This is a genomic window from Pacificimonas sp. ICDLI1SI03, from assembly GCF_054740865.1.
Genome location: NZ_JBSQAU010000001.1, coordinates 1 through 57,671 on the forward strand (window position 1 = coordinate 1; position 57,671 = coordinate 57,671).

46 protein-coding genes, 1 tRNA gene, 2 pseudogenes and 1 other annotated feature (1 of these 50 running past the window's edge) are annotated in these 57,671 nt (G+C 58.9%); of the genes and pseudogenes, 15 read left to right on the top strand and 34 right to left on the bottom strand.

The annotated features are described in order from the left end of the window. From ACSMXM_RS00005 to ACSMXM_RS00035, 7 genes and pseudogenes are all read right to left on the bottom strand, one after another. Nucleotides 1-512, bottom strand: a pseudogene (locus ACSMXM_RS00005) (transposase); the annotation flags it as partial. After that, nucleotides 115-231, bottom strand: a sequence feature (AL1L pseudoknot). (Overlaps the previous pseudogene by 117 nt.) A 53-nt stretch (nucleotides 513-565) precedes the next feature. Continuing rightward, a pseudogene (locus ACSMXM_RS00010) lies at nucleotides 566-1,221 on the bottom strand (IS5 family transposase); the annotation flags it as partial. 155 nt (nucleotides 1,222-1,376) lie between these two features. Continuing rightward, nucleotides 1,377-2,489 carry a glycosyltransferase gene (locus ACSMXM_RS00015; RefSeq protein WP_460312820.1) on the bottom strand — a complete coding sequence of 371 codons (1,113 nt, stop codon included), beginning with the start codon at nucleotides 2,487-2,489 and terminating at the stop codon, nucleotides 1,377-1,379. Beyond that, entirely contained in the window at nucleotides 2,486-3,787 is a 1,302-nt protein-coding gene (locus ACSMXM_RS00020; protein ID WP_460312822.1) for a hypothetical protein, read from the bottom strand. The genes ACSMXM_RS00015 and ACSMXM_RS00020 overlap by 4 nt, the downstream gene beginning before the upstream one ends. 14 nt (nucleotides 3,788-3,801) lie before the next feature. After that, nucleotides 3,802-4,752, bottom strand: a complete 951-nt coding sequence (locus ACSMXM_RS00025; RefSeq protein WP_460312824.1) for a Wzz/FepE/Etk N-terminal domain-containing protein — start codon at nucleotides 4,750-4,752, stop codon at nucleotides 3,802-3,804. Continuing rightward, complete coding sequence (locus tag ACSMXM_RS00030) at nucleotides 4,745-5,647, bottom strand: glycosyltransferase (protein WP_460312825.1); 903 nt, start codon at nucleotides 5,645-5,647, stop codon at nucleotides 4,745-4,747. Before ACSMXM_RS00030 ends, ACSMXM_RS00025 begins: the two co-directional genes overlap by 8 nt. Nucleotides 5,648-6,653: 1,006 nt before the next feature. Then, nucleotides 6,654-7,256 carry a glycerophosphodiester phosphodiesterase family protein gene (locus ACSMXM_RS00035; RefSeq protein ID WP_460312827.1) on the bottom strand — a complete coding sequence of 201 codons (603 nt, stop codon included), beginning with the start codon at nucleotides 7,254-7,256 and terminating at the stop codon, nucleotides 6,654-6,656. A 17-nt stretch (nucleotides 7,257-7,273) separates the two neighbouring features. Here ACSMXM_RS00035 and msrA point away from each other — a divergent pair, with 17 nt between their 5' ends. Continuing rightward, nucleotides 7,274-7,816 carry a peptide-methionine (S)-S-oxide reductase MsrA gene (gene msrA / locus ACSMXM_RS00040; RefSeq protein ID WP_460312829.1) on the top strand — a complete coding sequence of 181 codons (543 nt, stop codon included), beginning with the start codon at nucleotides 7,274-7,276 and terminating at the stop codon, nucleotides 7,814-7,816. A gap of 83 nt (nucleotides 7,817-7,899) precedes the next feature. On the opposite strand, the gene rpmB is transcribed toward msrA, so the two are convergent. The 3 genes from rpmB to ACSMXM_RS00055 form a co-directional block, all read right to left on the bottom strand. Next, nucleotides 7,900-8,205 carry a 50S ribosomal protein L28 gene (gene rpmB / locus ACSMXM_RS00045; protein ID WP_460312831.1) on the bottom strand — a complete coding sequence of 102 codons (306 nt, stop codon included), beginning with the start codon at nucleotides 8,203-8,205 and terminating at the stop codon, nucleotides 7,900-7,902. A gap of 127 nt (nucleotides 8,206-8,332) precedes the next feature. After that, on the bottom strand, nucleotides 8,333-9,049 hold the full coding sequence (locus ACSMXM_RS00050) for an LrgB family protein (protein ID WP_460312833.1): 717 nt from the start codon (nucleotides 9,047-9,049) through the stop codon (nucleotides 8,333-8,335). Further along, a complete protein-coding gene (locus ACSMXM_RS00055) occupies nucleotides 9,022-9,414 on the bottom strand; it encodes a CidA/LrgA family protein (protein WP_460312835.1) in 393 nt (130 codons plus the stop codon). The genes ACSMXM_RS00050 and ACSMXM_RS00055 overlap by 28 nt, the downstream gene beginning before the upstream one ends. A 63-nt stretch (nucleotides 9,415-9,477) precedes the next feature. Here ACSMXM_RS00055 and ACSMXM_RS00060 point away from each other — a divergent pair, with 63 nt between their 5' ends. From ACSMXM_RS00060 to metW, 3 genes are read left to right on the top strand one after another with little or no spacing between them, the layout of a single operon-like run. Continuing rightward, nucleotides 9,478-9,765 carry a YciI family protein gene (locus ACSMXM_RS00060; RefSeq protein WP_460312837.1) on the top strand — a complete coding sequence of 96 codons (288 nt, stop codon included), beginning with the start codon at nucleotides 9,478-9,480 and terminating at the stop codon, nucleotides 9,763-9,765. A gap of 2 nt (nucleotides 9,766-9,767) precedes the next feature. After that, nucleotides 9,768-10,847 carry a homoserine O-acetyltransferase MetX gene (metX, locus tag ACSMXM_RS00065; RefSeq protein ID WP_460312839.1) on the top strand — a complete coding sequence of 360 codons (1,080 nt, stop codon included), beginning with the start codon at nucleotides 9,768-9,770 and terminating at the stop codon, nucleotides 10,845-10,847. Further along, the gene (metW, locus tag ACSMXM_RS00070; protein ID WP_460312841.1) at nucleotides 10,844-11,434 is read left to right on the top strand and encodes a methionine biosynthesis protein MetW; all 591 of its coding nucleotides are present in this window, start codon (nucleotides 10,844-10,846) and stop codon (nucleotides 11,432-11,434) included. The genes metX and metW overlap by 4 nt, the downstream gene beginning before the upstream one ends. Here metW and ACSMXM_RS00075 read toward each other — a convergent pair. Further along, nucleotides 11,431-12,042 (bottom strand): TetR/AcrR family transcriptional regulator, encoded by a 612-nt coding sequence (locus ACSMXM_RS00075; RefSeq protein WP_460312843.1) that lies wholly within the window; start codon nucleotides 12,040-12,042, stop codon nucleotides 11,431-11,433. The genes metW and ACSMXM_RS00075 overlap by 4 nt on opposite strands. A gap of 130 nt (nucleotides 12,043-12,172) precedes the next feature. Here ACSMXM_RS00075 and ACSMXM_RS00080 point away from each other — a divergent pair, with 130 nt between their 5' ends. Beyond that, nucleotides 12,173-14,539 carry a TonB-dependent receptor gene (locus ACSMXM_RS00080; RefSeq protein WP_460312845.1) on the top strand — a complete coding sequence of 789 codons (2,367 nt, stop codon included), beginning with the start codon at nucleotides 12,173-12,175 and terminating at the stop codon, nucleotides 14,537-14,539. A gap of 295 nt (nucleotides 14,540-14,834) precedes the next feature. Here ACSMXM_RS00080 and ACSMXM_RS00085 read toward each other — a convergent pair whose 3' ends face one another. Genes ACSMXM_RS00085 through ACSMXM_RS00095 form a run of 3 tightly spaced genes read right to left on the bottom strand, consistent with a single transcriptional unit; the run spans nucleotide 14,835 to nucleotide 17,911 of the window. Next, nucleotides 14,835-15,560, bottom strand: a complete 726-nt coding sequence (locus ACSMXM_RS00085) for a class I SAM-dependent methyltransferase (RefSeq protein ID WP_460312847.1) — start codon at nucleotides 15,558-15,560, stop codon at nucleotides 14,835-14,837. 45 nt (nucleotides 15,561-15,605) lie between these two features. Further along, nucleotides 15,606-16,778 carry an acetyl-CoA C-acetyltransferase gene (locus ACSMXM_RS00090; protein WP_460312849.1) on the bottom strand — a complete coding sequence of 391 codons (1,173 nt, stop codon included), beginning with the start codon at nucleotides 16,776-16,778 and terminating at the stop codon, nucleotides 15,606-15,608. Between the two features lie 38 nt (nucleotides 16,779-16,816). Continuing rightward, the gene (locus tag ACSMXM_RS00095; protein WP_460312851.1) at nucleotides 16,817-17,911 is read right to left on the bottom strand and encodes an alpha/beta fold hydrolase; all 1,095 of its coding nucleotides are present in this window, start codon (nucleotides 17,909-17,911) and stop codon (nucleotides 16,817-16,819) included. Here ACSMXM_RS00095 and phaR point away from each other — a divergent pair. Beyond that, nucleotides 17,905-18,489, top strand: a complete 585-nt coding sequence (gene phaR, locus ACSMXM_RS00100) for a polyhydroxyalkanoate synthesis repressor PhaR (RefSeq protein ID WP_460312853.1) — start codon at nucleotides 17,905-17,907, stop codon at nucleotides 18,487-18,489. The genes ACSMXM_RS00095 and phaR overlap by 7 nt on opposite strands. 24 nt (nucleotides 18,490-18,513) lie before the next feature. Here the strand turns inward: phaR and ACSMXM_RS00105 are convergent, their stop codons facing one another. The 13 genes from ACSMXM_RS00105 to hspQ form a co-directional block, all read right to left on the bottom strand. Then, nucleotides 18,514-19,815 (bottom strand): amidohydrolase, encoded by a 1,302-nt coding sequence (locus ACSMXM_RS00105; RefSeq protein ID WP_460312855.1) that lies wholly within the window; start codon nucleotides 19,813-19,815, stop codon nucleotides 18,514-18,516. Nucleotides 19,816-19,889: 74 nt separating this feature from the next. Continuing rightward, a complete protein-coding gene (locus tag ACSMXM_RS00110; RefSeq protein ID WP_460312857.1) occupies nucleotides 19,890-20,186 on the bottom strand; it encodes a hypothetical protein in 297 nt (98 codons plus the stop codon). A 272-nt stretch (nucleotides 20,187-20,458) separates the two neighbouring features. Continuing rightward, nucleotides 20,459-21,877 carry a dihydrolipoyl dehydrogenase family protein gene (locus tag ACSMXM_RS00115; protein WP_460312859.1) on the bottom strand — a complete coding sequence of 473 codons (1,419 nt, stop codon included), beginning with the start codon at nucleotides 21,875-21,877 and terminating at the stop codon, nucleotides 20,459-20,461. A 206-nt stretch (nucleotides 21,878-22,083) separates the two neighbouring features. Then, nucleotides 22,084-22,527: a peptide-methionine (R)-S-oxide reductase MsrB gene (gene msrB / locus ACSMXM_RS00120; protein WP_460312861.1), complete on the bottom strand. Its 444-nt coding sequence runs from the start codon at nucleotides 22,525-22,527 to the stop codon at nucleotides 22,084-22,086. Nucleotides 22,528-22,629: 102 nt separating this feature from the next. Further along, on the bottom strand, nucleotides 22,630-23,928 hold the full coding sequence (gene purB, locus ACSMXM_RS00125; protein ID WP_460312863.1) for an adenylosuccinate lyase: 1,299 nt from the start codon (nucleotides 23,926-23,928) through the stop codon (nucleotides 22,630-22,632). Nucleotides 23,929-24,021: 93 nt separating this feature from the next. After that, a complete protein-coding gene (gene radC, locus ACSMXM_RS00130) occupies nucleotides 24,022-24,711 on the bottom strand; it encodes a RadC family protein (protein ID WP_460312865.1) in 690 nt (229 codons plus the stop codon). A 16-nt stretch (nucleotides 24,712-24,727) separates the two neighbouring features. Then, on the bottom strand, nucleotides 24,728-25,981 hold the full coding sequence (locus ACSMXM_RS00135) for a glutamate-5-semialdehyde dehydrogenase (protein ID WP_460312867.1): 1,254 nt from the start codon (nucleotides 25,979-25,981) through the stop codon (nucleotides 24,728-24,730). Next, the gene (gene proB, locus ACSMXM_RS00140) at nucleotides 25,978-27,081 is read right to left on the bottom strand and encodes a glutamate 5-kinase (RefSeq protein ID WP_460312869.1); all 1,104 of its coding nucleotides are present in this window, start codon (nucleotides 27,079-27,081) and stop codon (nucleotides 25,978-25,980) included. The genes ACSMXM_RS00135 and proB overlap by 4 nt, the downstream gene beginning before the upstream one ends. 40 nt (nucleotides 27,082-27,121) lie before the next feature. Then, complete coding sequence (gene obgE, locus ACSMXM_RS00145; protein ID WP_460312871.1) at nucleotides 27,122-28,159, bottom strand: GTPase ObgE; 1,038 nt, start codon at nucleotides 28,157-28,159, stop codon at nucleotides 27,122-27,124. A 36-nt stretch (nucleotides 28,160-28,195) separates the two neighbouring features. After that, nucleotides 28,196-28,756 (bottom strand): GNAT family N-acetyltransferase, encoded by a 561-nt coding sequence (locus ACSMXM_RS00150; protein ID WP_460312873.1) that lies wholly within the window; start codon nucleotides 28,754-28,756, stop codon nucleotides 28,196-28,198. A 119-nt stretch (nucleotides 28,757-28,875) separates the two neighbouring features. Beyond that, entirely contained in the window at nucleotides 28,876-29,145 is a 270-nt protein-coding gene (gene rpmA, locus ACSMXM_RS00155; RefSeq protein ID WP_460312875.1) for a 50S ribosomal protein L27, read from the bottom strand. Between the two features lie 15 nt (nucleotides 29,146-29,160). Beyond that, nucleotides 29,161-29,649 carry a 50S ribosomal protein L21 gene (gene rplU, locus ACSMXM_RS00160; protein WP_460312876.1) on the bottom strand — a complete coding sequence of 163 codons (489 nt, stop codon included), beginning with the start codon at nucleotides 29,647-29,649 and terminating at the stop codon, nucleotides 29,161-29,163. A gap of 124 nt (nucleotides 29,650-29,773) precedes the next feature. Further along, nucleotides 29,774-30,151, bottom strand: a complete 378-nt coding sequence (gene hspQ, locus ACSMXM_RS00165) for a heat shock protein HspQ (RefSeq protein WP_460312878.1) — start codon at nucleotides 30,149-30,151, stop codon at nucleotides 29,774-29,776. Nucleotides 30,152-30,313: 162 nt separating this feature from the next. Here hspQ and ACSMXM_RS00170 point away from each other — a divergent pair. The 3 genes from ACSMXM_RS00170 (at nucleotide 30,314) to ACSMXM_RS00180 (ending at nucleotide 35,038) form a co-directional block, all read left to right on the top strand. Then, nucleotides 30,314-30,402, top strand: a tRNA-Ser gene (locus ACSMXM_RS00170). Nucleotides 30,403-31,458: 1,056 nt separating this feature from the next. Then, nucleotides 31,459-33,210: an N-acyl-D-amino-acid deacylase family protein gene (locus tag ACSMXM_RS00175; protein ID WP_460312880.1), complete on the top strand. Its 1,752-nt coding sequence runs from the start codon at nucleotides 31,459-31,461 to the stop codon at nucleotides 33,208-33,210. A 76-nt stretch (nucleotides 33,211-33,286) separates the two neighbouring features. Next, a complete protein-coding gene (locus ACSMXM_RS00180) occupies nucleotides 33,287-35,038 on the top strand; it encodes an N-acyl-D-amino-acid deacylase family protein (RefSeq protein WP_460312882.1) in 1,752 nt (583 codons plus the stop codon). Nucleotides 35,039-35,556: 518 nt separating this feature from the next. Here ACSMXM_RS00180 and ACSMXM_RS00185 read toward each other — a convergent pair. After that, a complete protein-coding gene (locus ACSMXM_RS00185; RefSeq protein ID WP_460312884.1) occupies nucleotides 35,557-36,453 on the bottom strand; it encodes a hypothetical protein in 897 nt (298 codons plus the stop codon). 237 nt (nucleotides 36,454-36,690) lie between these two features. After that, nucleotides 36,691-39,165: a TonB-dependent receptor gene (locus ACSMXM_RS00190; RefSeq protein WP_460312886.1), complete on the bottom strand. Its 2,475-nt coding sequence runs from the start codon at nucleotides 39,163-39,165 to the stop codon at nucleotides 36,691-36,693. A gap of 433 nt (nucleotides 39,166-39,598) precedes the next feature. Between ACSMXM_RS00190 and ACSMXM_RS00195 the strand changes: the two genes are divergently transcribed. Continuing rightward, nucleotides 39,599-40,261 (top strand): TetR/AcrR family transcriptional regulator, encoded by a 663-nt coding sequence (locus tag ACSMXM_RS00195; RefSeq protein ID WP_460312888.1) that lies wholly within the window; start codon nucleotides 39,599-39,601, stop codon nucleotides 40,259-40,261. 190 nt (nucleotides 40,262-40,451) lie between these two features. Here ACSMXM_RS00195 and ACSMXM_RS00200 read toward each other — a convergent pair whose 3' ends face one another. The 4 genes from ACSMXM_RS00200 to ACSMXM_RS00215 form a co-directional block, all read right to left on the bottom strand. Beyond that, nucleotides 40,452-43,022, bottom strand: a complete 2,571-nt coding sequence (locus tag ACSMXM_RS00200) for a M14 family zinc carboxypeptidase (RefSeq protein ID WP_460312890.1) — start codon at nucleotides 43,020-43,022, stop codon at nucleotides 40,452-40,454. Between the two features lie 293 nt (nucleotides 43,023-43,315). Beyond that, complete coding sequence (locus ACSMXM_RS00205; protein ID WP_460312892.1) at nucleotides 43,316-45,109, bottom strand: DUF885 domain-containing protein; 1,794 nt, start codon at nucleotides 45,107-45,109, stop codon at nucleotides 43,316-43,318. Nucleotides 45,110-45,365: 256 nt separating this feature from the next. Beyond that, a complete protein-coding gene (locus ACSMXM_RS00210) occupies nucleotides 45,366-50,219 on the bottom strand; it encodes a beta strand repeat-containing protein (protein ID WP_460312894.1) in 4,854 nt (1,617 codons plus the stop codon). A gap of 14 nt (nucleotides 50,220-50,233) precedes the next feature. Next, the gene (locus ACSMXM_RS00215; protein ID WP_460312896.1) at nucleotides 50,234-51,547 is read right to left on the bottom strand and encodes a surface lipoprotein assembly modifier; all 1,314 of its coding nucleotides are present in this window, start codon (nucleotides 51,545-51,547) and stop codon (nucleotides 50,234-50,236) included. A gap of 306 nt (nucleotides 51,548-51,853) precedes the next feature. Here ACSMXM_RS00215 and ACSMXM_RS00220 point away from each other — a divergent pair, with 306 nt between their 5' ends. From ACSMXM_RS00220 to ACSMXM_RS00240, 5 genes are all read left to right on the top strand, one after another. Continuing rightward, a complete protein-coding gene (locus tag ACSMXM_RS00220; protein ID WP_460312897.1) occupies nucleotides 51,854-52,153 on the top strand; it encodes a response regulator transcription factor in 300 nt (99 codons plus the stop codon). Nucleotides 52,154-52,343: 190 nt separating this feature from the next. Continuing rightward, the gene (locus ACSMXM_RS00225; protein WP_460312899.1) at nucleotides 52,344-53,516 is read left to right on the top strand and encodes a pyridoxal phosphate-dependent aminotransferase; all 1,173 of its coding nucleotides are present in this window, start codon (nucleotides 52,344-52,346) and stop codon (nucleotides 53,514-53,516) included. Between the two features lie 277 nt (nucleotides 53,517-53,793). After that, complete coding sequence (locus ACSMXM_RS00230; protein ID WP_460312901.1) at nucleotides 53,794-54,960, top strand: PepSY-associated TM helix domain-containing protein; 1,167 nt, start codon at nucleotides 53,794-53,796, stop codon at nucleotides 54,958-54,960. Next, on the top strand, nucleotides 54,957-55,166 hold the full coding sequence (locus tag ACSMXM_RS00235) for a hypothetical protein (RefSeq protein WP_460312902.1): 210 nt from the start codon (nucleotides 54,957-54,959) through the stop codon (nucleotides 55,164-55,166). Before ACSMXM_RS00230 ends, ACSMXM_RS00235 begins: the two co-directional genes overlap by 4 nt. A gap of 34 nt (nucleotides 55,167-55,200) precedes the next feature. Further along, nucleotides 55,201-57,390, top strand: coding sequence for a TonB-dependent receptor (locus ACSMXM_RS00240; RefSeq protein ID WP_460312904.1), 2,190 nt, complete (start codon nucleotides 55,201-55,203; stop codon nucleotides 57,388-57,390). Nucleotides 57,391-57,393: 3 nt separating this feature from the next. On the opposite strand, the gene ACSMXM_RS00245 is transcribed toward ACSMXM_RS00240, so the two are convergent. Then, nucleotides 57,394-57,671, bottom strand: the 3' end of a protein-coding gene (locus ACSMXM_RS00245) for a TetR/AcrR family transcriptional regulator (protein WP_460312906.1). It continues 379 nt past the right edge of the window; the window shows 278 of its 657 coding nt (coding positions 380-657); the start codon falls outside the window, past its right edge; it ends in the stop codon at nucleotides 57,394-57,396.

A 57,671-nucleotide genomic window follows, 5' to 3' on the forward strand; every position in this document is an offset into this window, starting at 1 on the left:
AAAGTTCTCGGCGAACACGCGCGCGATCTCCGGCTTGAGCGCCAGGTCACGTCTTGCCCGCGCCGAAAGGCGCAATGGATCCAGTCGCTGCGCGACATGCTTGTGGTAGGTGGAAGGGGCGATCGGCAGGACAGTGCAGATCGGCTCGACCCCATGGACCGCGCGGTTATCATCGATAAGCGCGATCATCGCTTGAACGGGCGGTCGAGCTCCGCCTGCGCAAAATATGCTGACGCCTTACGCAGAATCTCGTTGGCCTGCCGCAGCTCGCGGTTCTCGCGTTCCAGCGCCTTCAGCTTGTCGGCCGTATCGGTCGGCACGCCAGCGCGCTTACCGCTGTCGACCTCGGCCTTCTTGACCCACTCGTGAAGTGTCTGCGGTGCGCAGCCGATCTTGTCGGCGACCGACACCACGGCCGACCAGCGCGACGGATAATCGCCCTCGTGATCCAATATCATCCGCACCGCACGGGCGCGCACCTCGGGTGAAAACTTGTTCGTTGTCTTGCTCATACAGGCTCCGCCTTCTTAGGAGTTGAAGCCTCCGACAATCCCGGGGCGGTTCAGTAGTCTTTGAGGTGGCAGAACATGCGTTTGATGGCGTGGCGGCCTTTGCTGAGCATTTTCGAAAAGCAGTTTTTCCAGCGCCGGTTGGCCTTGGACGGGATATTCGGAACCGCGCCTTGGCTCTCGATCAGATCGCGAATGGCGTTGCTATCATCGGCTTTGTCAGCTTGAACGAGGCTATCTGGCGCAAGGCCCGTGAGCAGCGCCATGGCAGCCCTGCAATTGACGACGTTGCCGCCCGCGAGAAGGAGCCGGATCGGCCTTAATCCGTGATAGCGTGGAGCTTGCTGTTCCTGCCGCCCCGGCTGATGCCGATGGCCTGTTTCTGCATCCCCCTTTTCCGCCCGCCGCAGAGCGGTGGGCTTTCATGTGTGTGCTGTCGATCAATACTTCAGCCGGGGACCACCCGCCGAGGCGAGCGCGACGAACATATCCTGCCAGATGCCTTTCTCCGCCCAACGAACGAACCGGTTATAGAGTGTCTTTTCCGGTCCGTAGCTGGCGGGAGTAGCCGCCCACCGGTCTTCCGACGTCAAGACGTGAACGATGCCGCTGATGACACGACGGTCGTCCACCCTCGGAACACCACGAATCTTGCTAGCAAAAACGGACGAAACCGCGCAAGCTGCGCCTCGGTCAACCAAAACTCGCTCACAAACATGCTCCTGCAATCGCAGAACTTGAATCACATCGCAGCCGCCTTGGGAATCCCGTTTATGCGGACCCTAGGCGTCTGTCTTCGAGGCCATCATACTCCGTCATCATGGGAAGCCTTGTACTGCCACACATTGCCCCCCCCCAGGAGTATTCTTAAACGGACGCATGTGCCTCCAACATCTTTTGATAAAGCGCAATATAATTGCCGGCGCATGCGTCTGCTGAAAAGCACTCTGCGATATAACGCGATGCGGTTACCTTCGTGCTATGATCTCTTTCCCAAATACGACATATCGCCGCCGCCGCCTGTTCTATATTTCCGACCGGAAAATGCTCTCCTGCATTTTGGGCCGGCGCCAGCAATTCACGATGAGGAGGAATATCTGAAACGCAGACCGGCAACCCTGTTGCAAGTGCTTCCATGAGAGCATTTGGCATGCCTTCAGTGGTTGAAGCGGACATGAAGGCATCGGATGCCCGCAAATAAGGCCGGACGTCTGACTGCCGACCCGTGAAAATGACCCTTGCTCCCGCAGCAGCTTCACATTCCGACCTAAGGGGCCCGTCCCCGACGATAAGCAGCCGCGCATTACGATTGGTAGTTGCTCTTTCAAAAGCCTCTACAACCGTCATGGGGTCCTTCAATGCTGACAAATGACCCGTCGATATTAGGACGAATGCTTCTGGCGGCAGGTCGAGCGCCTCCCGAGCTTCAGCCCTTTCCTCTTTAGAAGGTGGATGGAATGCTCTGGTATCGACCCCATTAGGAACTATTATTGCCTCAGGTAGCTGGCAAGCTAGTTTCCGACTTGCGGCAAGAGATACCAGCACGACGCATTTAACGCGGCGCAAGGCGAAAAGGTGAATATATGCCATGATGTGCCCGCGAATACGGCCATATCTTGAGACGTAATCTTCAAAAGGTACGTTTCTTAATGTGGCAACAACATTTCGCCCTAGCTGTTGTGTGGCTGCAATCACGTCTGCACGAATGCCTTGAGTATGAACAACGTCTGGTCCAAACGCATTCACGATTGCGGTCAAGGATCGTTTACCTGAAAAAAGCCATTGCCAGCGTGTGAGATGTAGACTTCGGACCGCAATACTGCGGCGCGCGAATTCGTCCAAAAGAGAATCTTTGGATTCAGGCGATTGCGTTAATACAAGAATTTCATGGTTCTGAGCTTTGACCGCGGTTGCGAGATTTAAAAGCTGATTGGACGGCCCGCTCCTTTTTAGAGTCGAGACTACATACAATATTTTCATGCTATCAATTTTTGCTTATGTACTGCAGTATTTAACCGCACGCTTAGCAAATGATACTGATAATTCCAAAACGAATAAACAATAAAAAATACAATAAATGAGTAACGAGTCGGTATCGATATTACCATCGCTCCAATTAGATATAGCGCTATAAATCCTAATTGAATAGCTCCTTCGTTGCGACGCCGCAGGAAAGCTGGCCAGCTAATCGCTAACATCCCTATTATTGCAAAGACAGCCGTGCCTAAGAATAATAGGCGCCCCTGTGCATAATAAGTGAGATAGCCAGAATCGATTAGTCCTAGTTTATCTCCAGGTGAAGATAATGTACCAAATGGATAGTTTTGTAGTCGAGCCAATATCTGTGGCCAAAATTCATACAGTCTTAAAGAAAATGAGCTATCACTTAGCGCACCACCAATGCCAAGCTGCATAAAGACTTCATATCTGTAAAATAAGCGATCAATGCCAATATATTCGTCCATCAGCATTAAAAAGATAGTTGAAGCAAAAAATATAATTATGGGGACCGTTATTTTTTGTTTTAACTTAAGGGTAAGCCATAGAAAAAACATCACGGCAACAGTTCCGGCCATCGCGGCTCGGGAGAGAGTCATGATTGCTATCATTGCCGCCAAAGCACCAAAATAAAGGTCTTTATTTTCTTTACGGACAATAAATCTTGCGAAAAAATAGCTTTCGCATAACATAGCAAAAGCAGCCAAGCCTGTTGTGTTTACAAAAAAACCGGAGGCGCGTATATTATTTATAATTCGGAAGTGACTGTCTACTGCAAATGGCTCTAACAAATAGGTTATAACGAAAAATTTCGGTAGTAGCCCGATATAATAAAGCATTTGAATAAATCCGTATATAAAATTTGCTACTAGTGCTATACGAAAAAGCTTCGCTACAGCTGTATCAAAGGTAGGAAAGCGCTCAGGCGGCGTCGTCCATAATAAAAACAATGGAGGAAGCCAAAGAAGCATCATCCTCAAGCTGTTAGAAAATTCTGCTAGCCCGGCCCCTAGGCCGAAAACTGATAGCAAGGGATAAATAATCTCACAAAAAGCAAACGGTAGTATAATAATCTCGAGTGCAGGATAACGATAGATGCGCTTTCGCAAAATAATAATACTTGTACCAATAATCAGCGAAGTCAACGCAAAAAAGTCCGGGACGCGAAGGTAGTTTTCTCCAGTAATCGCGATGCCGTATGGGTACATAAATAATGTAGTACAGAGAAACAGCAGAATCGACGAGGTCAACATGCGCTGTAAACTAGCTTTTGCGAGCATGCTCTTATTTTGACCTAAACATTTTCGATCCGAGTTTCGGCATTGAGGCGTGGTGAGGGAAACATCAGTACCAAAAATAAGCCAGCCACAAGTCCGAAGAAGATGCTCATGGTTAGAACTAGCAACGGCCGGGGACTGGCCGGCGTGTTACCCGGGATCGGCGGTTGCATAAGTTGCGCAGAAAAGGGCAAGTTCATATTGCTCATCATCAAGGTACGCTGTTTTTGGGCAAGAAGATCTGACAAGGCCCGGCGATGCTCTACGACTCGGCTTTCCGCCACCAAATTTTCGAGAAAGCGAACTTCCACGCTTGCCCGTTGGCGAACCCGTGCGCGCACCATCTCATCTGCCGTTCGATATACAGATTGGAGAAACACCCTAGCAAATTCAGGGTCCTGATTTTCAAACCCAATGGTTTTGAACGGCGTTGGCGGGTCGTCGATCGTTAGCCGCTGGCGTAGATACTGGTGTAGGTCGGCCGTATTTGGATCAGGAGTGGCGGGCCGGTTCAATAATGCTCGCACCCAACGCACTGGCTTTGATCGAACAGTGTCGGCATCGCGCCAGGTCTTCTGCTTTTCATCCCAGAGGGCTGGATAGAGTGCCGGTAACAGATTTTCGTTCTGCGCCAGACTCTCTGCCAATTCATAGGATTGAAGCGTTTCCATAAAGAGGGAGAAATAGGTAAGGCTTCCACTGCCACCGATATCGATTCCCACCGATGATGCAAGATCGGCATAGCGCCCCAGCCCGCCACCCCCCGAACTCCCATCGTCGCTAAATATCGGGCTTACTACCATCGTGGCCCGGTAAGTGGGCGTAGCGATATTCAGATAGATGAGGGCAGCTATAACTGCAATGACCACAGTAGCTGCAGGTAGATACCAGCGTGCTTTTATCGCGCGGATAAGGGTGCCTACCGTAAGTTCTGCAGGTGGCGGGGTTGGGGCTGTCAGCTCAAACATTCCTCTGTTGTTTTCCTAATATTTGCGTGGCGACCATAGCCAGGTCAGTATCAATATCGAGAGATGTCTGCGGACGGCGGAGCGATGATCGGTAAACGCGCCGACGGACCCAAACGGGCGCCATGCGCGTCGCCAGGCGCGCGAAAGGATAGATCATAACCCAACTATACCCCTGCGTCCGGCGAATTCCGTTTAGATAAATTCGGAATTCGCGCCATCCCTTTTTAAGGCTGCGACGATCATAAAATGCGCGATCTACGCTCATTATAACGAGTGGTTGAGGTAGGTTCGCGAACTGAAAACCCTTCTGCAGACATTCAAACCACATGGCGAGATCTTGCGTGGTTCTTGCCAAGGGATAGCCACCTGTGAGGTCTAAAACATGCTTACGAAAGACTACTGTAGGATGAGCAAATGGGCAAAGCCGGACAAGGCTTTTAAGAATTTTATCATGTGTAAGCGGGTAATGGCATAGACGGAATACGCGGCTTTCTACATCTTGTTCAATAACTGCTCCGCCCAATATATCCGTATCTCGATGCGCTTCGAGATAATTAATCTGCAGAGAAAATCTATTTGGCAGACACAAATCATCGCTATCCATGCGAAAAATATATTCCTCATCGTCAAGTAACATTATGAGCCGGTTTAACGAATGTGCTAACCCTAAATTTCGTCTGCTGCGCGATATGAGGTGCATTTTTTGCGAGTTTTTTGACAGCCAGTTTTCAACATCTGGGGCGAGTGGACCGTCTACTGCAAGATATATACGAATCGCCCGATTGACGTCTTGCTGCTGAATAATGGACTCAGTTGCTGCGGAGAAGGCGGCCAAAGTGTCCCCAGCATATACCGACATTAGAACCGCGACGGGTGAACGGGTATCGGCAAGCACGTTGAGAGTCCTCCAAGGTCATCCCTACCCGATAAAGCGTAAACGTCTTAATTGCGAGCCAAGGGGAGCGCTGAGACTAGAAAATTCTTGATGAAGTTTCCATCGCTGCGGCGAACGAGCATTCGGATAATACCGCCTTTCGGGGTTATCCACAAAGTTCGGATAAATAGCTATGGGACGGGTTATCCCAAGCGGCTCCGATGTGATCCAACTCGGCGATTGCTAGAGCCTTTTCGTGAACGAGTTCTGATTGAGTGACGCGCAGTTTGCGGGGCTTCGCCCGTTCTCGCAGAACGAATGATCGGCTGGCTCGCTCGAAACCGGCACCTTGCAAGGACTTTGAAAAAACCATCGGCAGCCGCCTGCCTCGCAATCGCCTTGATCCAGTTTTCACTCGCAGAATCGCAAAACTACGAATTACGCCCAGTAATTTGAAATTAAACTCTAAGCCCAAAGCGCCCTATTCCTCATCCTTATGACAAAATCCATGACATTTTAGAAAAACTTTCTTGGCTTACCAGCAGATGCTACGGATGAAGCATCTGCTAGCACACCACTAGCGGCTGTCTCGGGTGCTCACTGCCTCGGCGAAATTATCTCTGAATATTCTGGCGACGCCCAAGGTCAGGTGGGTGTGTATTTCGGCAACGAGATCTCCATGTGGTTTGGCGGCCGGTCTGCTTTGAAACGCAATGAGCAAGAACATATTGTCGCGGCGAAATGTCCAGACAGGGATCAAAAGGCCAGCGGTGCGCCGATTCCACCAGTCCGGCAGGCCTATCAGATGATGATCAGGTCCTTGTAGGCGCAAAATCCGTTGCCGGGTCCGGATTTTGCTCAGGCTATGCGGCGTCAGCATGTCGGCGTAACGCAGTGGGCTGTTGTCTGCTGGGATTCCCTCGGGGTTACCGATCGGTTAAATTAATCGAGCGCCGGTCTCTATTGAAAGAGCACGCAAACTGCTGATTTCGAACGGCTGGATGAAGACCAGTGCCGCCCCGGATGTCTACCCGAACAGCCGGAGCGTATACAGCAGGGGCGGCTCCAATGGTTTGCCAAGGTTCTGGAAATAGGTGGGATGCTTGGTTTCGGAATAGATGCCGACGCCGCGGTTCTTCGCCAAGGCGATGATTTCATCGAATGTCGGAATTTCGAACAGGCCGTCATGGGCCGTGCCGCGTAGCTCTGGCAGGCGTTCCCGTGCGCGGAGCGTCTTCAGTTCCGCGAGCGTGAAATCCTCGGTGAAGAAGCCGGTGACGCGCACACCGTCTATCAGCTTCTCGGTGCGGCGGTCGGCGAATTCTGGGTGATCTGAAATGTCGGTCGTTCCCCTGATCTCATTTTCGTGCCGTGCGATCAGGACGCCGTCCTTGGTGATCACCAGATCAGGCTCGATGAAGTCCGCGCCCTGGTCGATCGCAAGTTCATACGCCGCCAATGTGTGTTCGGGACGCTCGCCGCTGGCGCCGCGATGCGCAATGATAAGGACGCCCGGCGACGTTGACGGCGGCGTGCTGGCGCAGCCGCCGAGCAGGCAAAGAAGAACCACCAGAAGTCGCATGTGAATTCCCCGCTTGAACGCCGTGCTGCCCATGCCGACATTAGGCATGAAAAGGAGACTGTTCCATGACAGGTGAAACCGCAATTCTGGCTGGCGGGTGTTTCTGGTGCCTAGAGGCTATCTATGACGATCTGATCGGCGTGGAGCATGTCGAATCGGGCTATATTGGCGGCCATGTCGACAATCCCAGCTATCGCGAAGTGTGCGGCAAGGGCACCGGTCATGCGGAGGCCATTAAGATCGACTATGACCCGACCAAAGTGTCCTACTCGGAATTGCTGGACATTTTTTTCCACATTCATGATCCGACGACGAAGGATCGGCAGGGCAATGATGTCGGTCCGCAATATCGAAGCGCGGTCTTTCCCCTGAACGATGACCAGCGAACCGCAGCCGAAGCAGCTATCAAGAAGGCCGCCGAGCTGTGGCCGGATCCGATCGTCACGACCATCGAAACGGGGAAATGGTGGCCGGGCGAGGCGGAGCATCAGGATTATTATGCCCGCACCGGAGATAGCACACCCTATTGCAACTATGTCGTGGGGCCGAAGGTGAAGAAGTTTCGCACCGAATATGCCGACAGGTTGAAGCCAGGTGCCGCCGTCTAACCTTGCGCGACATGCCGAAATGAAAAAGGGCCGCCTCGCATGGTGCGAGGCGGCCCTTTTTCAGGATGTCTCAGCGGACTGGCTCAGGCAGTCGCGGAGGCTTCGGCCTTCTGGCGGGCCTTCTTGATGGCGCGCTTCATCTTTTGCGCCTTGGCGCTCAGCTTCTCGCTCTTGGTCTTGACCAGCCAATTGTCGAGGCCGCCATTATGTTCGACGCAGCGCAGGCCGTGCGTGGACACGCGAAAGCGCTCGGTCTTTCCGAGCGTATCCGACATCAGCGAAACCTTTTGCAGGTTTGGCAGAAATACGCGCTTTACGCGGTTGTTGGCGTGGCTGACGTGGTTACCGACAAGCCGGCCCTTGCCGGTCAGTTCGCAGATGCGCGACATTATCTGTTCCTCGAATAATCGATTATGCTGAAAGGCGCCAAATAGGCGCCGCCGGAGCGCAGACAAACGCCGAACCCCGGAAAGGCGCGGCACATAGGCGAACCTGCCGCCCTCGTCAACCGCGAGCTTAGCCGGTCAGGGGCCAGAAAAGCGGCAACAGGACGGCACCCACCAATCCCGCAAAGGCGAGAGCCAGCGCCGCCCATGCCGCTGCTTCGGGCGCGGTGCGTACCAGAAAGTCAGTGCCGACAATATGGGATGATGCGCCTGTGCCCAGGCCCGTTGCCTCATCGTCCATGCCCAGGCGATGCAGGAGGGGAGGGACGATCAGGGCGCCCACCATCCCCGTTATAATAACCAGCCCGGCGGCGAGCGGCGGCGGTCCGCCCAGACGCTCCATCAGCGCGATGGCGAAACCGGAAGAAATCCCCTTTGCGCCCAGCGCCTGCACAAACTCGGTCGGCAGGCCGAGGAGACGTGCTCCGAGGATCGCGCTGCCAATACCAACCAGTCCGCCTATGGCCACCGCGCAGAGCGCCGGGAACAGGGTGCGGCGGTGCCGCGCCAATTGCTGCACCAGGGAAAAGCCCAGGGCGACGATGGCAAGATCGAGGATCTGCATCAGGGGGCGGGCGGCGTGAATATAATCCGCGACACCGATATCGAGCGCCCATAGGAAAACGCCGACGATGACCGCTCCCCACAGGATCGGGTTCAGCAGCGGATGAGACGCGGCCATGCGCCCCAGCGCACGTGCCGCAAAGAAAGCAGTAAATGTCAGGATAATCGCCAGCATGCTGGCCAGAATATCGATCATCACGGCGTGGAATTGTTGTCGCGGCACGAATCGGCGCGTTGCAAGGATTTGATCCATCGATGAGAAAGGGCGGTAACGACCGCTGTCAGGGGGGTGGTTATCAGGATGATGATCGCCACCGACCCAAAATTGGCACCCAATTCATCGCGGAACAGCGCGAGACCGACGAAGGGGGGCACGATGAAGGCGCCCAATAGGCCCGTCAGTGCCATGGCCGCTCGTTCGACCCGGGCGCGCAGACCAGGCACCAGCAGAAGAAAAACAGCGAAAAGCGCCATTCCCAGGATGGGGGCGGGCACCGGCACGCGCGTGATGCCGACAATCAGATCACCTGCGGCGGCGAAGAGTGCGATGATGACCAGGCCGATGGCAAGGTCGATAGCGGTCTTCATCTTTTGCTTCCCAGACTGCGGCTCCGCTTGCCGTCGGGCGGCACGCGCACTAACCCCGGCGTCATGCCTCACTTCGCAATTCATTGCATCGACAAACCGAACTCCGGCGATTTGCGTGCCAAGACACGCCCCTCGCATCTGGAGCATATCGCGGGCATTCGCGACCGTATCGTCGCGGCGGGGCCGCTGTTGGACGCCGATGGTGGCCCGATCGGATCGTTGATCATTGCGGAATTTGAGGGTCGAACCGACGCGGTGGGGTTCGCCGCCTCCGATCCCTATGCGCGGGCGGGTCTGTTCGCCAGCGTGGCGGTAACCGCCTGGCGGCAGGTTTATCCGGACCCGGCCTGACAATGGCGGGACAGGCCAGGGTGCTGGGCGCGCTGACGCTCGATTCGGGAGAGGTCCTGCCGGAACTGACCGTTGCCTATGAAACCTATGGGACGCTGAACGAGGACCGTTCGAACGCCATTCTGGTGTGCCATGCCCTCACCATGGATCAATATGCCGCGTCGACGCACCCCATCACGGGAAAGCCTGGGTGGTGGCTGAACCTGATTGGGCCGGGAAAGCCAATCGACCTGGACCGGTATTTCGTCATTTGCCCCAATGTTCTTGGATCCTGCCTTGGTACGACGGGCCCGACCAGTCCAGCGCCTGATGGCAAGCCGTGGGGCATGCGTTTCCCGGTCATAACCATTGCCGACATGGTGCGGGCGCAAGCGAAGCTGCTGGACGCGCTGGGCATAGATCAATTGCACGCTGTCGTGGGCGGTTCGATGGGCGGTATGCAGGTGCTCAGCTGGGCGGCTCTTTATCCAGAGCGCGTGAGGAATGCCGCGGCGATCGCCACGGCGGCGCGTCATTCGGCGCAAAACATCGCCTTTCACGAGGTAGGCCGGCAGGCGATCATGGCGGACCCCCATTGGGCCGGGGGGGATTATTATGAAGGCACGCCGCCAACGTCGGGCCTCGCCGTGGCGCGCATGGCGGCGCATATAACCTATTTGTCAGAGGCGGGGCTGACAGAGAAATTTGGCCGCCGGCTGCAGGATCGCGACGCGAAAAGCTTTGGGTTCGATGCCGATTTTCAGATCGAATCATATTTGCGGCATCAGGGGGTCAGCTTCACCGACCGGTTCGACGCCAATTCCTACCTCTACATTACCCGCGCCATGGATTATTTCGATCTGGCAGAGGCGCATGGGGGCAAGCTGGCCGCCGCCTATGAGGGAACGTCGACGCGGTTCTGTGTCGTCAGTTTCGACACGGACTGGCTATATCCGACGTCGGAATCGCGGGAAATCGTTCATGCCCTCATGGCGGCCGGGGCAGAGGTCAGCTTCGTCGAGCTGTCATCCCCCTTCGGCCATGATGCCTTTCTGCTGAACACGCCAGGGATGGACCAGATCGTCGCCGGGTTCCTGGGATGAGCGGCCTGCGTCCCGATCTTCGCATCATTGCCAGTTCCATCACGGAGGGGGCGAGTGTCCTCGATATTGGTTGCGGCGATGGCGCCCTGCTGGCGGATCTGAAGCATAACAAGCAGGTGCGTGCCCGCGGGCTGGAGCTGGATGCCGCCAATGTCGCAAGTGCTGTCGCAAAGGGGCTCAGCGTCGTTCAGGGCGACGCGGACACGGATCTTGCGACCTACATGTCCGGCAGCTTCGATTATGCCGTGCTGTCGCAGACGCTGCAGACGGTGCGCCGACCGGACCTTGTGTTGCGGGAGCTGCTGAGGATCGGGCGACATGCCTTCGTCAGTTTTCCGAACTTCGCGCATTGGCGCGTAAGGGGCAGCCTGTTGTTCGGCGGTCGGATGCCGGTCACGCGGCTTCTGCCGGAACGCTGGTACGATACGCCGAACATCCACCATGTCACCGTGGACGATTTTCGCGCTCTGGCAGCAGAAAATGGCGCGACGATAGAGGAATGCTGGTTCCTGCGCGGCGACCGGCGCACGACGAGGACAGGGGCCAATTTGCTGGCAGAACACGCCGTTTTCCTGCTTCGAGCCTAGGAATGCTGCGGCTTTAGTCCGTTCTTCAGTAGTTCAAATGCGCTGGCGGACACATCACGCGTGTCGCCCTCATCGGACCAGACGCCGTAACGCAGCCCCAGAAAGACGTTCATGCCTACAATCGCCCAGGCATGCACCTCGTCGACATCGGCACGCACTTCGCCACGTTCGGCGGCCGCGCGCAGGCTGGTCAAATAGCCTTCAGCTGTGCTGCGATAATGTTCTCGATAGCTTTCCGGATCGACGAACTCCGCCTCGTCGATGATCCGGTAGAGCTCCTTATGCGCTCTGACGAAGCCGATGAATGCGTTGAGGCCAGCCAGTTCGCCCGCCAGCCGGTCCGGTGCCGCCAGAATGGCGGGGCCAACGGCGCCGCGCACCTGTGCCGACATATCCCGTACCAGGGCACGAAAGATTTCGTCCTTGGATTCGAAATAGGTGTAGAAGCTGCCAAGTGCCGTTCCCGCGCGCGCCGTGATTCCGCTGACCGACGCACCCTGGAAGCCTTTCTCGCCGAATTCCTCTGCCGCCGCGTTTAGAAGCGCGCGGCGCGTTCTCTCACCGCGGGAGGTGCGGGGCTTACGGGCGGACTCTGTTTGGGCGGACATGCGGCCCCTTATACAAAATCATCACCCTGATCATAGTAGAAGTTGAAAGGTGGTTCACCTTTCACTATCGGTGGCGGATAAGGCTCTGTCGAAAGGGCTGAACCGACATATCCAATGGGGAAATCAGGCAATGATCCGCACTTTGTTTCGTTCGACTCTGGCCGCAGGAACCTGCCTTGCCGCGCTGTCGACCGCCGCTGTCGCCCAGGAAGTCAGCGAGCAGGAAGCAGTCGCCGACAGTCAAGCGCTTTCAGAATCTGGCGAAACCGATGTGATCGTCGTCACCGCCCGTCGGCGTAGCGAGCGCCTGCTGGATGTGCCGCTGTCCCTCACCTCTATTTCCGGTGCGCAGTTGCAGCAGCGAGGCGTGCAGGAATTGACCGAATTGTCCCAGTCCGTCCCGAACGTCACGCTGGAGGTGTCGCGCGGCACGAACACGACCCTGACCGCGTTCATTCGCGGCGTAGGACAGCAGGATCCCGTTTCGGGGTTCGAGCAGGGCGTCGGCGTCTACATCGACGATGTCTATTTGAACCGACCGCAGGCTTCGGTGCTGGACGTTTACGATGTTGAGCGGATCGAAGTGCTGCGCGGCCCACAGGGCACGCTGTACGGGCGCAACACCATCGGCGGCGCGATCAAATACGTGACCCGCCGCTTGCCATCCGAGCCGGAGCTGAAAATTCGCGGCACCTATGGCAGTTATGACCAGGCAGAGGGCGTGATCACGGCGTCGATGCCTGTGGGCGACATGCTGAAGGTTGGCGGCTCTGTCGCGCGGCTGAGCCGCGGCGGCTTTGGTGACAATCTGGTGCAGGACGGTGTCGAGAATTACAACAAGGACGTATGGGCTGCGCGCGCGACGGTAGAGGCGGAGCCCTCCAGCGCGCTCTTCATCCGCCTGTCGGGCGACTACATCAAGGATGAAAGCGACCCCCGGCAGGGCCATCGTTTTCTGCCGGGTCTGATTTCCGGCGCCCCGGTTCTGGATGATGTCTACGACACGCGCGCAGGACTATCGTCGCCAAAGCAGGATGTGGAGGCTTATGGTGGGTCCCTGTCTGTCGAGCTGGACGTCTCCGACACCCTGAAACTGCGTAACATTCTGGCGTATCGCGAAGATGAATCGACGACCCCGATCGACTTCGACAGTTTGCCCGCAGCCGATGTCGATGTTCCGGCGATCTATGCGAACGATCAGTTTTCCGAGGAATTCCAGATCCTTTACGATGATGGCGATCTGGCCGGCTTGTTGGGGTTCTATTATCTGGATGCCAGTTCCAGTACGGTCTTCGACGTCCTTCTTGCGACTACGGGGGCCCTGCCTAGCGTTGGGCTACCCGGTCTGAATTCCCAGACGTTTGGCGATGTCGACACCGAAACCTGGTCGATATTCGGCGACTTCACCTACGATCTGTCGGAACAGTTCAGCGTGTCCGTGGGGGGGCGCTATACTTATGATAAGCGGTCAGCGGTTGTGCTGCGTCGCACCCTGGTCGGCGGACTGTCCGACGCGTTCGACGGACCGGGTGTTCCCATTGCGACGACCTCCGACTTCGACGGTTCCGAAACGTTCAAGGAATTCACGCCGCGCGCCTCTGTCAGCTACAAGCCGACACCTGACCATAATTTTTACGCTACCTATTCAAAGGGCTTCAAGGGCGGCGGCTTCGATCCGCGTGGCCAGACATCGTTGGCGCCCGATCTGGATGGGGATGGCGATATTGACGCCGATGACGAGTTCCAGTTCCTGCGCTTTGCGCCCGAAAAGGTGGACAGCTATGAAATCGGCTGGAAGGCCTCGCTTCTCGACAATGCGCTCAACTTCAGCCTGGCCGGCTTCATCGCCGACTATACGGACGTGCAGATCCCGGGTTCCGTCGGCTCCGATGCAGACGGCGACGGCATCGCGGAAAGTTTCGTTGGTGTCACCACGAACGCGGGTGCAGCGACAATAAAGGGCATTGAGTTCGAAGGTACGGCGCGGGTCGGGCGTGACTTCGCTGGCTATGGCAGCCGTTTCGATTTCGGCTGGTCGCTCGGCCTTCTTGATGCGGAATATGACGAGTTCATCGATGCATTTGGCAATGATGTTGCCGATGAGCGCGTGTTCCAGAACACCCCGGACTACACCGCCAGCATGCGTGCCGATCTTGCTTTGCCGCTCAGCCTTTATGGTGCGGGGGAGATCGGTTTTGGCGGGCAAATCAGCTATCGCAGCGATGCCAGCCAGTTCGAGGTGCCGAACCGTTTCCTGGACCAGGACGGCTTTGCCCTGGTTGATGCCAGCGTCACCTGGACCGCAGAGGACGACATGCTGCGGGTTGGCGTTTACGGAAAGAACCTGTTCGATAAACGCTACGTCGTATCGGGGTATAATTTCGTCAACGCGCCTATCGGTGGTCCGGTGACGCCGACCCTTGGTCTTGAGGGGACGTTGACCGGCTTCTATGGCGATCCACGGCGCGTCTTCGTTAGTGCCGAGGTCCGCTTCTAGACGGGGTAGAAGGTGTCGGGATTCTTTACAGTAAAGAGATCGTTAACCTCATAAGCTGTTGATCGAACGAACTGGCACATAATTTGCTGCGTTTCGGATATGGTAACGCGTATCCGTGGATTGTTCGTTTTGAAAACCGGCTTTGAGGCGGGGCTTGTGATCTATGCGCTGGCCCTTGGGGCGGCGCTGAGAGGGCTTGAGTATCTCGACCAGTATCCCGGTCCCTTTGGCTGGTCATTGATGGCCGCGTGCCTCGTGACGGTGCTAATCGCCGGGGCCAGCATCGTCGACGGGATCAAGGCGTGGCGCGCCCGGCAGCCGCAACAGCGGATGCTGGCGCGTGTCGTGTCGCGCGCCGCCGCTGCGACACCGGTACGGCAATCGGACCGTCTGACTTTCGCGCCAGAACGAAATGGACGCCGCCGAGCTTTGGTACCGCCCTCGTCAAAGGGGCGTCGAGCCATCTAAGGCCGGTAATCGGCGGCGCCACCAGAGCGGTCTTCCACGATTTCGGTACGAAGCCCTGTCTTGCCAGAAGCCGTGTCAGTTCACCTCGCCCATAGGGATGACCGAGGCCAAAGGGCGTGCGTTCAAAGTGCGTCCATAATCCCGCGCGGTTGGGCACGATCAGGATCAGCTCACCAGCAGGGGCAAGGACGCGATGAAGTTCTTCTAATATTTGGTCCGGCTGGCCGTGTTCAAGCGCATGCACGATCAGGGCCTGGTCGAACAGGGCGCCCGAAAAGGGCAGCTCCGCAAGATCGCCTGTCACCGCGCAGTTTTTATTGCCTCTCTGGGGCCAGCATCGACCGCCCTGCTCCTTCGGCCATAGAAGGGCGAGGCGCTCGAAGCGCTTGGGGTCGAGGCCGGTCAACAGCGGGGCGGGATAACCCAAAGCCAAAAAACGTCGCTCTGGCCCGTCAATCACGGCGGGGGCGACGATCCGTGCGATCAGCCGCGCGGTTCGTCGCCCCTCCCGGGTCGAATAAAAGCTTCTGAGTTCGTCAGCGGTGACGCGCATGGCGCCATGTTGCGACGGTAAGGCCGCGCTGTCGAGCGCCAGGTGTTAGCGCTCGATGGTCAGCGCGATCCCCATGCCGCCGCCAATGCATAGCGTGGCGAGCCCCTTCTTGGCGTCGCGGCGCTGCATTTCATGCAACAGCGTGGTCAGGATGCGTGCTCCCGACGCGCCGATCGGATGTCCGATGGCGATGGCGCCGCCATTGACGTTCACCCGCTCCGGGTCCCATTCCAATTCCTTGCCGACCGACAGCGATTGCGCGGCAAATGCCTCATTTGCCTCGATCAGATCCAGATCGCCGATGGACCAGCCGGCCTTTTCCAGCGCCTTGCGCGATGCGGGGACCGGTCCGATGCCCATATAGGCGGGGTCGACGCCGCAGCTTGCCCAGCTTGCAATGCGGCCCAGGACGGGCGCGCCGCGCCTTTGCGCCTCTGCCGCGCCCATCATGATGACCGCTGCGGCGCCGTCGTTCAGGCCGCTGGCATTCGCGGCGGTGACGCTGCCGTCTTTGGTAAAGGCAGGGCGCAGACCGCTGATCGCCCCGGCGGTGGCGCCATCTCGAATATATTCGTCGGTGTCGACGACTGTGTCGCCCTTGCGTCCTGAAATTGTAACCGGTGCGATTTCATTCTTGAAATAGCCGGCGTTACGGGCGGCCTCGGCCTTGTTCTGGCTGCCTACGGCGAATTGATCCTGCTGTTCACGCGTCACCTGATAGCGCTCTGCCAGGTTTTCAGCAGTCTGGCCCATGTGATAGCCGTTGAAGGCATCCCACAGACCGTCGCGGATCATGGTGTCGACCAGCGCAAGGTCGCCCATCTTCTGCCCCTTGCGGATGGTCTGCGCATGGGGTGCCATCGACATGTTTTCCTGTCCGCCGGCAATCACGATCGATGCGTCGCCAAGGGCGATTTGCTGGCTGCCGATTGCCACCGCCCGCAGGCCGGAGCCGCAAACTTGATTGACGCCATAAGCGGGCGTCGATTCATGGATACCCGCGTTGATGGATGCCTGTCGTGCGGGGTTCTGCCCCTGCGCCGCCGTCAGCACCTGGCCCAGAATGACTTCGGAAATCTCCTCGGGCGAAACGCCCGCCGCCTGCATGGCGGCCACAATCGCGGTGCGGCCAAGCTCATGTGCGGGAACGTCCGCAAAACTGCCAAGGAAGCTGCCAACGGGTGTCCGCTTGGCTGCGGTGATGACGACGTCTTGCATGTCTATACTCCTGATCAATCCATGTTCATGGACCGCGCCTAAAGCGAACGGAGCCATTCGACCAGAGGCGCGACGAGCAGGTCCTCTGCGCGCGAGCCAGCCACCATGCCGACATGTCCCGCCTGAACCATATGGTCATTCGGTGACTTCGGAGCGGCGGCTGCGGGGACGATGCGGTCGGTGGCGGAGATGAAGTTTACCCAATCCATATCGATCGCCTGCGGTTGTATGGTGATGCCGTCTACGATCCACCGCCCGCGTCCGGTCAGGTTTTCGCCGAACAGGTCCTCCAGCGCCTCGCGGAGGGCGGGAAGGGTCAGCGGTGCGCCGCCGTTCGCCCAATCCTCCATCGCCTCGAACCTGCGCGCCGCTGCGCTTTCTACGTCCATGGCGGCGTAGCTTGCGAACTTTCGTACCGGCGCACCGGGGTCCAGCGCCCAAAAGGCGGGCTGGATCAACGACATGGGAACGACGCCCAGCGACGCGGCAATCGGCTGGGTGCGTTGCCAAAAGGCACTCAGCTCTGCGCGCCGCGATGTGGGATATCCATCGAAATCCCACGGCGTCGCGATGGTCGCCAATGCCCGCCCTGTTCCGCGCGCCGCAGCGGCCATGGCAAGGGCGCCGCCGATGCAATAGCCCACCAGGACGGGCCGACCCAGCGGCGCCACCAGCCGCTCCAACTGGCGGACATAGGCCGAGAGATCATGGCTGCGTTCTGCGTTGCCGGGGGTTCCCCAGTCGACCAGATAGGTGGCAAACCCTGCGCCTGCCAGGCGGCCTGCCAGCGACCGTTCCTGATCCAGGTCGAGTATCCAGGGCGGGTTCACGAGGGAAGGGACGAGGACCACCGGCGTCCCCCTGCTTCCGTATTGCAGCAGCCTCGCTGCACCGTCCTCTACCGCAACCTTTGCCCGCCGCCGCTGCGGCCTTGGCGCCGACTGATAACGCGAAACCGCCGCCAACAACTGCGCCATTCGCGCCGGATCATCACCGATTTCCGCGCTCGCCAACTGCCAGAAAAGCGGCAGGGGATGCGGTCCGCGATCGAAGGGCGGGCGCCCACGTTGCTGCGCAGCATTTTTTCGTGCTATGACGTTCGCACCCGCAGCATCGGAAACGGCCCTTGGCAAAAAAATCCTCCACCGCAAAAGATGACGGGTCGCCCGGCGCAGGCCCCATTATCATCAAGAAATACGCCAATCGGCGCCTGTATAATACAGGCACCTCCAGCTATATCACGCTGGACCATCTGGCGGAACTGACGCGTCAGGACATTGAATTCAAAGTCGTCGACGCAAAGTCTGGCGAGGATATCACCCGTAGTGTTCTGACCCAGATCATCATGGACGAGGAAGCGGGTGGCCAGACCATGCTGCCAACCAGCTTCCTGAGGGAAATAATCAGCCTTTACGGTAATCAGATGCAGGCAATGGTGCCCTCCTATCTTGAGGCGAGCATGTCCGCGCTGCGCCGCAATCAGGAACAATTTGCCCAGTCCATGCTGGGCGCCTCAAATCCCTTTTCCGCGCTAGCGAAACAGAACATGCAGATGTTCGGTGCCGCCTTGGGTGGTATCGGTCCCAGCGAAGAGAAGACATCGCATGGTGAGGCCGGGGATTCCCGAACCGACACTGACCACGACACCGAAATCAAGGATCTGAAGGCAGAATTGGCGGCGATGAAGGAAAAGCTGGACCGATTGGCCTGAGCATATTCCTTCGCCAGTCTCCTCCTACTCGTTAAACAATAGCAGGGCCGCCGCCGTCATCGCCTCTACTCCCGCGCCAATTGTCGGTTCAGGGTCGGGCGCCCATTTGGAAGAATGCAGGGACGGCAGCTTGGACATATCGCCATCGACGGCGGCAATGGCTTCGGACGGCACGCCGCCAATCCAGAATAGCGTCGATTCGACATCATTGTCGGCGCGGTGGTACCGGCTGAAATCCTCGCCGCCCATGACAGGCTTGGCGGGGACGAAGCGGTCGCCGAAGCGGGCGCGAAATACCTCCTCCAATTGGTCGGTTTGTTCGACGGTATTGTAAATCGCGGGCGTGTAGATTTCCTCCCACGTCACCTCCGGCAGATTGTCGTCTGGCAGGCCAGCGGCCATCCCTTCTGCTCTTGCAATTCGCTTGATGCCCTGCAGCAGATGATCGCGCACTTCGTCCGTATAGGAACGAACGGTGATCTGTAGCCGTGCCTCGTTCGGAATGATGTTGTGTTTCGTCCCTGCGTTAAACGCACCGACCGTCACGACGGCGGCCTGCTGCGGGTCGATTTCGCGCGATACCAGAGTCTGCAGCGTGTCGACGATACGGGCGGCGATGACGATGGGGTCCTTGGTCGTGTGCGGATAGGCGCCATGCCCGCCGACGCCCGGAACAACGACATCGACCGAATCGACATTGGCCATGGCGAAGCCCGACACAAGTGAGACCTGCCCGGCGGGCAATTGCGCCGCGTCGTGCAGCGCTATGGCGTGGTCGGGCTTGGGAAAGCGCGTGTAGAGACCGTCGTCCAGCATCGCCTTTGCGCCCAGGCCGGTTTCCTCGGCCGGCTGGGCGATCATTACCAGTGTGCCCGACCATTCGTCCTGATTGCCCGCCAGATAGCGTGCGGTCCCGACCCAGCTGGACATGTGAATGTCATGACCGCAGGCGTGCATGACCCCCGATGTCCCGCCCGCTTTCACGGTGACGGTTTTCGTGCTGGCATAGGGCAGGCCAGTCTCCTCCGTCACGGGCAGGGCATCCATGTCCGTGCGGATCATGACGGTGGGGCCTTCACCGTTCTTCAGGACGCCGACCACGCCCGTTCCGCCGACCTGTTCCGTCACTTCGAAATTCAGTTCCTTTAGCTCCGCGGCCATGCGCGCGGCGGTCTCTACTTCCTCACCGGAAATTTCCGGATTGGTGTGCAGATGCTTGTAGAGGTCGATCAGATACGGCGTATCAGCGGCAACCGTATCCCTAATGCTGTCGGCCGAAGCGGGCACGGCAATGAGAGCGGCGGCGGCAAGGATCAGGTGGCGCATAGTATCTCCGGTTCGTGATGCCGAAGAAGACTAGCACATGGCCAAGCCAAATTAACAGCGGGTGCTGCCTGCCTTCAGAGTTTGGGGGCTGCCATCGCAGAGGCGATGGGCTGACCATCAAACGCGGGTAGTGGGTCGTCCTCCGACAGCCTGACCCATTCCGCTGCGCTCTCAAGGTTGGGAAAGGTTTCCGGCGGCATTTGCCTCATTCCGAAAACGGTTTCGACATGCCAGGTTCCGCGCTTGTCGCCATGCGCCACGTCGTCCAACCGGCACAGCACGGCGACGAGCCGACCGCCCGACAGGACGAGCATGCCGTGCGTGTCTTGGCTGCCAGTGTTGATATCGATCTGTTTAAAGCTGATGGACATAGTTCGCAAAACCTAGTCCGAAGTGAGTGAACGTTTCATTGACGCGAATTGCCGCAGTCTATTCCGCGCGCGTAATATCTGCCTTGCCAAGGTGCAGATAGCTGACATCGAATTCGCTTACTTTCATCAGGCGCGAAACGCCGCATACCGTTAGACGTTTTAGCTACAAAAGCTTATTAGGCATGTCTTCTCGCTGCGCTCCAGTTCGGGAGGAACCTGATGTGGGTAGTGCTGGGCAGGGGCAGTGACAGGAAAATGTCGGACGCCGGATCCTAGGGCAGGTGGCGAAGGAGTTGGACGAGCCTGCGGACCTTGCCGCTAAATAGCTTTTCGATGAAGACCTTGTTCGCGCCCGCCTTCGTAATTTCCCCCAGGGTCGGGTAGGGGGCAATATATCCTGTCATCTGGCGCGGCTTGAGACCCTGGGAAATGGCGAGCGACCAGGGATGGATCAGCTCCCCCGCATGAGCGCCAACAATAGCGCAACCGACAATGCGCCCCTTTGACAGTACCAGCTTGATCTTTCCGAGCGGGCGGCGCTCTGCTGCGGCGCGATCGTTGCTGGCCATGTCAGCCTCGAATATCTCGATTCGTGGCAGGTCGCGGTTTCTCGCCATTGCTTCGGTCATGCCGGCATTGGCGAGTTCGGGATCGGTGAAGGTCACCCAGGGCAGGGCATCGTAATTCGCCTTCGCCGGCAGGCGAAACACCGCATTTCGTAGGACGATGCCACCATCATAACCGGCCGCATGGGTGAATTGCGGCCCCTGCCGGCAATCTCCGACGGCATAGATGCGACGGTTGGACGTTCGCAGCCGTTTGTCGACGATGATTGCTCCGGCGTCTGTCCGCACGCCGGCGGCGTCGAGGCCGAGATCATGAATATTCCGCGTGCGGCCCGTCGCGACCAGAAGGTGAGAGCCGGTGATGTGTTCGCCGTCAGAGAGCTCTACCGCGATGCTGGCCGACTGGATGTCTGTCTGGCCATGCACCCGCTCGATTGAAATGCCTTCCCGTATGACAACCCCTTCCTCGCACAGGACCTGACGGACGGTTGAAACGAGTTCCGGATCATCCTTTGCGAGGATCTTGCTGCGCTCAAGGATCGTGACGGCGCTGCCTAGCCGCCGGAATGCCTGGGCCAGCTCCACACCTATATTACCGCCGCCCAGAATGATCAGATGTTCGGGCTGCGCACTAAGGTTCCAGATCGTCTCGTTGGTCAGATAAGGTGTCGAATCCAGACCGGTGACCGGCGGAATGAATGGCCGCGATCCCGTTGCGATGACGATCCGCCGGGCGCTATGATGGTTGCCGTTCGCTTCAATGGTACGCGGCCCGGTCAGGCGGGCGCGGTGGCGGACGACATGAACGCCCATCCCCTCAAAGCGCTCCACGCTGTCATGCGGCGCAATTGATGCAATAACCTCCTGCACGTGCTGCATGGTCCGTGTGAAATCGACTTCAGGCGTGGCTGTGACGCCGAAGGCACCGGAAGACCGGGCAACGTGAGCGGCATGCGCAGCGGCGATCAGGGATTTGGAGGGAACGCAGCCAACATTCAGGCAGTCGCCGCCCATGTCACCCGCTTCGAACAGCACGGTTTCCAGGCCCAGTTGCGCCGCGCCCGCCGCAACGGTCAGTCCGCCAGACCCGGCGCCGATAATTGCGATATCATATTTCCGGGTCATAATCGTCTTTCACGTTCCGCCTGCGGGCATGCTACGGACTAGCGGGACGCAAATGAAGAGAGGGCCGCCGAAGCACTCCAGGGGGGAGGAGCGTTCGTGCGGCCCGTCTCAGACAGTTAACTCGCCGCGGGGGTAAGCGGGGTGGCGAGTTGTAGGGATAACGGGCGATCACCCTGCGGGTTCCCCGGCCGCGATCTTTTTTTGCTTTATTCGGATGGCTGAAAATCCAGGGACATTCCATTCATACAGTATCTCTGGCCAGTGGGCGCGGGGCCGTCGTCGAACAGATGCCCCAAATGGCCGCCGCATTGGGCGCAATGTACCTCAGTGCGGGGGACGCCGATCTTATAGTCGGTCTTCGTTTCCACCCCACCGCCGTCGCCGGCGGATATGGGAGCGTAGAAACTGGGCCAGCCGCTGCCGCTGTCATATTTCGTTTCAGCAGAAAACAGGCGGGCGCCACAGCCGGCACAGAGGAAGGTGCCGTCTCTCTTCTCATCGTTCAACGGTGACGAGCGCGGAGGTTCGGTCGCCTCCTCGCGCAGGACAGCGAATTGCTCCGGGGTCAACTCCTCGCGCCATTCCGCCTCGGATTTCGAAACAGGGAAGTTTTCCGTGTCTCCGCCGCGCATCTTGTCGATCAGGCTCATGCCAATTCATCTCCCTATGGGCAGCAGACGCCGGTGCGCCTGCGGGACTATGCATAGATGGCGTTTGCCAGCGCAGTGGCAAGTCCCCGCCCATGCAGGAACTTAGCCAAATACCCGCGCAAAGATCGTATCGACGTGCTTCAGATGATATCCGAGGTCGAAGCGGCTTTCGATTTCATCGTTCGATAAGGCCGCCGTCACATCGGGGTCGGCCTTCAATAGTTCCAGCAGGCTTTGCTGGCCGTCTGATTCCCACACCTTCATCGCATTGCGCTGAACCAGCCGATACGCATCCTCCCGGCTGACGCCTGCCTGTGTCAGGGCAAGGAGGACACGCTGCGAATGGATGAGCCCACCCATTCGGTCGAGATTTTTTTGCATGCGTTCCGGATAGACCAGCAGCTTGTCCATCACGCCGGTCAGGCGCGCGAGAGCGAAATCCAGCGTGACGGTCGCGTCGGGGCCGATCATGCGTTCCACCGATGAATGGGAAATGTCCCGTTCATGCCAAAGGGCGACATTCTCCATCGCCGGCATGGCATAGCCGCGTACCAGACGCGCGAGGCCGGTGAGATTTTCCGTCAGCACGGGATTGCGCTTGTGCGGCATGGCCGAAGAGCCCTTCTGGCCGGGGGAGAAATATTCCTCCGCCTCCAGAACTTCGGTGCGCTGCAGATGGCGGACCTCGACGGCCAGGCGTTCGACGCAGGAGGCGATAACGCCAAGCGTGGCGAAATATTGCGCGTGACGGTCGCGGGGGATCACCTGGGTCGAAACAGGCTCCGGACGCAGGCCCATTTTTGCCGCAACGTGTTCCTCGACCTGCGGATCGACGTTTGCGAACGTGCCCACAGCGCCTGAAATAGCGCAGGTGGCGACCTCGTCCTTCGCCAGTTTCATCCGCGTCAGGCAGCGGTCGAATTCTGCGTAGGCCTGCGCCAGTTTTAGGCCAAAGGTGGTCGGCTCGGCATGGATGCCGTGGCTGCGGCCGATGGTCACCGTATCCTTATGTTCCAGTGCGCGCCGCTTCAGGACGGCAAGCAACGCCTCCAGATCATCGATGATGATGTCGGCGGCACGAACCAGCTGCACGTTCAGGCAGGTATCGAGCACGTCCGAACTGGTCATCCCCTGATGGACGAAGCGGGCCTCTTCCCCCACATGTTCCTGCAGGCTGGTCAGGAAGGCGATAACGTCGTGCTTCACCTCGCGTTCGATCTCGTCGATGCGGTCGATATCGAAGCCGCCGCGATCCCACACGGCCTGTGCTGCCTCACGCGGGACGACGCCCAGATCGGCCAGGGCGTCCATCGCGTGCGCCTCGATCTCGTACCAGATCTGGAAACGGGTCTGCGGCTCCCAAATGTCGGTCATGACCTTGCGGGAATAGCGGGGGATCATCGGGAACTCCTGACTGGGCAAAGCGCGCGCCTAGCAAGGCGAGCGCGCGGCGGCAACGCACCCCGCTTCAGGGGCAGGGCGCAATGGAGCATCTTAGAGAAGGCCGAGCGCCTTGAAGCTGGCATTGCCAGCCTTCGCAACGATGATGTGATCATGAAGGCGTATGTCGAGGGCAAGGCAAATGTCGGAGATGCGCGCAGTGATCGCGATGTCGTCGCGACTGGGACTTGAATCGCCCGACGGGTGATTGTGTACGAGGATGATCGACGTCGCCCCAAGGTGAAGAGCCATCTTGATGACTTCGCGGACATGCACACTGGTCTCGTTGACCGTGCCCTCGGACATTTTGGCATCGCGCAGCAGGACGTTCTTGCCGTCCAGTGCCAGGACGCGAAATTCCTCCCGCGGATTATGCGCCATTTGTGCGGTCAAATATTCCTCAACCGCCTGCCAATTGCCGAGGACCGGCCGCGTCGCGATCTCCCCGCGCAGAAGGCGGACAGACGCCGCGCGCACGAATTTCAGGATTGCGATGATGGCGTCACCAACACCATCCACCCGCCGCAGATCGTCCGGGTCCGCCGATATTACGGCGCCGAACGTACCGAATTGACGAATGAGCGCCTTCGCAAGCGGTTTCATATCGCGGCGCGGCACGGCCAGCGCCAGGACGTATTCCAGCAGTTCGTAATCGGCAAAGGCGTCGTCGCCACCCTCCAGCATACGCTGGCGCAGCCGCTGTCGGTGATTGCTGCTGTCGTCCGGGCTGTTTGAATTTGGCATTTCGCGGTCTGCCGGCTCAGGGGCGCGTCTGGCCGCTGCCACGGACAATGGTTTTATAGGTGGTCAGCCCTTCCAGCCCGACTGGCCCCCGCGCGTGCAGACGTCCAGTCGCAATACCGATTTCAGCGCCAAAGCCGAATTCTCCGCCATCTGCGAATTGCGTGCTGGCATTGTGGATGACGATGGCGCTGTCCACGCCCGCCATGAACCTGGCTGCGGTTGCGGCATCATCGGTTACGATGGCATCGGTATGGTGGCTGCCATGCCGTTCGATATGGGCGATGGCATCGTCTACCCCGTCGACCAGCTTCGCGGCCACGATCGGTTCCAGATATTCCGTATCCCAATCTTCCGGCCGCGCCGGCTCGACCCGCATTTCCATGCCTTTGATGGCGACGTCGCCCCGCACCTCGCAGCCCTCATCAAGCAATAGGCGAATGAGGGCAGGGGCCTTGTCAACGGCGGCGCGGTCGATCAGCAATGTCTCCATCGCGCCGCAGACGCCGGTCCGACGCATTTTCGAATTCAGAACGATGGCCTTTGCCATCTCCAGATCCGCGGCGCGGTCAACATAGACATGACAATTGCCGTCGAGATGGGCCAGCACCGGAACGCGCGCTTCCTCCTGCACACGGGCGACCAAGGTCCTTCCGCCGCGCGGAATAATGACGTCGATGAATTCCGTAGCCCCCAGCATGGCGCCGACGGCGGCGCGGTCCTGCGTCGGCACCAGTTGGATCGCGGTGCCGGGCAGGCCGGCCGTTTCAAGGCCTTGAACGATGGACTTGTGAATGGCCCGATTCGATCTCATTGCCTCGCTGCCGCCGCGCAGGATAGCCGCATTCCCCGCCATCAGGCACAGCAGACCGGCATCGGCGGTAACATTGGGGCGGCTCTCGTAGATAACCCCGATCACGCCCAAGGGTACGCGGACACGTTCGAAACGAAGACCGCTTGGGCGATCCCAGGAGGAGATGATCTGTCCGACTGGATCGTCGAGGCCTGCGATCGCCTCGGCGGCGTCGGCCATCGCCATGATCCGTTCGGGATCAAGTCGCAGCCGGTCGACCATGGCATCGGACAGTCCCTCTGCCGCGTCGACATCGGCCTTGTTCGCTTCAAAAATGGAATCGAGATCATCCCGTAATGCTGCAGCGACCGCGCGCACCGCATTCGCTTTCACACCGGCAGGCGCCAGCGAAACTGCCCGCGCTGAGGCGCGCGCTGCGGCGCCCAACGATTGAACCAGCGTATCGGGATCTTCGTTCATATGAGGACCAAGTCATTCCTGTGAACAACGGCGGCACGCGGAGCATAGCCCAACAGATCGCCCTGCGCATCGCTGCGCGTGCCCGCGATTTTTCGCATTTCATCGGCAGAATAGGCGATCAGGCCTCGTGCAAGAAGGGCGCCGTCCAGATCGTGGACCTCGACCGCATCGCCGCGCGAAAAGGAGCCGCTAACGCCTGTGATTCCCGCCGCCAGCAAGCTTCCGCCCTCGCACAAAGCGGCGCGGGCACCATCATCGATGGACAAAGTGCCGCGCGCATCCAAATGCCCGATCAGCCACGCCTTCCGCGCGCCGGGGGCAGGCGAGGGGAGGAAAGTGGTGCCGCTCCCTTGCTGAAGCCATGTGCTGAGCGGGTGCTGCACGCGCCCGTCGGCGATCGTCAATGCAATGCCGCTGGCGGCGGCGATGCGCCCGGCCTCGACCTTGGCGGCCATTCCGCCACTGCCGAGACCAGAGGAAGGACCAAGTTCGGCGGCAATCTGCGCATCGGGCGCAACCTGATTGATCAGGGTGGCGCCGCCCAAGGCTGGATCGCGGTCGTAAATGCCCGCCACGTTGGACAGCAACAACACCTTGTCCGCGCCTGCCGCCTGACCAACCCGTGCGGCAAGCCTGTCATTGTCGCCAAAGCGGATTTCCGCTGTCGCCGTCGAATCGTTTTCATTGACGACGGGGACGGCCCCCAGGGCCAAAAGCCGTGCAAAGGTCGCACTGGCGTTCAAATATCGGCGCCGATCCGCTAGGTCGTCCAGCGTTACCAGGATCTGTGCCGCCGTCAGTTTGCGCGCGCTCAGCAGGTCGGCATAAAGACCGGACAAAACGATCTGTCCCGCCGCGGCCGATGCCTGTGCGTCATCCAGGCTACCGCGCCCGCCATCCGTCAGTCCCAGCCGCCGCGACCCTAGCGCAATCGCGCCGGAGGAGACGATGATCACCTCCGTCCCCCGTGCGCGCAGATCGGCAATGTCATCAATCAGTGTCGCCAGCCAGTCCCGACGGACTTCGCCCGCCGTGTCGACCAGCAGCGCAGAACCCAGTTTTACGACCAGACGTGCTGGCAGGAGTTCTAGATTCGGCACCGGATCTCTCCGTTGGTTAGGGGAAAGGAGAAAGGTACAGCTAGGGGCGCCATTCCTGGACCTCCTCGACTGTCTCCGGATCCTCCTTGCGTGCCGCAAATGTCTTTTCCATCAGCATGTCGAGAATCTTTGTCATCCCAGCGCCGGATATGGCCGACACGGTGTGGATCTCATTCCCTGTCACCTCCGCCAGTTCGGCACGCTGCGCGGCAATCAGTTCAGCGTCCAGCGTGTCGCATTTCGTCAGGGCGACGATCTCCTGCTTTTCGGCAAGGCCATTGCCATAGGCGGCAAGTTCATCGCGCACTGTCAGATACGCCGCCGCAGGGTCATTCTGTCCCGCGTCGACCAGATGCAGAAGGACGCGGCAACGTTCGATATGGCCCAGGAAGCGATCGCCTATGCCGACGCCGTCCGCTGCTCCTTCGATCAGCCCCGGAATGTCTGCCAAGACAAAGGACCGCTCCTTATGCTCCACAACGCCCAGTTGAGGCTTTGTGGTGGTAAAGGCGTATTCGCCGATTTTTGCATCGGCATTGGTGACGGCGGACATGAATGTCGACTTGCCGGCATTGGGCAGGCCAACCAGACCGGCATCGGCCAGCAGCTTCAGGCGCAGCCACACCCACATTTCTTCCGCCGGCTCACCCGGCTGTGACTGGCGCGGTGCGCGGTTCGTCGATGTCTTGTAACTGGCATTGCCACGTCCGCCCAAGCCGCCCCTCAGGACAGTGATCTGCTGACCGACCTCCACCATGTCGGCCAGCAGCGTCTCGCGATCCTCGTCAAAGACCTGCGTGCCGACGGGCACGTCAATGATCAGGTCGTCGGCGCCGGCGCCCGTGCGGTTGGAACCGGCACCGCCCTTCCCCCGCGCGGCGCGCCAATGCTGCCGATAACGAAAGTCGATCAGCGTGTTCAGCCCTTCGACGGCGCGAAAGACGACATCGCCGCCGCGCCCGCCATTGCCGCCGTTCGGACCGCCATATTGAATATATTTCTCGCGCCGGAACGAGACAGCACCCGGCCCGCCGGCGCCGGATTTCAAATAGATTTTTGCCTGATCGAGAAATTGCATATGCCGCGCCTTAGCCCAGGGTGCCGCCCACCGCCACTATGCGGCGAGCGCCATACGTTCGCCTGCCCATTCATCGCGGGTCAGTAGATATTCCACACAAATTACATCTTCCCCACGCGGTATACTGAAATAGCGGCGCAGGATCGGCAATTTGCGGAAGCCGAGCTTTTGCAAGACCCGACCGCTATTGGGATTGTCGGTGTAATGACCAGCGGAAAGCGTGGGCAGCCGCCACGCAGTGAAGGCGTGTTCCAGAACGGCGCGGCCCGCCTCTACAGCGATTCCGCGCCCCCAATAGGGCTCAGCGATCCAGTAGCCCAGTTCGATATCCCGATCCCTGTCGGGGCGTTTTCCAAAGCCGATATGACCAACGTGATGCGGGCCGCTGTCCGTCCGCAGAAAAATGCCAAGGCTGATCTTCTGCGGCCACGCGGCGCAGTCAGCGGCAATTTTCTGTTTGGCGTCCTCAAGCGGGAAGGGGGATCGCGTCGACGCAAGATTTCGGTGAACGGCTGGATTGGCCAGCCCCTCATGCACAGTCTTTGCGTCTTCGGGCCATAATGGCCGCAGGAACAGTCTTTCAGTGACCATGAACATCCGGGAATTCCTTTCCCGGGAGAATGAAAAAGGGAGGCGGTGACCCGTCTCCCTTTTCGCGGAAGCCTTTTGCGCTCCCTGGGTCACCTCTCCGGTGACCTATAGGCGGGTCACCACGCTTATTCGGCAGCTTCTGCCATCGGCAGGACCGAAATATACTTTCGGGCTCGCGCACCCTCGTGGAATTTCACTTCGCCTTCGATCAGCGCGAACAGCGTGTGGTCCTTGCCCATGCCGACATTGCTGCCCGGATAGAATTTGGTGCCGCGCTGACGCACGAGGATATTGCCGCCCAGCACGTGCTGACCGCCAAAACGCTTCACACCAAGACGTTGACCCGGACTGTCGCGTCCGTTGCGGGAGGAGCCGCCTGCTTTTTTATGTGCCATGGTTCAGGTCCTCTCTTATTCGCCGTCGCTCGTGGGAGCGGATTTCTTCGTTGCCGTCTTCTTGGCAGGGGCCTTCTTTTCGGCTGCGGGCGCGCCCTCGTCGGCTGATTTCTTGGAAGCAGCCTTTTTGGCAGGTGCCTTTGCCTCTTCCTCGGCGGGAGCGGCTTCGGACTTCGCAGGCGCCGCCTTCTTCGCTGCCGGGGCTTTCCCGCCCAGGCCGGTGATCTGCAACACCGTCAGCTGCTGGCGATGGCCCTGCGTGCGACGATAACCGTGGCGCCGCTTTTTCTTGAAGACCTTGATCTTCTTGGCCTTGGCCTGCTCCAGGATTTCGGCATGCACAACCTCCTTGGCCGCGTCCTTCAGATCGCCGCCATCGGCCATCATCAGCACGTCATCAAGGGCGATCTTGTCGCCTACTTCGCCGTCGATACGATCGACGATGATTTTCTGGTCTGCGGCAACGCGGTACTGCTTGCCGCCCGTGCGAACGATCGCGAACATCGGGTCTTCCAAACGAATATGTCTCAAACGCACAAAGACAGCGCCAGGCCGAACCTTTCGATACGGCGCGCTGTCTAGCGAAGGGGTCACCTAGGAAAGCGCCGCCCCCGCGTCAACCTGATTCCTAATGGGCATGCCCAGGTTTCAGGCGATAGCGGCCGTCACCCGCCTTTTCGAAGATGTCGCTGATGGCCGGATGTATCGGATCATCGGCATTATCGTCGTGCAGCAGGTTCTGCTGACTGACATAGGCGACATAGGAATCCTGTCCATTGTCGGCCAGCAAATGGTAATAGGGCTGGTCCTTCTTCGGGCGCACCTCTTCGGGGATCGCCTCCCACCATTCGTCGGTGTTGGCGAATTCCGGGTCGACATCAAAGATGATTCCCCGAAAATCGAAAAGGCGGTGCTTCACCACATCGCCAATACCAAAGGCGGCCTGGCGTACGATCGCGTCGAGCGCGGACGTGCGTGGGGCACCGCGGTTCGGCGTCTCGGTCATGGCTGCGCTCCTTTCGCTACTTGTTGGCAATATAGGAAGGGTCAGGTACGGCTGCAAAGCCCGTGGTCGCCGCAGCGTTCCTTTCCCTTTGCAAAGCGGGCAATCCCCCCTATATGCCCGCGCTTCGATCAGCGCGGCCCGCCCGCGTCAGCGCCCTTCTGCGGAGAGGTGACAGAGTGGTCGAATGTGGCAGTCTCGAAAACTGTTGTGCCTTATGGGTACCGTGGGTTCGAATCCCACCCTCTCCGCCAGCAACCTCCCGCATGAAAACTTGGCGAGGCTGCTGGACGAAGCAATCGAGCTGTATTGGAATTGACAACTAGCGCTCATCGCGCGTTGTACAGGCGGCCTGAATTGCATACAATTTCTCGGGGCATCGAAGAGCCGATGAATTCAAATGGTCGGATTAGCATTGTGGTGCCGAGGAAGAACTCTCTTCGTATTTATGCACTGCTAGCGGCAATTGGTTACACGATACTGGCAAGTCTGCTCATTCCGACAGGAAGCCTTGGCATCCTTGCCTGGGCCGCTGCTCCGGCAGGAGTCTCTGGGCTTCTAGTATTATTGGTATCAGATGCAAAAGGATCGCCTTTCTGGCTCACTGTCCAAGCTATATTACTTGTGCCCGGTGCCCCGATCCTAATCTGGGGGTTGGCGATAAACCCCGGCCTCAGCAACCATTTGGTCGCACTTTTTTTACCGATATACCAGTTCGCTTTTATGATCATTGCGGGCGTAGGCTTCCGGTTAACCCAAGCAATCAAGTCTTGAGTGCGGGACGACCGCATTCCACCCCCTTCATAATAAGCAGGGCGGGACACTCATCCGTGCCCACTCCGTCGCCATCCCGGTCTATATGTAAACTGTACCCGGATTGCCGATACAGGCGGGCCTCGCACCTGCTGCTCGGGCTTCACTGAAATTCCTGAAGGCGCGGTCCCCTAGAAAGAGTCCGGTGCGGTCGCGCAGTCGAAGTCGAGGCGGCGGGGCGGTGACAGTGTCGTCCGCCATTCTTTCGGTCATTGTGGCAGCCACCGGTAGCGAACCCGCCGGGGTCGGAAGGCTGGTGCGCTGGTCAGGAGCAGGAAGGCGGCGAACGAAGAATTCGACTGGCGAGAGCGCCATATAAGATGCGCATTCCCCGCCGCACTCAGGGCGGTGATCGTGCACAATCGCGACGGATCGCCGCTTAGGCTTGCGAGCCTTGCAGCTATATTCTATAAGCTATAAGAAAATAAGTTGAGCGGGGTGGGAATCGCGACGATTCCTTCACAGAGCGAGGCACTATTGGGAGGAGGGATCATTTTATGTCTAATATGCTAATTGCAGGCGGCACTGTTATTGATGGCACCGGTGCGAAGGGATACAAATCCGACGTGCGCATTGCCGATGGCCGCATCGTCGAGATCGGCGAACATCTTTCGCCGCGGGATGGCGAAGAGGTGTTCCAGGCGGATGGCGCCATCGTAGCGCCCGGTTTTATTGAGGCGCACACCCATTACGACGCGACAATGTGGTGGAAGAACGATCTTGACCCTCTGCCTGCTTATGGCGCGACAACGATCATCACCGGCAATTGCGGCTTCACAGCAGCACCGATCCATGATGATCCCGAAGTGCAGCTTGAGATGGCAAAGATCTTCTCATTCTTCGAAGATATCCCGCTCGAACCTTTTCAGAAGCACGTGCCTTGGGAATGGCGCAAATGGTCCGAATACAAGGCATCGGTCGAAAGGAACATTGAGCTTCCGGTCAATCAGGCGACTTATGCCGGGCACATCGCCATTCGCCTTGCGGCAATGGGCATGGAGGCGTGGGAGCGCGTGGCCACGGCTGAAGAGCGCAAGAAGATGCAGGCGATGTTGGTCGATGCGCTCGATGCCGGCGCGCTCGGGCTTTCTACCAACCTGCTGGACCATGACGGCGAGGACCGTCCAATTCCTACGCTGATGGCCGACGATGCCGAGTTCGAAGCGATATTCGATGTGCTCGAACGCTATCCGGCCTCCACCGTGCAGTGCATCATCGATGTCGCTTTGATGCGCGATAATGGACACGAACAGGCTGAACGCATGCATCGCCTCCTCAAAGGGCGGAATGTGCGCATCCAGCTGACCGGCGGTATCCCGACCTCTGAATATCAGACCTATCGGCTGGACCAGATGAAAGGCATCATCAGTGCGATGCGCGAGGACGGGATCGACGTCTGGCCTGGCTACGGTCACGTACCGCTTACCGCGCAGCTGTCGATCTACAAATCACTGCTGTTCGCGCAATCGGGTGACTATGTCTGGCACGAAGCCGTGCTGGCCGAAGGCGAGGAAGCCAAGGCGGCAATCCTGCGCGACGAGGACTGGCGCGCCCGGGCACGCGAATCGTGGGACAATAAGGTCTACGCCCACTCTCCGATGAGCCAGCCGCATATGCTGTTGTTGACCGAACTGGGTTCAGACAGCGGACACGGTCCGTTCTGTACACTGGCCGAATATGCCGAAGAACTTGGCGTTCATCGTTCCGACGCGATGGCCGAGTGGCTGCTGAACAACGGCGTCTCTTCATCCATCCGGATGGAGCCGATGGCAATGAATGATAACGCGGTTGTGGAGATGGTGCGCGATCCCAAAACGGTAGGCAACATAACCGACGCCGGCGCACATCTGCAGATGCTGTGCGGCGGTGGCGAAAATGTGATCTATCTCACCAAATATGTGAAGGAACTGAAAGCGATTTCAGTTGAGGAAGCGATCAACTCGATGACCGGCAAGGTCGCCGATCACTTCCACCTTGCCGATGTGGGCACGATCGACATCGGCAAGCGCGCGGATATTGTCGTTTTTAATCTGGAAGATATCCAGCAGCACGACATGGAGAAGCGCTTCGATGTTACCGATGGAAAGGGTGGTACCACGTGGCGCTATACGCGCCCCGCGGGCGGCCTGAAACTAACGCTGGTCAACGGCGTGGCGACTTTCCGAGACGGAAAGCAGACGGATGCATTGCCAGGCGAGTTCCTTACGCCCGAACTTGCCGCCGAGATGCAGGCGCAGGCAGCGGAGTAATCACTGAACCCTGAACGTGCCTCATCGGGAAGCCCGAGAGGCCGACGATGCGATGACAAACTGAGGAGAGTCCGAGATGACGACATCTATCCTGATCAAGAACGGCACCGTTGTTGACGGAACCGGCGGGCCGGCGCGAAAGGCCGACGTGCGTATCGAACGCGACCGCATTGCAGCAATCGAGCCCTCCCTAGACGCCAGGGACGGCGAAGAGGTCTTCGATGCGAAGGGATGTCACGTGACCCCCGGCTTTATCGAAACCCACACACATTATGATGCCTCGATGTGGTGGCAGCCGGAATTGGATCCGCAGCCAGGCAATGGTGCGACCACCGTCATCCTGGGAAATTGTGGTTTTACCGCTGCGCCGCTCTCGAAGGAGAAGGCCGCGCAGATGGAGATGATCAAAATCTTCTCGTTTTTCGAGGATATTCCAATGGGTCCGTTCCTGGAACACGTGCCGTGGGATTGGGAAAAATGGTCCGAATACAAAAACGCCATGACCACAAAGGTGAAAATCCCTCTCAATTACTCGGCTTATGTCGGACACATTGCGCTCCGCCTCGCCGCCATGGGTGTTGAAGCCTGGGAACGTGCGGCGACCGCGCAGGAAATCGAGCGCATGGCGGAATTGTTGGAAGATGCACTGGATGCAGGCGCGCTTGGCCTGTCCGACAATCTGCACGACCATGACGGCGACGATCGTCCGATCCCGACACTGAAAGCGGAGGATGAAGAGTTTGAAGCCCTTTTCGATGTGATGGCGCGGTATCCGCAAACCACATATCAGGTTATCGTCGATACCTTCATGCGCATGACCGCGCCTGATCAGATGACGCGTCTCGAACGTCTGACGCGTGGCCGTGGCATCCGAATACAGATTGCCGGCGCGGTGCCGACGCTGGGATTCCAGAAGCCTATTCTGGCTAAGTGCCAGGAAACGCTCAATTCCATGCGTGAAGCCGGGGCCGACGTATGGCCCGGATTTGCCCATGTTTCGCCAACGAGCACACTTAGCCTGACCAAATCGCTGATCTTCGCGCAATCGAACGACTACGTTTGGCACGAAGTCGTTTTGGCCGATAGCGATGACGAGAAGCGGGCTCTGCTTGCTGACGAAGACTGGCGTGCCCGTGCTCGCAACAGCTGGGACACAAAGGCCTGGGATCACTCCCCGTTGAAAAACCCGGATGAGCTTTTCCTTCTGGATTCGGAAAACGGCAAGGGACCGGTTGGCGGAACGCTGAAGGAATATGCTGATCAGCGCGGTCAGCACCGCAGCGATGCGATGGCCGACTGGATTCTAGAAAACGGTGTCAAGTCGACCGTGCACATGGCACCTTTCCCGAAGGACGAGGAATTGACCGTCGAGCTCATGAAGAGCGAGCAGGCCCTCGGCAATGTTTCCGACGCCGGCGCCCACCTCCAGATGTTGTGTGGTGGTGGCGAGAATATCCTCACCTTCACTAAATATGTGGCGGAAGGCCACCTGACGATGGAAGAGGCGGTCCATTATTTGACTGGCAAACCAGCAAGGTTCTTCAATCTTCAGGAAACCGGAACGCTTGAAGTTGGCAAGCGCGCCGACATCGCAGTCTTCGACCTCGATGAGATCGAGTACCAGACCATCGAAAAGGCATGGGACATGCCCGATGGCAAGGGGGGCACGACATGGCGCTTTACGCGTCCGGCCGCGCCCATGCGTCTCACGCTCGTTAACGGCGTAGCAACCTTCCGCGACGGGAAGCAGACGGATGCGCGTCCGGGAGAATATCTCGTTCCGGCGCTGGCTAATGAGAATGAGAGAATTCTAGAAGCGGCTGAATAAAGCTTCTCCGCTATTCCCCTCCCTGTAAGCGCATAGCCGCTACACTCTCCCCGCCCGGTCATTGCCGGGCGGGTTTTTTCTGAAGTCGGGGCGAGGGGATTCGAGAAGACTGGTCTGTTTCGCCGCTACCAAAACAGGACATCCGATGCCTTCCGTGAAGAGGCCAATCTAATTGGTATGTAATTCGTCACAGCCGGTCTTGGGGCGGACAAGGGGCGTCAGCGATTTGCGGCACACGGTGCGGCTCTCAGCTTTACCGGCCTTTTCCTCAAGCTAACAGGGAGATCACTTGGTCTCGGCGGCTGGAGAACGGCGTTTCACTGGTCGAGCGACTGACCGGCGACCGGGTTTCAGATTATTACGGGTATAGCTTTCGAGAGTGGCTTGGCGTGACTATCGCAGTCACCCACTCGATCTGTATTTGGCGGCGCGGCCGCAGATCGCCTTGGAGTGCCCAAGGCGGCGTAGGCGCTCCGTGAACTCAGTTTTGTCCCAGAGCGCCTAAATCCAAACGAGCCCTATTCGGCAGCCTGGGCGTGAGCGGCGACGTCGTTGTCAGGCAGGCGTTCGTCCTCGGACAGCGCAGTGGTATACGCCCACTCGCCCGGGGGCGGCGGGTTCGTGATTCCGAACTCTTCGCGAATATCGCTTAGCTGGCGGTCAAGCATATCGCGGAACGGGATGAGGAATAGGGGGTGCTTCCAGTTCGCGCCCTGCGCCGCACCAACCTGCCGCGCCTTCACTTCGATGGCGTAGCTTTCAGGATAGTGGAGCCCGCTCTTCATCATCGTCTTTGCCTTCAGATAGGCGCCCGTGCGATTGAAGAAAGCGGCGAGTTCGGGAACGAAATAATTGTAGACCGCCACCTCATTCGCTTCGAGCAAGGCGATCTCACCGGCGTGATTTGTCTCGAAACCGGTGATCATATGTTCGATATCGTGCGAGTGGGTGCGCTCTTTCTGGTAAAAATCGAAGTCGTTCTCGATCTTTAGTCCCTGGTAAAAGAAGTCCATATTGTAGGGCGAGTTGACGACGAAATCGTGCACCACCTCCTTCAGCGTGCCCGCTTTGGGATCCTCAAGTTCCTCCGGTTTGAAGAGGGAAACCTTGCGACCTTCCAACCAGGCTTTGAATTCCGGCAGCCGCTGCTTTTCTTCCTCGAAAAGCTGGAAGATCCGGGGCCAATCCTCGTATTTCATCAAACATTTCACAACGTGCGGAATATAAGCCGTCGATGGCAGGTCCGGACCATTGCGGCGGAGCATTTCCTGCGCGATCAGGTCGCGCAGTTCCGGATCGTTGAGATATGGCGAGGAGCTGATCAAGACAGAACTCTGGGTCTCGTGATGAACCTGCCCTTGATTGAAATAAGCCACATCGGCTTCGCTGACACGAGATGCGATGTTGTCGGTCATATCCTTCTCTCCCCTAGTTCGAAACTACGATCAGCAGCAATTTTCTTATACCCTATACTTATACCTGAGTGTCGAGCGGGTGACAACCGGAAGTTACGCTGATGCCTGGCGGCCACCGCCACTTGTCGGGCTTGATCGCGATAATGCGAGGCGCCGACGCCGCGCCTCCACCTCACGGACCACTTCTGGCGAGCACGCGAACACGATGGGCTAACCGGTTGTCATCCGCTCGCGCGATCAAAACGCAGCTGTGATCTCAAGCCCATACTGACGGCCGCGCAGGCTGGTTCCGGTGAGCGAAAGGGTCGGCGCCCCAAATTGAATCGGGGTCTCGTTCGTAAGATTCTTGCCAAAGGCAGAGATCGCGACGCTACCGCCCCCGAAATCAATCGCTCCGACCCCGATCCGTCCATCAACCAGCCAGTAGGATGGCTGCTTTCGACTGTCCTCGAGAGGCGACAGCGTCTGACCGGTCGGGTCGCCCAACAGGTCCAGGATCGGCGTCGAAACCAGGAAATAGGATCCGCGATAGCTTGCACCAAGGCGTGCGAAGAAGTTTGCACCATTGGCAAACGGGTCGCTCTCATATGCGGCCTCGACTCGTCCCGTCCATTTGGAGTTGTACGTAGTTGTCGCAACATCGGCGACATCCACGCCATTTAGAATGAAAGTCTTGTAGTCGAGATCGTTGTAGCCGATGTTTCCGGTCAGTACGAAGCCATAGAATGGAACAACAGTGGTTTCGATCTCGAAACCTTTCACTTCAGCCTCGCCAGCATTGTCGAATGTCTGGCGCCCGTTGATGAAGTTTTGCGTTTGTAGGTCAGTGTAATCAGAATAGAACGCGGCTGCGTTGAACCGTAAGCGATCGTCGAACAGCTGCGATTTCAGTCCGATTTCATAAGACGTCAGGCTTTCCGGATCATAGGGAATGCCCGACAGGATGCCGCCCGCGACATAGCCCGTGGCAATCTTGGCGTATGCCAGGATGTCCCTCACGGGCTCCCAGTTCACGATCGCGGTATAATTGAACTTCTCGAAGCTTTGTTTGTAGGTGCCAAGGCCCAGCACAGTTCCTTGCGCTCCTGCGACCTCGGTGATGTTGGTCTCCCGGTCATCCCACGTATAGCGCGCGCCGAGCGACACGTCGAAGCTTGGCGATAGCTTAAACGTGACCTGCGTATAGATTGCAGCGCTGTCATTGATGGAATCACCACGCGTGGTACCGCTGCCAAATGTGCCATCAAGACTTGGATTAACGGTTTCAGGCACGCCATCGCCGTCAAAATCGTAAGAGCCGGGGGGCAGGCCGGGAATCAAGCCGACCTGCGACCCGTCAACGATGACGCCGTTATCGACGGGCTGGTAGATGCCAAGAACGTCGGTTGCCGGGCTATCTTCGTGGAAAAGGAAGACGCCGGAGGTCATGTCAAAGAAATCGCGCTGCATCTGGATCTGGAATTCGTTCGAGACCTGCCACTGCTCCGTCGCGCGCGACGTCAGGAGCGTGAAGAACTGGTCATTGGGTCCGGGGGCGTTCGCCGGATCGAGAACCCCGCCGATGTTTCCCGTCAACAGGTTCTGCAACTGCGCGGTGGTGAACAGCAGGCCGCCCGAGGAGGCCAGATCGTTGATATACGGATCCTGCCTGAATTTGCGATAGGCAGCGATATTCTTGATAGTTGCGAAGTCGGTGGGGATCTCCACCGTCAGGCTGTGCCCTTGGGCGACGATATGCTCGTTGCTCGTAGCATTGAATACCGGATTGAGCGGATCGCCGTCCGGCGAAAAATTATACCGATTGCCCGGTGGCTGAAGAGATAGAATCCCGAGAAGCAGATCCCCGCCCGGTTCCGGAAGGGGGCCAAAGGCCTGGGATGGCTGTGGCGACCCATTCTGATCGGTATAATCGAATTTATAGTCTGCGATTACTGGGCCAAAATCACCCCGCAGTGCCACCTGCACGCCATCCACGTTGCGCGTGCCCAACTCATTCGCAAAGGTCAGAACGCCGAAATCTTCGGCGCGGGGACGAAGGTCAATGGTCTGCCCGCCAAGCGCATTATCGACGTAGCCGCCGATTTCGTCATGGAGGTATGACACACGAAGCGAAAACGGTCCGAACTGCGGCAGATCGGCGCTTATCTTACCGCGCCAGGCGTCAAAGTTTCCATAGGATATCGAGCCCTTGACCCCAAGAGAACCCGAAGGTGTTGCGGTGGTGATCGAAAGGGCACCGCCGGTGGCGTTACGACCGAACAGGGTGCCTTGTGGGCCGCGTAGCACTTCGATTCGCTGAATATCGGCCAGGTCGAACAGCGCGCCGACGGTGCGGCCGACATAGACGCCATCGACATAGACGCCGACCTTGGGATCCACAGCGTTGTTGCTGGTGCCCGAGGAAATGCCGCGGATCTGTATGGTGGGGTTTGAGGGAACCCCCGCCTGAGTGAAATTCAGGTTCGGGACAAGGCCGGCAATATCGGCGCCGCTGGTCACGCGCTTGTCCCCGATCTCTTCCTCGCCGATCGCCGTCACCGCGACCGGCACGTCCTGCAGATTCTGCTCGACGCGCTGCGCAGTCACGACGATCTCCGTTAGGCCGGCCGGTCCGGCATCGGGCGCCACATCACCCGTAGTCTGCGCCAGTGCTGGCACCGCCGCGAACGCGGCGGTGGTTGTCATCAAGGTCGTCACTGCCCTGTTACGCATATTGATCCTCCCCAATATCCGTGAGTGAGCTCGCAATTCCCGTCGCACGCTCCACAGTGGGCGCGGATCGAGCAGGGTTTTGCGAAGGAAAACGGATTTTTTGCGATCCGGCACATTGGCCGGATGTTGGCTGTCACTCCCCCTGAAACGTTACCCTCGTCTCGATCGCGAAGGTTTTCGTCTGCCAGTGAATTTCTCTAAGGCATTTTGGAATACCGTCAAGCGACGAAATACGTACAGAACACTTCTCAAATTAAGTAAGTGAAAGACCGTGTTGTCATGGGGATGCCCGGGCGGGCGGGCTAATCTCAGCGCAGTCTTAGACGCATCAACATGGCCCACGGCGGATGAGGCGCAGCCGACTTGGTTCTCGGGGCGGAAGCGCGTAAGCGCGAGCGATGACAGTCAAGAGGCATATTGGCAACGCCCCGAAATGAGCAAGGTGATTAAGAAGTCGAAGCGCGGCCGGCCGCGCAGCATATCGCACGATCACATTCTTGAGACTGCAATCGCGTTGACCGAGCAGCAGCCGGGCGTGCCCGTTTCCCTGGCCGGGGTGGCACGCGCGGTAGGCATGACGCCGATGGCGATCTATACCTATTTCGACAATAAGGACGCGCTGCTGCAGGCGCTGACCGACCGGATGCTTGCCGGCCTTGATATTACTGCACTGGAGGCCGAACCGCCCGTCGAGCGCGTAATGGCATGGGCTCGGCTGGTCCGCAGCCATTTCCAGAAACGCCCCCAGCTGATCGATATGCTGGTTTGGGAGGGCGGGCACGGTTCGATCGCGTGGATGAACCGTTCGGCGCCCCTTGCGACCGCGTTGACCGAACTAGGGTTTCAAGGAGACGAATTGGCGCGTTCACTGTCTTGGTTGTGGAATTCGATCATGGGCATGATCCATAACGAATTGCGCGTTCGCGACGAGCAACAGCAGATTTCCAGCGACGAGATCGCGGCCATCGACGCACCGATGAGAGAGATCGTGCAGGACATCCAGCGCATGTCATCCGAACAAGACAATGCGGATCGCGCGTTCGATTTCGAACTGGCCAGGATCCATGACGCGCTGGTGACGATGACGGAAAGCTAGGCCTGACCGCTAGTGGTGGGGTTAAGTTAGAATTCCGGCAATTTTGACCGCCCAAGGCCTGGCCTAAGACGGCATGACAAAGCGAGACAAGTCGTTCGGGAAGGTCAGCCGCGTAACTCGTCCGTTCGTCTTGGTTTCAAGCGATGGCCCTTTTCCTCCCTGTGTTTTCTATCGCATCGCTTGGATGTTATCATCGCACCAACGGCCCAAATAAGATGGCGTTGAAGATCAGCTGATGCAAATGCGTCCACTGGTTACGCAAATTCGGATCCTCGGCGAACATGATGACCCGCCCTTTGCCTATCGTTTCGGTCATCAGGAAATCGGTCCCGGCGAGCTTGGCCTCGTCCTCGTCCAGCAGATATCCCGCAACATTCATCGCGCCCGCGTCCACATATGAAAGGACCGAACGGCCAGCGTCGCCGGCAGAGAACAGCCGCGTGTTTCTGGAAAGGACGTGGAAGCTGGACGGATAACCAGCGGTCAGCGGCGATTGGTTCCGGGCCTCGACCCGCACGATTGCGCCGGGCGTCTCTTTCGTCAGACCCAGCGAATTCGTGCTCGTCAACTGGCCGCCCTCCCCCGATGCAAAGGCGGTGCCGCCCTTGACGGTGATCAGCGTGCCCCCGCGCGCTACCCAGTCCTTCAGGTGCTGGGTGCCTTCCTCTCGGAAATACCATTCGTAGGGTTTGCCACGGATTTCCCCGCGACGAACGCTTTGTCCGCCATCCGGGATGATGATGGTATTGTACCGGCTGAGGTCGGCCTCCGAGAGTTGCTGGGCAGTGATTGGCGTGAAAGGCAGACGGTACATTTCGTCGAAGAAGAAATAAAAGCTGCCCCACGCCGACGTATCCGTGCCGTCGCGGGTCAGCACCGCGACCGCAGGTTTGCCAACAGGCTGCACGCGGCCCGATCCGAGGTCCGAACTCTCTGGCGAATACCCGGTCGAAACAGCTGTGATCTGCACAGGAATCTCTTCCACGACGGCCTTTACAAGATCATGGAAAGATTCGTCATTGTCGGCCACCGGGGCAACGAAGGCGGTATCGTAGGAGGTGCCGTCCAGCACGGCCGGCCCTGGCTGCAGATAAAGGCTGACGCCGCTTTCGGCGAGGCGATACGCCGCTGCTGCATCAAGTGCGCCGCGATAGGGCCATACATATGCAAAGCCCGCCCTGCCGCCAGCTATTTCCCCCCGCAGTTGCAACGGCTCGGCAACGGGCTCCGTCGGCACGCGGGGCACGTCGTTCATCCAGTATCCGTCGATCCCGTACTGATAGGGAAGCGCCCAGACGGAGATGTCGTAGAAGACCGGGATGGAGTGATATGGCTCCTTCTCCAGCACGGCGTTCGCCAATCGGCTGAGCGGCTGCTGCAAAGAAACCAGATACGTGCCCGCTGGAAAATCGCGGCGTTCCGTATTTTCGGTATAATATCCCTTTGCTCTTGGAGCCGAGAACGCTTCCGTCGTCCGCTGCACCTCTATGCCGTGGGCGAGCAGACTTTGGATGAACTGAGACATTTTGTTTGGATCGTCGTCGGGCGGAAAGGCGTAGGCCTTATGTTCAACGTTGGGCACGCCGTTCATTGACGACCTGAAAAACTCGTGAAAGTCCCGATGCAATTCGGGTCGCTTCGCCACGGTTGTGTCGAGGTAGGACATGATGCCCGTGACGTGATGCTGTATGCGGTCGCGCAGCGTTAACAGGGAGCCATCTTTCCGCTCCAGAACGAGGCCACCACTGCCAGCCGCCTGCTCGAAAAGTATCCCGATCATGCCATGATACTGGGTGTAGAGGGTATGCATGCCGAGAAAAGGCGAACCAAAGGACTCGCCTGAAAAATATTGCCAACCGCGCTCGTCGAACTGTTTACGCATGTCCTGCGCGTAGATTTCCCACCACTTCTTCAGCGTGTCATTGGGCAGGTTGGTGTTATAGGGTTCGGGATATGGCGGGAAAAAGAACGTTGATTCAGCGCCCATTTCGTGGATGTCCAGCGCGAGTTCCGGCCGCCACTTTCTGATCAGTTCCACCTTGGCCCGGCCTTCGCGCATTTGCAGCGGAACCATGTCGCGATTTGGGTCGAGCTGATAATGGTTGGAATCGTTGCCGACACCCCAGGGCGGGTTGTGTTCGGCCGCGTTCGGATCGGATTTCGGAATGCGGCTGCGGACAGTATTGTACCAGGAGACATAACGGTCCCGCGGCGATGGGTTTTCGACGGGAATGATGTAGGTCAGCACATTGTCGAGAATCCGCAGGGTTCGTGCATCATTGCCGGCGAGTAATTGATAGGCGGCAATTTGCATGGCCTCGACAGAAGAGGCCTCGCTGGTATCGATGGTCGAGATCATGACTGTTGCCGGCGTATTTTCTACGATGGCCTCAAGCTCGCCGCTACCCAGAGTGCGCGGATCGGCCAGCTTGTCGAGGTTTCCCACATGAGTGTCCAAAGCCGCCAGGTTTTCCGGGCTGCTGACGATCAGCATGTAGAGTTTCTTGCCCTCGTAATCCTCGCCATAGGTGATCAGCTTGGCGCGATCAGACGTTTCGGCCCACCGATGAAGCAACTTCTCGGTCTCGTAGAAGCTCGCAAATCGTTCGGGAGGTTCGAAGCCGAGCACGTCCTGTATCGTCGGGACATCGGGATTATAGGTACTGTCCGGCACCCAGGTGTCTTGCGCCGCGGCCGAGCCCGGCATCAACTGGGCCCCCAGCAGGCAAAGCACTGTTCCCAATAGCTTAAAAGGATGCATGAACCTCCCCCTCGCTCTCGTGTCCCTTGTCTCCGAATGTTACTATAAGCATAAAATATATATTCGAAAGCATATTTTATAATTTGGTATCGCCGGGGTGCTGAGAGCGTCTTAACTGGCACGGGGGGCGGTTATTATTTCTTGGCGGCAGCTCAGGTGAAAATGACGCACGCGACGGGAAATAAATGCCGGTCGGTACTGAGAGCGGATCGCATTGATAACTCCGTTCAACAGCATGTCGGAGCGTTGAATTTCATACGAAGCTGGGGCGCACCATTCACGAATGACTGAAATTATTCATATTCCACGCCCGACAGGTCCTCGCCGCCATCTTCTATGAACTGGTCGATGCGCGTTTCGAGCACGGGCAGGGGAACTGAACCGAGCGACAGGATAACATCATGAAATTTACGGATGTCGAACTGCGTTCCGAGCGCTTGTTCCGCCCGGGCGCGCACTTTTCGTATCGTCATTTCACCCAGCTTGTAGGCCAGCGCCTGACCGGGCCAGCTTATGTAGCGGTCGACCTCGGTTTCGACTTCGTGCTGTGAAAGGGCGGTCCTGTCCGCCAGATAGTCCACGGCCTGCTGGCGGTCCCAGTCATAATGGTGGACACCGGTATCGATCACGAGGCGCGCGGCGCGCCACATTTCGTAGGATAGCTGACCGAAACGTTCATAGGGGGTGCGGTAAATGCCCATCTCCCGCCCTAAATATTCCGTGTAGAGGCCCCACCCTTCTCCAAAGCCGGAAAAATAGGTCTGACGGCGGAATTTCGGCGCCTCCTTCTGCTCCAGTGCGAAGGCCGCCTGAAAACTATGGCCGGGCGAGCATTCATGCAGCGTCAGCGCGGGGATATTATAAAGCGGGCGCGATGACAGGTCGTGCGTATTCATCAGGCAGGCTTCCAGCCCGCCGCGACCGGCTGTGTAAAACGGCGCAATGGCGTCGGGTACGGGACGGATCGTGAAGCGAAATCGCGGCAGAAAGCCGAAATAGTCCGCGATCTTTCCGTCGACACGTTTGGCTGTGTATGCAGAAACCCCCATCAACTCATCGGGCGTATCGGCGATGAAGCGGGGATCTGTGCGTAGGGACGCATTGAACTCCTTCAACGTCCCCTCAAACCCTACCTCGTCCATGATCGCCCGCATCTCCGCCTCGATGCGCGAGACTTCTTTCAGGCCGGTCGCGTGGATCTCCTCTGCGGTCAGGTCCAGCGTCGTGTACTGGCGGATCTGCTGCTGGTAATAGGATGGCCCCTCCGGCATCTTCTCGGCGGCCAGATCGGTGCGCGTATTGGGCAGATACTCCTGCCGCAGGAAACGCAGAAGCTGTGCATATGACGGCGCCACGGCTTCCCGGATCGCGGTACGCGCCTCTTCGCGCAGGCGCTCCTGCTCTGTTACCGAAATACGTGCCGGCATGTCCGCGAAGGCTGCCCAGAACGGATTCTCCTCTGCAGTGGTGGCGGTATAGGGTTCCACCGACGCGTCGCGCCCCTCCAATGTCACACGCGGAACGCTGAAACCTCGCTGCAGGCCGGCGCGCATATTGGCGATCTGCTCGTCAAAATAACGCGGAATGTCGCGCATGCGGGAAATATAGCGTTCATATTCTTCGGCAGTGTCGAAGCCGGTGCGGGCGTTCAGGTAACTCCAGAAAGAGCTGTCACTGTCGAACGGCATCTCCCATTCGCGGAACTTCGCATCGCCGATCGCCTCTTCCTGCAAGGTACGGAAAACAGCAGCGTTTGTTTGTTCGCTTTGCGACAGTTGCTGCGCCGGAATGGTGTCGAGGGCCCTCAGCATTCGTCTTGCATGCTCGGTACGGCGCGCCTGCGCCGCCGGCGTCGCGGAGGGCAGGGAAGCGCCCGGCGACGTGCTGCCATCGGCCTCTTCGATGCGGTCAAATTCCTGCAGCTGCCACCGCCAGTCCGCTTCGTAGAGAGCCCGTAAACGTCCATCTGCGCTCGTGGAATCAGGTGCGCCAATCGCACTATTCTGGTTCGGTTCCTGAATGCTCGCCTGGACTGCCGACGCCCCTGTCAGCAATGCTGCGGTCAAAATTGCAAAAGCCGGGTTCATTCTGTCTCCTTTGCCGGTCCCCCATGGATCAGCATCGGCGCGCAAAACGGCAGATCGCTGCGCTTGTTGCTGCGTGGGCGCTCCGTCCGGCTAGTGGCTAATCGAATTTAAAGACGGCGCAAGACCGCTATTGGAAAAAAGCCAATTGAATCAATTCAGCTATTGCTGAGGGAAGCCTCGCCTGCACCAATCGCAGCGGCGCTCAGTCGCCGTGGCGCACCATGACCGGACCTGAACGCCGCTGTTACCCGAAGTCCTAGTTTTTGCCGAACACCACCCCGCCATCGACCTGGGTGTCAAAGCCGGAATTCCCAAAGGTGTAGGACATGCCGATATGGCTTGCACCATCGCCCGCCAGGAAGCCGGTGAAGATCGCGCCGCAATTGCCGCTTCCACCGCACACAGGTCCGGTGCCGGTGGCCGTCAGATTATAATCCTGGAACGTCATATTAGCATTGCCGCTGGTCCCGACCTCCATCCCGCCTGCCGGATTTGCGGAACCACCGGCGGTGGAGATGCCATAGGTTGACCCGCCGATAGTGACGCTCAGATCCACGCCAACGCGCGGGGTTGCGCCAAACGCGACTGCTGCCGAGCCCGTTACGCTGCCGGGAGCGAGGGAACCATCGCGGATCGTCGGGTCCGTTGCCCCGATCAGGGCATAGGTGGCGGAACCGGACGTGGGCAGATTGCGGGCCGGTTCGCCGGAAACGACATGCCAGCCGCCGTTGACCGGCAGATCCGCCGTGCCGAGCTGGTAATAGTTGCCGCCCGTTGTGCCGCCGGCCCAGCGTCCCCATCCGATGATCCCCGCAACGCCGCCTGCTTCATTCAGCGTAGCCGAGCCGATGGTCGGTTCTTCATCGGGTTGGGAGAAGCTGTAGCCGATCGGGGCGCCTGACACATCTTCATAGGTGACCGTGGTTGGTTGACGCCGGTCGATGCCGATGATGGAGGATGCGTAGGCGGTAATCTGGTTTGCCACCGCAGTCCCCTCTAGCGGCGGAGCCTCGGGCACCAGGGCACCGCCTTCGAAAACCGCGCTGCCTGAAAGGGCGGGGATGCCGCCCGCAGTATCTGCAAAGACTATATAGCCCAGCGATGCCCAGCGGCCATCGGCACCGCCGACATTGCCCGTAATGCTGGCATCGCAGGAACTGCCGATAGAGCAGGTCACACCATCCGCACTCACCGTTACCGGCAGATCGCCAGCGAAATACAACTGTGGGCGATCCTCATTTTCTCTATTGGTCAGGTTGAGACCCCCGACGGGATTGGCCGTGCCGCCCTGTGTTTGGAAACTGTACGTCGCATCGGGCATTGTGACGGTCGCATCCACGCCCACGCGTGGCGTGGACCCGAATTTCACCGCCATCGCGCCGGCGAAAGTGCCCGGTGCCGTTCCTTCATTGGAATATACCGGCTTTGTGGCACCCTTCAGCGCATAGGTAATCGTACCGCTGTCCGGCATATTGGTCAGCGGCCCAATCAGCGCATAGCTGAAGCCGTTGTCCGCACCATAGATGGTGCCCCGCCCTTCGAGAAGGCCGCCAGTATAACGGCCAACCTGCCAGTCCTCATCACCGGCAAGGTCCGCCGTCTGCAACGTGCCGCGGTCAATATAGACAAGCCCATTCGCATTCGGAATGGAGGTGTCGTTCGCGAGCGACACCAGGCCCCGGCTATCAAAGGTTCCGCCATAGACGGCAGCAATGGAGCTTATACGACGCACAATATTACTGCCGCCGCCATCTACCGTCAGCGGCAGGAAAGAAGCATGGGCGAAAGGAGCGTTCAGCGTGCCGGATGTAACGCCCGCCCCGCCGTCGAACGACAGATTGGCTAGGTCGTCTGTCTCCAGCCGGTATATGCCGGTGGCTACATCCGGCGAACCAAGAGTACGGAATGACCCCGCACTCTTACTGAAATCCTCAGAAAACAGGGCATTAAGGCGGACGTTGCATGATGCGCCAGATGCACAGAAATCACCTGTGCCGGATGTGAATGGCGCAAAGATTAAATATCCTGAGCCCGTCATGGGCACGCCGTCCGTGGCAACGGCGGCCAGCCCGCCGGGAGTTGAAAAGGTGTAAGTCGTATCGAGGCCGAGTACACCTTCTGCGGCGATACGCGGCGTGTAGCCGAAGGAAAGTGCGAGGCTGAGATCGAAGCTGGTGTCGGTCAGCCCGGTGGTCGTCTGCGGGGCGAAGCCGCCTGTCAGTGTGTAGGTGGCCGTGCCGCTTACTGGCAGAACAGGAGCTATTTTCGCCACTGTGACCAGGTCGTGATACGTGCCGTCTACGGTGTTTTGCGAACCGTAAGAGGAGTACGTGCCAGCCCCGTAACGACTTAGCAGAATGTCCTCATCCCCCAGTTGGTCGACGAGGGACATTGTGCCGCGATCGAAGACGGCTGAGCCAGCGCGCGTTACCGTCGCAATGGCACCATCATCCGCCAGTTCGCTTGATCCGGTATAAGACGTCACGTCGGCGAACCGAAATCCGTTGCGTGAATAGATTGCCGCCTGGTATGAGGTCGCGTTCAATGCGTAGACTTGGCCAGCGCTGCCATTATTTCCGCCATTGTCGCCACCCGTATCCGCCACAAAGCCTGCCGAGCCGGTGAACCCGATGCTGCCATCGCCGCCATTACGCGAGCCATAGGCCAGCACGAGCGCGTTGGCTCCGTCGCCAGCCGGGGTGGCGCCCAGATAAAGCTGGCATCCCGATGCGCCAGACACGCAGGCTTTGCCTGTACCGGTCAGGTCGGCATTCTGCTGAAGTGGGTACCAGTCGGGAGAGACAGAGAATGAGCCGGTGAGGCTTTCTAGACCTTCGATGCCACCTGGCGTTGCAAAGGTATAGGTCGTGTCGCCCGGCATGACGACGCTTCCCTCTGCGGCCATTCGTGCCTGTGACCCGGAATATTTTACGGCGATGTCCGCACTGAACGTACCCGGTGCGGAGGAGCCGTCGTTGAAGGTCGGGTTGGTGGCGCTGTCGAGGACGTAATTGATCGTCGCATCTGCCGGCACGTTCGTGACCGGCGCTGCGGTTGTGAAATGCAGCCCCTGATCCTCCCCGAGGGCGAAGCCCTGGCCGTTCTGCGTGAAGCGATCGCCATAGACGCGGGTGGAGACCGTATGCGTACCTTCGATCCGCTCCGCAACGACAGGACCACGGACCAGCACATCGTTAGAGATGTAGACCGGCGCGCCCTCCGCATCCAGGACGAGCGGACCGTTATAACCACCCGTGCTGACAGCACCGGTGCTGGCGTCCAGCGGGCGGTTCAGCGATTGCGCGGTGGCGTAGATGGCCACTGTGCCCCCTAGCGCAGGCAGGCCTGGGAAGGCGTCGGCATCTGCATTACTGAACCGCACATAGTTGAAATATGTATTGAGAAGGGTGCTATCCTCGGTCCGCCCAGCCTGTTGGAGGGCCAGGCTGACGCTATTGTCGAAATAGCTACGCAAAGCTTCAAAATCCGCAGCAGTGTAGCCGCTCGGCAGGCCATTGGCCTTGATATGAGCGAGGAAACCGTCGACGATCGCCAGCTGCTCCGCACTGCTCGGTCCTGCAGGAAGATCGGGAAATGCGTCGATGTCGCCGCCATCGTTCAGGAAGGCGAGATAGCGGCCAAGAAAATCCGCCTGATCGCCGGCGAGTTGGTCCAGCAGGCCTGCATCGCTGAGCGCCTGGAGGTAGCTGAGCAATAATTGCTGTGAAAGCGCTCCATATTCGCTGGGTAGTCCGCCGTCCTGAATATATGCGATGAAGGCCTCCAGGGCCGACGCATATTGCTGAGCGAGGGCATCGGAAAGTCCGGGGTTCAGCCCATCAAAGCCGGAGAATTCGCTGGGGACACCGCCGTCGTCCAGAAAGGCAAGATAGGCCCGCAGGGCGGATGCCTGGGTGGCGAACAAACTGTCTAGCAGTCCCGAGCTTTCTAGCGCGGAAAGATAGGCAGCGATCTGGGCGGAGGTGGCGCCGTCATAAGCTGCGATGTCCCCGCCTTGTACAAGGTAGGTTAGATATGCCGAGATGATATCTGCATATTGGCTGAGCAGTTCTGAATCGATGCCCTCGCCGTAATAGAAGCCGGCGGGGTTTCCGCCGCCGGCGAGGTAATCAAGATATGCCGTCACGAGAGCGGGCTGAATGCCCGTGATCTGTTCCAACATACCGCTATTCTGCAGATACTGCAGATAAGCGTTTACCGAGGCCAGATCGGCGCCTGCAAAGCTGGAAGGAGATCCGCCGGCGGCCAGTAATTGGAGGTACTGAGTTAGTATGGCATTGTAGGAATTCTGGAATTCCGCTGCCGCACCGTCATTTGCCAGAAAACGAAGATAGGCATTTATCAGGGGGGATGACAGCGACGCGGTATCGCCGGTCCGCGCCGTGGCGAGCGCGGCCACCAGGCGGTTCGAATAGGCCAGCAATCGCTCCACATCGCCCGACGGCAGGGAACCCAGGGCCGTGTTGAATGCGCGGGCATCTATCGCGCGTGCTGCCTGCTGGACGTCGCCCGCAGCGCCAATTGCGTTCAACGCGAAGCCCAGCGTTACGGGCAGACCATTTTCCGCGGCAGCCTTGATGCCCTCTCGCTTCAGCGAAGCAACGGTTGCGGTCGGGGCGGGCTGCGCCGGATTGGCGTATACGCGCGATGCCGTACCATTGGCGGCCATGCTCCATGCCGAACCGAGGTCAAAGCTTTGCTCGCTACCGTTTGCGGCCACAGTCATCGCCCCTTGCAGGACATGACCCCGCACCCCATCGCCCTGAACGATCAGGCTCGCAGCCCCCTGGACGGTGGCAGCGCCGTTCCCTTCGAAACGAAGCGTGATGGGATTTTCGCCACGCGACATGACGGTTACGGCGCCTTCGGAGATCGTGACCTCGGCGCCGGTAAGCAGGAAGCGCGATTTTCCCACCAGACTGACGATTGCGCCATCGTCAAATCGTATCTGGGTGACGCCCGTTTCGCGCGTTTGCCATGCATTTTCAGGCACCGGGCCCGATTGCCCGAATACGTAGCGTGCCGCCTCTGCCGGTTGGGCGAAGGTAAGGAGCGAAGCCGTGGTGAGCAGTATTGCCTTGTTGAACATCAGGTCTCTCCAAATCAGAATTCGTGCCGGACGCCGACGCTGACGGTCGCGCGCTCATAGTCGTAGAGCGCCAAATTGCTCCAGTTGCGGGTGTAGGTAACGCGCGGGCGCGCATAGATATTTTCTGCTATGCGGAACTTCAGTCCTGCGGACAGGTCGACCTGCTCATCCTTGCGTTTTCCGAGGAACAGGGGGTCCGCAGCATCGTGCCGGCGCACTTGTCCACCGACGCCCGTAATAACGGACACGTTGGTGCCCACCGGCTGCTCAATGCCGAAATTCAGGCGAAGATAGTCGAAGGAGAGGTGATCGCCGGCGCCGCGTCGCGTCTCTTCATGACCGCCGGTCAGCGATACGATCGTCGTGCGCGCCGCATATGAAACGCCCAGACCGTAGCGATTCGCGTCGCGCAGGGGATCATTGTCGAAATTCAACCGGAAGGCTTCCGCCGACACACTCAATGCCTCGCCGCTTTTCAGCCGGGTGGTGTACTGCCCGATTGCGCCGTAGCTCTGCCGGAAACTGTCCTGACCCAGCCAGAATTGCTGACCCTGAAGCGAAAAGGAAATCACGTCGCGATTGGCGAGAGTATGCCCCACGCCACCCGTGCCGGTGATTGCTGACTGATCGAATGCACTGCTGTCGATATTGTCGCGCCAATTGCCGAGCAGGGAGGCAAATAGCCGTGTCTGGCGTGAAACCGCCGTGACACCGGACACGCCAGCCAGAACTTCGTAAAAAGCCTTGTCCTGTTCTCGCGCTGCGGCGCCCAGCGCACCGGGTCCGAAGGCAGCGAACAGCGGAATGACAATGGTGTCGGCATCGGTGGCACCGTTGATATTACTGTCATATCCGCCTGCTGCGTCGACAAAGCCGCTGACCGAGCTGCCGCCGCCCGCGATTTGCCGGTCATAGTTGCGCACGATCCTGTCGAAACGCTGACGCACCGGATCGGGCAGGCTGGGGTCGTTCACCACGGTGTCGAACTGTTCACGCGCCGTGTCTATGTCGCCCGCCATGGCATAGGTGCGGGCCAGCTCCGCACGGGCCTGCGCATGGTTCGGGTTGGTCGCCAGGACACGTTGAAAGGCCATGATTGCCTCTGCCACATGCCCGGAATCCGCGGCCGCGAGGCCCAGGATGTAATTATAATCCGGGTCCGTGCTCCGTTGCTCCAGCGCAGGCTCCAGCAGCTGATATGCTGCGTCTGCTTGCTGTTTGGAATGAAGGTCCAGCGCCTGACTGACCAGATTATCGACTTCCGCCTGCGCGGCGCTTGTAGCGGCCAGAACACATCCGGCCGACAGCAAAAATGACTTATTGAACAAGCGAGAACATCCTTCCTGATCGGAGACTGGATCACCGGCTCGGGGGTTAGGAAGATGCGCCTGGGGGGACCATCCCGCGTTCAGGGGATGGACAAGCATTAGGTTGATTGGCGGTCGAGTAACGATCTCTTCTTCGAAGGAGCGCGCACCAAGGCTTACCAATCTTGACGAGTGAGGCGGAAGGCTCCACCGTCGTTTTTTTCCCGTAATGGACCATGATGCCAAACTTCGCGCGTAGCAGCCAGCGTCGAGGCAACGCTGGCAGCGGGGGCCGACGGGTATCTCATCAAAGATGCCGAACCCGACATGCTGCATTTTCGCATCGAACGCCTCATGGCGGGGGAGCCTTCGCTGTCGCCCGCCATCGCCAGGATGATGCTCGCTCGCTTTCGCCCTGTCCACGATCCCGCCGAGGACCCGCTCACCGGCCGCGAACGTGAAGTTCTGTCATTGGTGGGACGGGGCCTTCGTGCTCGTGAAGTTGCAGAACAGCTTCAGATCAGCGCACATACGGTGCGGGACCATCTGAAATCGATCTACCGCAAGCTGGACGTTTCCTCGCGCGCGGAGGTCGCTATCGAGGCCCAGCGACGCAATCTGACCTGAGGGCGTTCTGCTGCATCGGCGGGCTAGCCTTACGGCTGGCCTAAAGGATAAGGGCAGCAAAGATCTTGACCGCAGCGCCCGCTGCGCCGCTTTCCAACTGGGGGCGGACCAATCATCTCACCCATCGGGGTCGGGCAGCGCCAGTAAATGGGCGAGCGGCCTGCGGCCCATCAAACTTGGACATGTGACCATGAACATCAGTAGCGACACAAAGGGTATTGATCCCTTCCGCGCCATAGAGGTGAGCCAGCTTGCCCATGAATTGCGCGCACAAGGTGCATCCGTGATTCACATGGAATTCGGTCAGCCTTCCGAAGGCGCGCCGGCGGGCGCGATCGAGGCTGCACGCGGCGCGATGGGCGGCGGCGACATGGGATATTGGGAAAGCATGCCGCTGCGCCAGCGGATCGCGAAACATTATCAGGATGAATATGACGTCGATGTGCAACCGCAGCAGGTCCTGCTTACATGCGGAGCGTCGCCGGCGTTGGTGCTGGCGCTTCTCAGCGCGTTTGACGTCGGAAGCCGGGTGATGACGGCACGCCCGGGATATGTGGCCTATCGCAACTCGTTGCGAGCGCTCCACATGAACCCCGTTGAAATTGCCTGCGTTGCAGAGGACCGGTTTCAGATCAACGCCCGCCATATCCGCGACGCCGCCGACGCGCCCGACGGGCTGATCGTCGCCAGCCCCGCCAATCCAACCGGAACTATCATTCCTCCGGCGGAACTCGCCGACATCGCGGCGGCGTGCCGGGAAAGAAATGTTCAAATCATCTCAGACGAAATCTATCATCGCCTGAGCTATGAGATCGAAACGCAGTCGATGCTGACGCACGACCGCGACGCGTTCATCGTCAACAGCTTCTCAAAATATTATGGAATGCCCGGATGGCGCCTCGGTTGGCTGATATGTCCGCAGAAATTCGTCGCGGCCGCCCGCGCGCGCGCCGGCAACCTCCTTTTGACCCCCCCCGCCCTCAGCCAGCATGCCGCATTGGCAGCGTTCGACTGCACCGACGAGTTGGACAAGAGAGTGGAGGTCTATCGCCGTAACCGCACCCTGCTTATCGAGACGCTTGAGCAACTTGGTATCACCGACATCGCGCCCTCTGATGGGGCATTTTATGTCTATGCATCGATCGCCCACATGACCGACGACAGTTTGGCGTTCTGTAAGAAGTTGCTGGCGGAAACGGGAATCGCCACCGCCCCGGGACTGGATTTCGATCCGGAACATGGACGCCGCTTCATACGGTTCAGCTATGCCGTAACGACTGAACTGGCCGCGGAAGCCTGTGAAAGGCTGACCAAATGGATGCCCCAGCAGGCGGGATATCGAGCGCCCGGGGATAAGCAATAGAAACGCCTGTTTCGCGACGTAATTTGCCATGCGGCTGATGGCCCGCTCCAATGGAGCGGGCCTTCGATTCAAATCATGTGCGCAGGTGCCCCTCCGGAGGGAGCAACAAGACCGTCCGCCCCCCACCCCCACGCCGCTCTGTTCCAGCAATTCTTCTACTATCTGTGCGCTGCGTAGGGCAGCTGGCTCATTCATCCCTTCGTGCATCTTCTCTTGCGTATCGTGACAGACGCCTTTAGGGCGCTAATGATAATCTTTCGCAACAGGGTGTGGGCATTTGACGAGGGGCGCGATTCGCGGGTGGTATCTGGTTCACAAGTGGACCAGCCTGATCTGCACGGCGTTCCTCCTGATGCTGTGCATTACCGGCCTGCCGCTGATTTTTCATGGAGAGATTGACGAACTGACGGGGACGCCGCCTGCGTTCGGCATGCCCGGTGTCGGGTCGTCCGGAACGGCGGACGGGTTGTTGTCTCTGGACGAGATGCTGGGCCGTGCGCTTGCCAACCGGCCGGGTGAGGTGCCTGTCTACATGGCATTCGACAATGATCAGCCGTCCATGACAATCACCACGGCGCCGCGTCCTGATTCCCCGGCCGTTGACATGACGATCCAGTCCTTTGACCGGTCAACCGGCCGACAGATCGGCGTGGAGGCGGAAGGCGAGGGCGGGGTAATGCATTTCCTGCTGCAATTGCATACGGATATGTTCCTGGGATTGCCGGGTATGTTGTTTCTGGGGCTGATGGGCGCGCTGTTCACCGCCGCCATCGTTTCGGGCGTCGTGCTATATGCGCCGTTCATGCGAAAGCTGGAATTCGGCACCCTGCGTGTGTCGCGCAGTTCGCGCGTGAAGTGGCTGGACTATCACAATCTGCTGGGCATCGTCGCGCTGGCGTGGATGAGCGTGGTCGGTGTTACCGGGGTGATCAATGCGCTTTCCACGCCGATCAACCAGCTGTGGCAGATGAACGAGCTGACCGACATGACACGCGAATATGCTGGCCGAGAGGCGCTTGATCCGTCTCTTTATAGCTCTCTGGATGTCGCAATGTCGCGCGCGCGGGCGGCGATACCCGGCAATAATCCACAATTCATCGCCTTTCCCAGCGGCGCATTCAGCTCGAAACACCATTATGCGGTGTTCTTTCAGGGGAACACGCCGCTTACGGAGTGGCTGCTGACCCCCGCGCTGATCGATGCAGAGACGGGGGCGTTCACCGACGCGCGCGCCATGCCCTGGTATTATCAGGTGCTATCGCTGTCCCGTCCGTTGCATTTCGGCGATTATGGCGGACTGCCTCTCAAGATCCTTTGGGCAGTCCTGACCATATTCACGATGATCGTTCTGGGCAGCGGCCTTTATTTATGGCTGGCGAGGGGGTCTGTCAGCTCCAAGGCGCATCTTCGCCGTATCGAACAAATGGCAGTGGCCGCCGAATGACCGTGCCGCATCGCATATTCCAGCCGCAGAAGCCGCGCCTGCCGCTTCGCAAGGTCTTTGCCTGGCCGCTTGCGATTGGCGTGCTGGGCATCGTCGGACTGGTCAGTGCACTGACGGGCGATGGCGGACGGGATGCCCTGTCCTGGCTCTCCCTCGCCGCGCCGGTTGCCGCGGTGGCATGGGCCATGCGCTCCCGCCGATCCTGATAAATTCCACACCACACCTGAAAAGGCCCGACAATTGACCTACGTACCCACGCTGAGACTGTTTGCGATCGCCGCCGGCGCCTCCTCTATCGCCATAGCAACCTCTGTTGCCGCACAGGAGGCGGCATCCAGTGACGAGGAGATAATCGTCACCGCACAGCGCAGCAATCAGACAGGCGTTCGGCAGGGGGGCAGCGTCGGTGTGCTGGGCGACCAGCCGGCAGAGAATGTGCCGTTCAGTATCAGAAGCTATAATTCGGCGCTGATCCTAAACCAGCAGCCGCAGACCTTGGGTCAGGTGCTGGAAAACGACCCGACGATCCGCACCAGCTATGGCTTTGGCAATGCGGCAGAGCAGTTTGTCATTCGCGGCTTCTCGCTTGCCGGCGACGATCTGGGCTTTGACGGCCTGTATGGGGTGTTGCCCCGCCAACTTGTAGCGCCGGAGCTCTATGAGTCCGTGCAGGTGCTGAACGGCGCCAGTGCCTTCCTGAACGGGGCGGCGCCGGGCGGCTCTGGCATTGGCGGCAGCGTCAATTTGATTCCCAAGCGTGCAGGCGATGTGGACGTCAGCCGCGCGACGATTGGCTATACCTCGTCCGAACATCTGGGCGGCAGCTTTGATGTCGGGCGCCGCTATGGCGCGGGGGGAGAATGGGGGATCCGCCTGAACGGCGCGGCCCGTCGCGGCGATGTCGCGATAGATGACGAATTTCGCAGCACCTATGTTCTTGGTGGCGCGGTCGATTATGATTCCGGTCCGCTTCGCGTATCGCTGGACCTTGCCTGGCAAAGGGTGCGTGTGCAGCGGCTGCGGCCAAAGCTGACGGTGTCGGGCGTTGTTCCCGATGTGCCGGATGCGGAAGAGAATTACGGCCAACCCTGGCAATATACCAATCTGCGCGACATTTTCGGCCAATTGCGCGTCGAATACGATTTGACTGAGGATGTGATGGCCTACGCCTCGCTTGGTGCGCGTGATGGTTCGGAAAAGGGATTCTACAGCACGCTGACGCTGACCGATCCTGCGACGGGCGACGCGACGGTCAGCGGCTCCTACATCCCGCGCACCGACAATAATGAGGCGGCACTCGCAGGTATTCGCGCAAAGGTTCAGACCGGCGGAATCAGCCATCAGATCAATCTGGGCGGTTCGATGAACTGGCTGGTCAATCGAAATGCGTATGAATTTTATTCCGTGTCGCCGGATCTGAACAATATTTACGATCCGGTGGTCGTCGCGCAGCCGGACAGCATCAGCTTTGCTGGCGGCGATCTTGACGACCCGTTTCCGGTGTCGCGGACGCGTCTGGCCAGCGCCTTTCTTTCCGACACGGTTGGATTTCTGAATGACCGGGTTCTTTTCACTGCGGGCGTTCGCCTGCAGGAGATCAACATAAAATCCTACTCGGCCTTCACCACCGAACTCGATACCGAATATGACGAGCATGATCTGACACCCGTTTTCGGTCTGGTCGTAAAGCCGGTGGACGGGCTTTCTCTCTACGCCAATCGGATCGAGGCCCTCGTACAGGGTCAGCTCGCGCCGCTGACGGGCGCCAATCCGTCGGGCGGCGATCCGCTGCAGGTCAGCAATGGCGGCGAATTCCTGTCGCCCTATACGTCCGAACAATACGAGATCGGCGGAAAGCTGGCGTTCGGTACAATCAGCGCCAGTCTGGCGCTGTTCCAGATCGACCGGGAGACGGCCATCCTGCGGGAGGATACGGACCAACCGGGTCTGCTGGAATTCGGGCCCTTCGGTGTGCAGCGTAATCGCGGCATCGAACTGAGCGTTGCAGGCGAACTGAGCGAAGGACTGCGGCTGATCGCTGGCGGGTCTGTCATCGACGCCAAATTGCGCAATACTCAAGGTGGTGCGAACGAAGGCAATCAGGCGGTCGGCGTCCCCGAATATTTGCTAAATGCCAATGTCGAATGGGATATGCCCTTCGCGCCACAACTGACGCTGACCGGGCGGGTCGTCCATACGGGTGAGCAGCCCGCCAATATCACCAATACACTGTTCCTGGACGATTGGACGCGGTTCGACATCGGCGCACGCTATGTCGCTGTCGTGGGTGACCGGCCGCTGACACTGCGCTTCAACGTCGATAATGTCGCGAACAAGCGCTATTGGGCTTCGGCTTTCGACACGTTCCGGCCAGACCTGCTGCAGGGCGCTCCCCGCACGTTCAAGGCCTCTGCTTCCATCGATTTCTAGCGGTTAGCGGGCGGTCGAGCCTCTGTTTTGAAGATATTGCTCGATCGCCCCGTCCCGCAGCCCCATTCCGCGGCAGCAATACCATAGCGCCTCACTCAAGAGGTCCGCTGGTTCCTTTGCATAGGGCTGTCTGGTCCCTGGCAAGGAGCAGACGCCGGTTATCATCGTGCCGACATGTTCCAGGAACATAACCGCATTTTCCGCACTGGGTGCGTGGTCGCGCAAATCCTGCGTATTGCGCGCAGCGTGAAGTGCATCGGCAACTGACTCGCGGGCGAGTC

What these genes read in the sequence shown, in the direction of transcription:
- ACSMXM_RS00015 (WP_460312820.1), bottom strand. Translation starts at nt 2,489, where the DNA reads ATGAAAATATTGTATGTAGTCTCGACTCTAAAAAGGAGCGGGCCGTCC.
- ACSMXM_RS00020 (WP_460312822.1), bottom strand. Translation starts at nt 3,787, where the DNA reads ATGCTCGCAAAAGCTAGTTTACAGCGCATGTTGACCTCGTCGATTCTG.
- ACSMXM_RS00025 (WP_460312824.1), bottom strand. Translation starts at nt 4,752, where the DNA reads ATGTTTGAGCTGACAGCCCCAACCCCGCCACCTGCAGAACTTACGGTA.
- ACSMXM_RS00035 (WP_460312827.1), bottom strand. Translation starts at nt 7,256, where the DNA reads ATGCCTAATGTCGGCATGGGCAGCACGGCGTTCAAGCGGGGAATTCAC.
- msrA (WP_460312829.1), top strand. Translation starts at nt 7,274, where the DNA reads ATGACAGGTGAAACCGCAATTCTGGCTGGCGGGTGTTTCTGGTGCCTA.
- rpmB (WP_460312831.1), bottom strand. Translation starts at nt 8,205, where the DNA reads ATGTCGCGCATCTGCGAACTGACCGGCAAGGGCCGGCTTGTCGGTAAC.
- ACSMXM_RS00055 (WP_460312835.1), bottom strand. Translation starts at nt 9,414, where the DNA reads ATGAAGACCGCTATCGACCTTGCCATCGGCCTGGTCATCATCGCACTC.
- ACSMXM_RS00060 (WP_460312837.1), top strand. Translation starts at nt 9,478, where the DNA reads ATGCCTCACTTCGCAATTCATTGCATCGACAAACCGAACTCCGGCGAT.
- metX (WP_460312839.1), top strand. Translation starts at nt 9,768, where the DNA reads ATGGCGGGACAGGCCAGGGTGCTGGGCGCGCTGACGCTCGATTCGGGA.
- metW (WP_460312841.1), top strand. Translation starts at nt 10,844, where the DNA reads ATGAGCGGCCTGCGTCCCGATCTTCGCATCATTGCCAGTTCCATCACG.
- ACSMXM_RS00075 (WP_460312843.1), bottom strand. Translation starts at nt 12,042, where the DNA reads ATGTCCGCCCAAACAGAGTCCGCCCGTAAGCCCCGCACCTCCCGCGGT.
- ACSMXM_RS00080 (WP_460312845.1), top strand. Translation starts at nt 12,173, where the DNA reads ATGATCCGCACTTTGTTTCGTTCGACTCTGGCCGCAGGAACCTGCCTT.
- ACSMXM_RS00085 (WP_460312847.1), bottom strand. Translation starts at nt 15,560, where the DNA reads ATGCGCGTCACCGCTGACGAACTCAGAAGCTTTTATTCGACCCGGGAG.
- ACSMXM_RS00090 (WP_460312849.1), bottom strand. Translation starts at nt 16,778, where the DNA reads ATGCAAGACGTCGTCATCACCGCAGCCAAGCGGACACCCGTTGGCAGC.
- ACSMXM_RS00105 (WP_460312855.1), bottom strand. Translation starts at nt 19,815, where the DNA reads ATGCGCCACCTGATCCTTGCCGCCGCCGCTCTCATTGCCGTGCCCGCT.
- ACSMXM_RS00110 (WP_460312857.1), bottom strand. Translation starts at nt 20,186, where the DNA reads ATGTCCATCAGCTTTAAACAGATCGATATCAACACTGGCAGCCAAGAC.
- ACSMXM_RS00115 (WP_460312859.1), bottom strand. Translation starts at nt 21,877, where the DNA reads ATGACCCGGAAATATGATATCGCAATTATCGGCGCCGGGTCTGGCGGA.
- msrB (WP_460312861.1), bottom strand. Translation starts at nt 22,527, where the DNA reads ATGAGCCTGATCGACAAGATGCGCGGCGGAGACACGGAAAACTTCCCT.
- purB (WP_460312863.1), bottom strand. Translation starts at nt 23,928, where the DNA reads ATGATCCCCCGCTATTCCCGCAAGGTCATGACCGACATTTGGGAGCCG.
- radC (WP_460312865.1), bottom strand. Translation starts at nt 24,711, where the DNA reads ATGCCAAATTCAAACAGCCCGGACGACAGCAGCAATCACCGACAGCGG.
- ACSMXM_RS00135 (WP_460312867.1), bottom strand. Translation starts at nt 25,981, where the DNA reads ATGAACGAAGATCCCGATACGCTGGTTCAATCGTTGGGCGCCGCAGCG.
- obgE (WP_460312871.1), bottom strand. Translation starts at nt 28,159, where the DNA reads ATGCAATTTCTCGATCAGGCAAAAATCTATTTGAAATCCGGCGCCGGC.
- ACSMXM_RS00150 (WP_460312873.1), bottom strand. Translation starts at nt 28,756, where the DNA reads ATGTTCATGGTCACTGAAAGACTGTTCCTGCGGCCATTATGGCCCGAA.
- rpmA (WP_460312875.1), bottom strand. Translation starts at nt 29,145, where the DNA reads ATGGCACATAAAAAAGCAGGCGGCTCCTCCCGCAACGGACGCGACAGT.
- rplU (WP_460312876.1), bottom strand. Translation starts at nt 29,649, where the DNA reads ATGTTCGCGATCGTTCGCACGGGCGGCAAGCAGTACCGCGTTGCCGCA.
- hspQ (WP_460312878.1), bottom strand. Translation starts at nt 30,151, where the DNA reads ATGACCGAGACGCCGAACCGCGGTGCCCCACGCACGTCCGCGCTCGAC.
- ACSMXM_RS00175 (WP_460312880.1), top strand. Translation starts at nt 31,459, where the DNA reads ATGTCTAATATGCTAATTGCAGGCGGCACTGTTATTGATGGCACCGGT.
- ACSMXM_RS00180 (WP_460312882.1), top strand. Translation starts at nt 33,287, where the DNA reads ATGACGACATCTATCCTGATCAAGAACGGCACCGTTGTTGACGGAACC.
- ACSMXM_RS00185 (WP_460312884.1), bottom strand. Translation starts at nt 36,453, where the DNA reads ATGACCGACAACATCGCATCTCGTGTCAGCGAAGCCGATGTGGCTTAT.
- ACSMXM_RS00190 (WP_460312886.1), bottom strand. Translation starts at nt 39,165, where the DNA reads ATGCGTAACAGGGCAGTGACGACCTTGATGACAACCACCGCCGCGTTC.
- ACSMXM_RS00195 (WP_460312888.1), top strand. Translation starts at nt 39,599, where the DNA reads ATGAGCAAGGTGATTAAGAAGTCGAAGCGCGGCCGGCCGCGCAGCATA.
- ACSMXM_RS00200 (WP_460312890.1), bottom strand. Translation starts at nt 43,022, where the DNA reads ATGCATCCTTTTAAGCTATTGGGAACAGTGCTTTGCCTGCTGGGGGCC.
- ACSMXM_RS00205 (WP_460312892.1), bottom strand. Translation starts at nt 45,109, where the DNA reads ATGAACCCGGCTTTTGCAATTTTGACCGCAGCATTGCTGACAGGGGCG.
- ACSMXM_RS00210 (WP_460312894.1), bottom strand. Translation starts at nt 50,219, where the DNA reads ATGTTCAACAAGGCAATACTGCTCACCACGGCTTCGCTCCTTACCTTC.
- ACSMXM_RS00220 (WP_460312897.1), top strand. Translation starts at nt 51,854, where the DNA reads ATGCTGCATTTTCGCATCGAACGCCTCATGGCGGGGGAGCCTTCGCTG.
- ACSMXM_RS00225 (WP_460312899.1), top strand. Translation starts at nt 52,344, where the DNA reads ATGAACATCAGTAGCGACACAAAGGGTATTGATCCCTTCCGCGCCATA.
- ACSMXM_RS00235 (WP_460312902.1), top strand. Translation starts at nt 54,957, where the DNA reads ATGACCGTGCCGCATCGCATATTCCAGCCGCAGAAGCCGCGCCTGCCG.